General features: G+C 67.0%; 44 protein-coding genes and 1 pseudogene (1 of these 45 running past the window's edge). 24 read left to right on the forward strand and 21 right to left on the reverse strand.

The window, feature by feature from the left end; all coding sequences use genetic code 11:
• Positions 1-134: 134 nt before the first annotated feature.
• Positions 135-1013 carry a LysR family transcriptional regulator gene (locus QPK27_RS18330; RefSeq protein ID WP_290419612.1) on the reverse strand — a complete coding sequence of 293 codons (879 nt, stop codon included), beginning with the start codon at positions 1011-1013 and terminating at the stop codon, positions 135-137.
• A 104-nt stretch (positions 1014-1117) separates the two neighbouring features.
• Between QPK27_RS18330 and QPK27_RS18335 the strand changes: the two are divergent.
• Positions 1118-2086 (forward strand): annotated as a pseudogene (locus tag QPK27_RS18335) (5-methyltetrahydropteroyltriglutamate--homocysteine S-methyltransferase); the annotation flags it as partial.
• A gap of 25 nt (positions 2087-2111) precedes the next feature.
• Here the strand turns inward: QPK27_RS18335 and QPK27_RS18340 are convergent.
• Together QPK27_RS18340 and QPK27_RS18345 are read right to left on the reverse strand one after the other, a co-directional pair.
• Positions 2112-3071: an alpha/beta hydrolase gene (locus QPK27_RS18340; protein WP_290419613.1), complete on the reverse strand. Its 960-nt coding sequence runs from the start codon at positions 3069-3071 to the stop codon at positions 2112-2114.
• Positions 3068-3316, reverse strand: a complete 249-nt coding sequence (locus tag QPK27_RS18345; RefSeq protein ID WP_290419614.1) for a hypothetical protein — start codon at positions 3314-3316, stop codon at positions 3068-3070. The genes QPK27_RS18340 and QPK27_RS18345 overlap by 4 nt, the downstream gene beginning before the upstream one ends.
• A 166-nt stretch (positions 3317-3482) precedes the next feature.
• Between QPK27_RS18345 and QPK27_RS18350 the strand changes: the two genes are divergently transcribed.
• Complete coding sequence (locus QPK27_RS18350) at positions 3483-3872, forward strand: lysozyme inhibitor LprI family protein (RefSeq protein ID WP_290419615.1); 390 nt, start codon at positions 3483-3485, stop codon at positions 3870-3872.
• Positions 3873-3876: 4 nt separating this feature from the next.
• Here QPK27_RS18350 and QPK27_RS18355 read toward each other — a convergent pair whose 3' ends face one another.
• Positions 3877-4929, reverse strand: coding sequence for an AraC family transcriptional regulator (locus QPK27_RS18355; RefSeq protein WP_290419616.1), 1053 nt, complete (start codon positions 4927-4929; stop codon positions 3877-3879).
• Complete coding sequence (locus QPK27_RS18360; RefSeq protein ID WP_290419617.1) at positions 4926-5780, reverse strand: diguanylate cyclase domain-containing protein; 855 nt, start codon at positions 5778-5780, stop codon at positions 4926-4928. Before QPK27_RS18360 ends, QPK27_RS18355 begins: the two co-directional genes overlap by 4 nt.
• Positions 5781-6069: 289 nt before the next feature.
• Here QPK27_RS18360 and QPK27_RS18365 point away from each other — a divergent pair, with 289 nt between their 5' ends.
• The 3 genes from QPK27_RS18365 (at position 6070) to QPK27_RS18375 (ending at position 11607) form a co-directional block, all read left to right on the forward strand.
• Positions 6070-8571, forward strand: a complete 2502-nt coding sequence (locus QPK27_RS18365; RefSeq protein WP_290419618.1) for a TonB-dependent receptor — start codon at positions 6070-6072, stop codon at positions 8569-8571.
• On the forward strand, positions 8571-10409 hold the full coding sequence (locus QPK27_RS18370; RefSeq protein ID WP_290419619.1) for a phytase: 1839 nt from the start codon (positions 8571-8573) through the stop codon (positions 10407-10409). Before QPK27_RS18365 ends, QPK27_RS18370 begins: the two co-directional genes overlap by 1 nt.
• A 244-nt stretch (positions 10410-10653) precedes the next feature.
• The gene (locus tag QPK27_RS18375) at positions 10654-11607 is read left to right on the forward strand and encodes a PolC-type DNA polymerase III (RefSeq protein ID WP_290419620.1); all 954 of its coding nucleotides are present in this window, start codon (positions 10654-10656) and stop codon (positions 11605-11607) included.
• A 50-nt stretch (positions 11608-11657) separates the two neighbouring features.
• On the opposite strand, the gene QPK27_RS18380 is transcribed toward QPK27_RS18375, so the two are convergent.
• Complete coding sequence (locus QPK27_RS18380; RefSeq protein ID WP_290419621.1) at positions 11658-13211, reverse strand: hypothetical protein; 1554 nt, start codon at positions 13209-13211, stop codon at positions 11658-11660.
• Positions 13212-13427: 216 nt separating this feature from the next.
• On the opposite strand from QPK27_RS18380, the gene QPK27_RS18385 reads away from it, so the two are divergent.
• From QPK27_RS18385 to QPK27_RS18425, 9 genes are all read left to right on the forward strand, one after another.
• On the forward strand, positions 13428-15212 hold the full coding sequence (locus tag QPK27_RS18385; RefSeq protein ID WP_290419622.1) for a YbhB/YbcL family Raf kinase inhibitor-like protein: 1785 nt from the start codon (positions 13428-13430) through the stop codon (positions 15210-15212).
• Between the two features lie 165 nt (positions 15213-15377).
• Complete coding sequence (locus QPK27_RS18390) at positions 15378-16643, forward strand: efflux RND transporter periplasmic adaptor subunit (RefSeq protein WP_290419623.1); 1266 nt, start codon at positions 15378-15380, stop codon at positions 16641-16643.
• A 16-nt stretch (positions 16644-16659) separates the two neighbouring features.
• Positions 16660-17367 carry an ABC transporter ATP-binding protein gene (locus tag QPK27_RS18395; protein WP_290419624.1) on the forward strand — a complete coding sequence of 236 codons (708 nt, stop codon included), beginning with the start codon at positions 16660-16662 and terminating at the stop codon, positions 17365-17367.
• Between the two features lie 10 nt (positions 17368-17377).
• Positions 17378-18688: an ABC transporter permease gene (locus tag QPK27_RS18400; RefSeq protein WP_290419625.1), complete on the forward strand. Its 1311-nt coding sequence runs from the start codon at positions 17378-17380 to the stop codon at positions 18686-18688.
• A 26-nt stretch (positions 18689-18714) separates the two neighbouring features.
• Positions 18715-19944 carry an ABC transporter permease gene (locus QPK27_RS18405; RefSeq protein ID WP_290419626.1) on the forward strand — a complete coding sequence of 410 codons (1230 nt, stop codon included), beginning with the start codon at positions 18715-18717 and terminating at the stop codon, positions 19942-19944.
• Positions 19945-19971: 27 nt separating this feature from the next.
• Positions 19972-21303 (forward strand): sigma-54 dependent transcriptional regulator, encoded by a 1332-nt coding sequence (locus QPK27_RS18410; protein WP_290419627.1) that lies wholly within the window; start codon positions 19972-19974, stop codon positions 21301-21303.
• Positions 21300-22685 (forward strand): PAS domain-containing sensor histidine kinase, encoded by a 1386-nt coding sequence (locus QPK27_RS18415; protein WP_290419628.1) that lies wholly within the window; start codon positions 21300-21302, stop codon positions 22683-22685. The genes QPK27_RS18410 and QPK27_RS18415 overlap by 4 nt, the downstream gene beginning before the upstream one ends.
• A gap of 16 nt (positions 22686-22701) precedes the next feature.
• The gene (locus tag QPK27_RS18420; RefSeq protein WP_290419629.1) at positions 22702-23304 is read left to right on the forward strand and encodes a glutathione S-transferase family protein; all 603 of its coding nucleotides are present in this window, start codon (positions 22702-22704) and stop codon (positions 23302-23304) included.
• Between the two features lie 55 nt (positions 23305-23359).
• Positions 23360-24142 carry a spermidine synthase gene (locus QPK27_RS18425; protein WP_290419630.1) on the forward strand — a complete coding sequence of 261 codons (783 nt, stop codon included), beginning with the start codon at positions 23360-23362 and terminating at the stop codon, positions 24140-24142.
• Here QPK27_RS18425 and QPK27_RS18430 read toward each other — a convergent pair.
• Together QPK27_RS18430 and QPK27_RS18435 are read right to left on the reverse strand one after the other, a co-directional pair.
• Positions 24102-24626 (reverse strand): hypothetical protein, encoded by a 525-nt coding sequence (locus tag QPK27_RS18430; protein ID WP_290419631.1) that lies wholly within the window; start codon positions 24624-24626, stop codon positions 24102-24104. The genes QPK27_RS18425 and QPK27_RS18430 overlap by 41 nt on opposite strands.
• A gap of 1 nt (position 24627) precedes the next feature.
• Positions 24628-24825, reverse strand: coding sequence for a hypothetical protein (locus tag QPK27_RS18435; RefSeq protein WP_290419632.1), 198 nt, complete (start codon positions 24823-24825; stop codon positions 24628-24630).
• Positions 24826-25163: 338 nt separating this feature from the next.
• On the opposite strand from QPK27_RS18435, the gene QPK27_RS18440 reads away from it, so the two are divergent.
• Positions 25164-27587, forward strand: coding sequence for a TonB-dependent siderophore receptor (locus QPK27_RS18440; protein WP_290419633.1), 2424 nt, complete (start codon positions 25164-25166; stop codon positions 27585-27587).
• A gap of 132 nt (positions 27588-27719) precedes the next feature.
• Here QPK27_RS18440 and QPK27_RS18445 read toward each other — a convergent pair whose 3' ends face one another.
• The 10 genes from QPK27_RS18445 to QPK27_RS18490 form a co-directional block, all read right to left on the reverse strand.
• Entirely contained in the window at positions 27720-29255 is a 1536-nt protein-coding gene (locus QPK27_RS18445) for a hypothetical protein (RefSeq protein WP_290419634.1), read from the reverse strand.
• Complete coding sequence (locus QPK27_RS18450) at positions 29252-31327, reverse strand: DUF4175 family protein (RefSeq protein WP_290419635.1); 2076 nt, start codon at positions 31325-31327, stop codon at positions 29252-29254. The genes QPK27_RS18445 and QPK27_RS18450 overlap by 4 nt, the downstream gene beginning before the upstream one ends.
• On the reverse strand, positions 31324-32313 hold the full coding sequence (locus tag QPK27_RS18455; protein ID WP_290419636.1) for a BatA domain-containing protein: 990 nt from the start codon (positions 32311-32313) through the stop codon (positions 31324-31326). The genes QPK27_RS18450 and QPK27_RS18455 overlap by 4 nt, the downstream gene beginning before the upstream one ends.
• Positions 32314-32317: 4 nt before the next feature.
• Entirely contained in the window at positions 32318-33220 is a 903-nt protein-coding gene (locus QPK27_RS18460; RefSeq protein WP_290419637.1) for a DUF58 domain-containing protein, read from the reverse strand.
• 6 nt (positions 33221-33226) lie between these two features.
• Positions 33227-34231 carry a MoxR family ATPase gene (locus QPK27_RS18465; RefSeq protein ID WP_290419638.1) on the reverse strand — a complete coding sequence of 335 codons (1005 nt, stop codon included), beginning with the start codon at positions 34229-34231 and terminating at the stop codon, positions 33227-33229.
• 3 nt (positions 34232-34234) lie between these two features.
• Positions 34235-34858 (reverse strand): DUF4159 domain-containing protein, encoded by a 624-nt coding sequence (locus tag QPK27_RS18470; protein ID WP_290419639.1) that lies wholly within the window; start codon positions 34856-34858, stop codon positions 34235-34237.
• Between the two features lie 25 nt (positions 34859-34883).
• On the reverse strand, positions 34884-36221 hold the full coding sequence (locus tag QPK27_RS18475) for a TldD/PmbA family protein (RefSeq protein WP_290419640.1): 1338 nt from the start codon (positions 36219-36221) through the stop codon (positions 34884-34886).
• A 10-nt stretch (positions 36222-36231) separates the two neighbouring features.
• Positions 36232-37869, reverse strand: coding sequence for a TldD/PmbA family protein (locus tag QPK27_RS18480; protein WP_290419641.1), 1638 nt, complete (start codon positions 37867-37869; stop codon positions 36232-36234).
• 169 nt (positions 37870-38038) lie between these two features.
• Positions 38039-39373 carry a TldD/PmbA family protein gene (locus QPK27_RS18485; protein ID WP_290419642.1) on the reverse strand — a complete coding sequence of 445 codons (1335 nt, stop codon included), beginning with the start codon at positions 39371-39373 and terminating at the stop codon, positions 38039-38041.
• A gap of 14 nt (positions 39374-39387) precedes the next feature.
• Entirely contained in the window at positions 39388-41022 is a 1635-nt protein-coding gene (locus QPK27_RS18490; protein WP_290419643.1) for a TldD/PmbA family protein, read from the reverse strand.
• Between the two features lie 335 nt (positions 41023-41357).
• Between QPK27_RS18490 and QPK27_RS18495 the strand changes: the two genes are divergently transcribed.
• Together QPK27_RS18495 and QPK27_RS18500 are read left to right on the forward strand one after the other, a co-directional pair.
• The gene (locus tag QPK27_RS18495) at positions 41358-42155 is read left to right on the forward strand and encodes a class I SAM-dependent methyltransferase (protein ID WP_290419644.1); all 798 of its coding nucleotides are present in this window, start codon (positions 41358-41360) and stop codon (positions 42153-42155) included.
• A gap of 121 nt (positions 42156-42276) precedes the next feature.
• Positions 42277-43869, forward strand: a complete 1593-nt coding sequence (locus QPK27_RS18500; protein ID WP_290419645.1) for a S1C family serine protease — start codon at positions 42277-42279, stop codon at positions 43867-43869.
• A gap of 121 nt (positions 43870-43990) precedes the next feature.
• Here the strand turns inward: QPK27_RS18500 and QPK27_RS18505 are convergent, their stop codons facing one another.
• Both QPK27_RS18505 and QPK27_RS18510 read right to left on the reverse strand, forming a co-directional pair.
• Complete coding sequence (locus QPK27_RS18505; protein WP_290419646.1) at positions 43991-45595, reverse strand: serine hydrolase; 1605 nt, start codon at positions 45593-45595, stop codon at positions 43991-43993.
• Between the two features lie 9 nt (positions 45596-45604).
• On the reverse strand, positions 45605-47461 hold the full coding sequence (locus tag QPK27_RS18510) for a M1 family metallopeptidase (protein WP_290419647.1): 1857 nt from the start codon (positions 47459-47461) through the stop codon (positions 45605-45607).
• A 184-nt stretch (positions 47462-47645) separates the two neighbouring features.
• On the opposite strand from QPK27_RS18510, the gene QPK27_RS18515 reads away from it, so the two are divergent.
• On the forward strand, positions 47646-48230 hold the full coding sequence (locus QPK27_RS18515) for a TMEM165/GDT1 family protein (RefSeq protein WP_290419648.1): 585 nt from the start codon (positions 47646-47648) through the stop codon (positions 48228-48230).
• 1 nt (position 48231) lies between these two features.
• Here QPK27_RS18515 and QPK27_RS18520 read toward each other — a convergent pair whose 3' ends face one another.
• Positions 48232-49839, reverse strand: coding sequence for a CehA/McbA family metallohydrolase (locus QPK27_RS18520; RefSeq protein ID WP_290419649.1), 1608 nt, complete (start codon positions 49837-49839; stop codon positions 48232-48234).
• A gap of 158 nt (positions 49840-49997) precedes the next feature.
• On the opposite strand from QPK27_RS18520, the gene QPK27_RS18525 reads away from it, so the two are divergent.
• The 6 genes from QPK27_RS18525 to QPK27_RS18550 all read left to right on the forward strand — a co-directional run.
• A complete protein-coding gene (locus QPK27_RS18525; RefSeq protein WP_290419650.1) occupies positions 49998-50879 on the forward strand; it encodes a LysR family transcriptional regulator in 882 nt (293 codons plus the stop codon).
• A gap of 95 nt (positions 50880-50974) precedes the next feature.
• A complete protein-coding gene (locus QPK27_RS18530) occupies positions 50975-51376 on the forward strand; it encodes a RidA family protein (RefSeq protein ID WP_290419651.1) in 402 nt (133 codons plus the stop codon).
• Between the two features lie 234 nt (positions 51377-51610).
• On the forward strand, positions 51611-53965 hold the full coding sequence (locus QPK27_RS18535; RefSeq protein WP_290419652.1) for a GH92 family glycosyl hydrolase: 2355 nt from the start codon (positions 51611-51613) through the stop codon (positions 53963-53965).
• A gap of 9 nt (positions 53966-53974) precedes the next feature.
• The gene (locus QPK27_RS18540; RefSeq protein ID WP_290419653.1) at positions 53975-56290 is read left to right on the forward strand and encodes a GH92 family glycosyl hydrolase; all 2316 of its coding nucleotides are present in this window, start codon (positions 53975-53977) and stop codon (positions 56288-56290) included.
• Positions 56291-56298: 8 nt separating this feature from the next.
• Entirely contained in the window at positions 56299-57156 is an 858-nt protein-coding gene (locus QPK27_RS18545; protein ID WP_290419654.1) for a LacI family DNA-binding transcriptional regulator, read from the forward strand.
• A 22-nt stretch (positions 57157-57178) separates the two neighbouring features.
• On the forward strand, positions 57179-57671 hold the 5' portion of the coding sequence (locus QPK27_RS18550; RefSeq protein ID WP_290419655.1) for an AGE family epimerase/isomerase. 776 nt of this gene lie beyond the right edge of the window; 493 of the gene's 1269 nt are visible here — the first part of the coding sequence; the start codon lies at positions 57179-57181; its stop codon lies off the right edge, out of view.

Genomic DNA, 57671 nt, shown 5'->3' on the forward strand with positions numbered 1-57671 from the left:
CCCTAGACATGTGTCACCCATGTCTCTGTGCCAAACAGGCTGTGCCGCCGACGCGGTGATTGTTATCGGCTCCGATATCGTGCAGGATGATCTCGCTGCCAACCATCACCGCGTCGGCGGCACAGCCGCCAACCCTACGCCTGGCGCGCGATCTCGACGAACGCTTCCAGATAGCCGGTGCCGGCATCGGCCTCGCGCGTGCCCAGGAAGATCTGCTTGAACACGCCCGCGCCCAGGCGCAGCGCCGTGACCGGCATGCGGCCCGCGTACTCGTCCACCAGCCAGCGCGGCAGCGCCGCCACGCCGCGGCCGCTGGCCACCATCTGCAGCATGATGTCGGTGGTCTCGATCGTCTTGCGCTCGCGCGGCGCGCAGCCGGCCGGCAGCAGGAACTGGTTGTAGATATCGAGCCTTTCGATGTCGACCGGGTAGGTGATCAGGACCTCGTCCGACAGGTCGGCCGGCTCGGCCCTGTCCTTGGCGGCCAATCGGTGGCTGCTCCCCACCACCAGCACCTGCTCGAAATCGAACACCGGCACGAAGCGCAGCCCCGGCTTGAACACGGGATCGGGCGTCACCAGGAGATCGATCTCGTACGCGAACAGCGCCTTCATGCCGCCGAACTGGAACTTCTGCTTGACGTCGACATCGACCTCGGGCCATGCCGCAAGATACGGCGCCACCACCTTCAACAGCCACTGGTAGCAGGGATGGCATTCCATGCCGATGCGCAGCATGCCGCGTTCGCCGCCGGCGAATTCGCGCATCAGGCGCTCGGCGTGTTCCAGCTGCGGCAGCACGCGTTCGGCCAGGTCGAGCAGATATTCGCCGGCCTGGGTCAGGCGCAAGCTGCGTCCCTCGCGCGTCCACACCGGCGTGCCCAGTTGCTGCTCCAGCTTCCTTACCGTGTGGCTGAGCGCCGACTGGGTCAGGTGCAGCACGTCGGCAGCGGCAGTGAGCGAGCCGCGCCGGTCGACCTCGCGGATGATGGACAGGTGGATGCGTTCGAGCATAGGCCAACATGAATGAAATTAATGGATTGATGAAATCATACCAATTTTATTCATGAGTCAATCTGTCTATCATCGGCTCATCCGTTATGAACAGACCGACCAGCATGACCATCACCCACGAACTCGGCTTTCCGCCCATCGGCGCGCGCCGGCAATCGCTGTCCGACCAGGTACTCGACATGAGCCTCACGCTCGGGAACCTGGCGCCATCCGCGGCTGACGCCGAATCGGCGCCCTGGTTCGGAACCAGCCAGCGCTACACCGTCCCCGCCTTCGACGCCGCCACCCGCTTCGCGCTCGACACGCGCCTGTTGGGCGACCAGCTGGCGCAGGCGCGGGCATCGGGCGCAGAACCCAAGCCGGTGATCATCGGCCCGCTCACCTATCTGTGGCTCGGCACATCGAAGGATGGCGGTGAGCGCCTGGATCTGCTGCCGCGCCTGCTGCCGGTGTACGCCCAGCTGCTGGCATGGCTCGCCGCCCAGGGCCTCGAGTGGGTCCAGATCGACGAGCCGGCGCTGGCGACCACGCTCGATGCGGATTGGCGCGCTGCGTATGCCGCGGCCTACGACGCGCTGGCCGGCAGCGGCGTCAAGCTGCTGCTGGCGACCTACTTCGGACGACTGGGAAACAACCTGGCGCTGGCCTGCAGCCTGCCGGTGGACGGCCTGCACCTGGATGCAGTCAACGCGCGCGACGAGATCGACCCGGCGCTCGACGCGCTGGGAGCGGACAAGGTGCTGTCGCTGGGCGTGATCGACGGCAGCGACATCTGGAAGACCGACCTGCATGCAACCCTGGCCTGGCTGGAGCCGGTACAGCGCCGCATCGGCAGCCGCCTGTGGATCGCGCCATCGTGCTCGCTGCAGCACGTGCCGCTGGACCTGGAATCGGCCATGCACGCGGCCATGGGTGCGGACGAGTCACCCGACCCGGCGCTGCGCCCCTGGTTCGCGTTCGCGCTGCACAAGCTGGAAGAACTGCGCATTCTTGCGCATGCACTGGAGCACGGCCGCTCGCAGGTACAGTTCGAACTGGTGGCGAACGCCGCCGCGGTCGACCGTCGCCACGCCGCGCTGCGCGCGGCAGCCTGACTGATTACTCCGCGTTGCCGCGCTTGAGGAAGTCGGCCACCGCCTTCACCAGCAGCGGGTCGATCGGCAGGCTGGGGTCGGAATACGACGCCGCCTGCTGGGTCGGAATGGCGCGCACGTGCTTGAGCACGTGGTTCATGCCGGGGATGATGGCTAGCCGGGCGCCCGACTTGGCCGCATGCAGGGCGTTGGCCTGCCCGACCTCGACCTGCATGTCGGTATTGCCCTGCACTACCAGCACCGGCATGTCCAACGCGGCGATCTGCTTTGTCGGCACGTACTTGAACCACGAGATCAGGTAAGGCTGCACGCTCGGCCGGTACAGCGCCGCCAGCGCCGGCGGCACGTTGTCCACGGTGTTGCCGGCTTCCAGCGCGGTCAGGATGCGTTCGCTCTCCTTGACCAGGTCGGGCGGCAGCTTGCCGTCCATCTGCTTGCGGATCACGGCCGGCGCCGTATCGGCGATGCCGGCGATCGAGACGAAGGCCGAGGCGCCGGCCTGCTGCGCGGCCAGCATCCCGACCAGCGAGCCTTCGCTGTGGCCGATCACGGCCGGCGCGGCGAAACGCGGATCGGCCTTCAGCTTGGCGATCCAGGCCGCCGCATCGTCGGCGTAGTGCTCGAAGCGCAGCGCCGACTCTTCCGGTCCGGCCGGCTTGCTGGCGGCGATGCCGCGCTTGTCGTAGCGTACCGAGGCGATCCCGGCGTCGGACAATGCCTCGGCCAACTGCTTGAGGCTGTCGTTGCGGCCCGGGAGCATCGGGTTGTTGCCGTCGCGGTCAGTGGGACCCGAACCGGCGATGATCAGGGCCACCGGATACTTGCCGCCCTCGCCCGGCAGCTCGAGCGTGCCGGCGATCTGGCCGGACGGCGTGTCGAGCACGATCGGCTGTTCGGCCGCCTGCGCGGCCGCAGCCAGGCCGACGGCGGTAGCAAACAGCAGCGGGGCGGCAAGGCGCTTCATGGCCGCCCTGCTTCGCCGCGCACGGCGCCAGCCATCTTCGGCGAAATCCACAGCACCAGCAGCCAGCCGAGGAAGGAATAGGCGCGATGCACGCCGAAGAAGCAGAAGAAGTACAGGATTGCTTGTGCCAGGTTATGGTCCGCCATCGACGGCATGCCGGCCGCCTGCATGATGTACATGGTGGTCAAGACGGTACAGACGGCATTGATGACGATGAACGGCCACTTCTTCTCGATTGGGGACATCTGACTCTCCTGCGATTCTATGGATGAAAGCGATTGCTGCAGGATGCAAGAATACCATCCGCCGGCGCTGCGGGCAGGCGGGCCTGCCGGTTTCATCCCGCTCGCATAAGCGGAACCATCGGCCTGCGCCAGAGTCTCTACAAAGATTCCTTGTGGAGATGATCCGGTGCATCCCGCTCCCCTACTGCTGGCCTTGACGCTGCTGGCCTTGACTCCCCGCTCAGTGGCCCAGCCATCCGACTGTCCGCCGGACGGCGACGCCGACGCCATCCTGCGCTGCGAAGAAACCAGGCTCGCGGCCGCCGACGAAGCCCTGGACAAGGAATACCGCGCGACCGTGCGCGCCTTGCAGGAAGACCCCGCCCCCGACGCCAAGGCCGCGCTGCGCACCCTGGTGGATGCCCAGCGCCGGTGGATCGCGTTTCGCGATGACGATTGCGATGCCGTGTATTTGGCGCACCACGGAGCCGACCTGCGCGAACGCCACCGGCTGCGCTGCAAGACGCGGCACGCCGAGATGCGCGCGCGCCAGCTGGGCGCCTACGACAACGATTGAAGGCTCAGGCGCCGGCCGCCCCGCGCAGGCGCGCGAACCAGCCCAGCTCCCCGTCGAGCGCGGTCCGGATCGGCCCCGGCGTCAATCCGGTCCAGCGCTTGAACGAACGGCGGAAGTTGGCGGCGTCGTGAAAGCCGAGGTAACGCGCCACCTCTTCGTTGTCGGCGCGCCGCACCTGGAACAGCCATAGCGCCACGTGGGTGCGTACCTGATCGAGTTCGCCCTGGAAGTGGGTGTGGTGGCGCAGCAGCTGCCGCTTGAAGGTGGCCGGGCTGACGCCGAAGTCGCTCGCGGTGCGTTCCAGCGTGGGCGACTCGCTCACGTGTTCGAGCAGGTAGTCATACAGCGCCGCCGTCAGTCCCGGCGCACGTGCCGGTTCGCTGTCGGCCGCCTGCAGCGCCAGGCGCGCGGCCATCTCGCTGGCGCGCGGCCACGGCCGGTCGAGCCAGGCCGCGTCGACCAGCATGGCGTCGAGCTGGCAGCCGAAGCGCAGGTCGGCGCCCAGGTGCACCTGGTGCTGCTCGACGTGGCGCGGCGCGCCGCGGTTGAAGCAGAAGCGCCACGGCAGGCGCTCGCCGCCGAGCCAGCGGCACAGCGCCACCAGCGCCGTCATGTACATCTCGACCAGGGCCGGGCGCAGGCTCGGGGCGCCGTAGGCGTCGACCCAGTACAGCAACGCTACGTCGTCCCAGGTCTCGAAGCGCGGCCGCAACAGCGGCGTCAGGCGCGCATGGAAGCGGCACAGCGTCTCGAGCAGCGCGCGCAGGTTGGGCGCCTGGACCAGCGCGTGGCTGGCGGCGCCGTCGTGCCCCGGCAGCATCAACTGGCCCAGCATGAAACTGGTGTCGGGGCTGTCGAGGCCACGCAGCGTGTTGGCCAGCAGCTGCAGGTACTGGTTGGAAGACAGCAGCGCGTCCGGCGCGGGATCGGCGGGTAAACCTGTCTCGCGCAGCAGCACGGCGTCGGATAGATCGTGCGCGCGGCCGTACTCCAGCGCCAGCGCCGGCTGCAGGCGCGCCGGGATCGCGGGTTCGCCGGCCGGCTGCCAGGCGATCACACGGCGTCCATCTGGCGGCACAGGGCGGCCAGCAAGGCGTCCGGCGCGCCCTGCGCGTCGGCGCAGCCATGGCGCAGCGTGATCGTCACGCGCCGGCTGCCGGCGTGATGGCGCATCGCGCCCACCATGCGGCACAGGTGGCGCGCGGCGTCCTCGCCTTCATACTGGTTCAGGCCCGGCATCAGCACCGCGAAGCGCTCGCCCGCATAGCGGCACAGCAGGTCGTCGTTGCGCAGATTCAGCAGCAGCATGTGCGCCACCGCCTGCAGCGCGCGGTCGCCCTCGCCCTGCCCATGCTCGCGGTTGATGCGGTGGAAGTCGTCGATGTCGAACAGCACCAGCGCGCATGGCCCGTCGTTGCGGCTTTCGCGGCGCAGCTGTTCGCGCAGATAGGCGGCGTCGGCCAGCTGGGTGATGCGGTCGAACGGACGGTGGCTGCGGAACAGCCGCTCGCGCTTGCGCATGTGGTCGGACAGGTTGGCCTGCTCGTGGCGCCAGTAGACCATGCCGGCGGTGAGGATCAGCATCCCCAGCGGCACCAGCATCTCCAGCGCGTTGTCCCACAGCGCCGCCTTCTCGATGTCGATGAATTCGTCCATGCAGTCGGCCCAGGAACCCAGCATGATGCAGGCCAGGCCACCGGCCAGCAGGCGCGTCACGCGGCCGTCGGGGCGGCTGCTCAGGACGATCAGGCACCAGATCGCTCCCAGCAGCGCGGTGCCGCCTTCGCTGGCGACGTCGATCCAGTCCCATTCGGCCACCGGCACCGGCGTGCCGGCGACGATGAACAGCAGGGTGAAGCTGGCCAGCAGGCCGGCAAGCAGGACGAGGTGGCGGGCGACGACGTTCATGGAGGGAAGCCGGGTGGGAAATCCGCCGACCATAGCGCAGCCAGATGACGGCGTAATGACAGAACGGCAAAGCCGTGGCGCGGCGGCACAGGGTCAAAACAGCTCATCACATTGCGCTTGAAACCAACCGGCGTGCCACCCCATGGCGTACGCGCCCCGCCCGGACGAGTCAATTCGGCTCATCCGGCCCGCGCGGGCGGCAATGCGCGCGGTGGCGTCACCCGGGCGTCACCAATACGTCATATCCGGACGCCAGAATCCGCCGCATTCCAATCAACCCGAGTCGCCCATGCGCCACTTTGCCCTCCCCGCCATCACCGCCAGCCTGCTCGCTGCCGCCGGCGTCCACGCCGCCGAACCGAGCGTCGTCATCACCGGCCAGCGCGCCAGCCGGGCGCGCGCCATCGCCGTCCAGGAGCAGGCCGACAACATCGTCAGCGTCGTCAGCAGCGACGACATCGGCCACCTGCCCGATAAAAACGCCGCCGAAGCGCTGGCGCGCCTGCCGGGCGTGTCGGTCCAGCGCGACCAGGGCGAAGGCCGCTACGTGGTGGTGCGCGGCCTGGACGCCGACTACAACGCGGTGACCATCAACGGCGCCCTGGTGCCCTCGCCCGAAGCCACGCGCCGCGCGGTGGCGCTCGACGTGCTGCCCGCCGGCCTGGTGCGCTCGCTGGAAGTGACCAAGTCGCTCACGCCCGACATGGACGCCAACTCGCTGGGCGGCACGGTCGAAGTGAAAACCCTGTCCGCGTTCGACCTGCCCGGCACCTTGCTCAGCGTCGGCGCCGCCGCCGGCCACGACACCAACACCAGCCAGAACAGCCCCAGCGCCAACCTGCTGTGGGCGCAGCGCTTCATGGACGGCAAACTCGGCGTCGCCGCCGGCATCTCGGGCGAGAAGCGCAAGTTCGGTTCGGACAACGTGGAAACCGGCGGCGACTGGAATGGCCAGCGCCTGGCCGGCTTCGAGCTGCGCGACTACCTGCCGACGCGCGAACGCCGCGCCGGCGCCATCAACCTCGATTACCGTCCGGACGCGGCCACCAGCTTCGCCCTGCGCGGTTTCATCAGCCGCTTCTCGGACGAAGAGTCGCGCGACCGCCTGACCGTGGGCGACTTCGAAGAGAACGAAGATGGCGTGCTGGAAGGCGAAACCGACACGGCCAGCCTGGAACGCCGCCTGCGCCAACGAAAATACACGCAGGAGATCCGCTCGCTCACCGGCGCCTTCGACCGCCGCTTCGGCGACGGTTGGAAGCTGCACCTGGAAGCGGCCAGCAGCCGCGCCACCGACGAGACGCCGGACGCGATCGCCGACGCGCGCTTCAAGGGCATCGACAGCTTCGCCGGCGTTGGCTTTTCCAACACCCGCGCGCCGCGCTTGACCGCGCCAGGCGCCGCCTTCGACGCCGCCAATTACGAACTCGATTCGTTCGCCCTGGAACGCGCCTACGCCAAGGACACCACGAATCAACTGCGCCTCGACCTGCAACGCGAATTCGACGCCGGCGACTGGAGCGGCACGTTCAAGTTCGGCGCCAAGACCACCCGCCGCGACAAGAAGACCGACACCGAAGCCTACGAATTCGGCAGCGACGACCCGGACGACGGCGACTACTGGGGCGCCGGCGGCAATTCGCTGACGGACTTCATCGGCAACCGCCATCTCGACTACAAGTTCGGCCCGATCGGCTACGCGATCGACCCGGCCCTGGTGCGCGCCCGCCTGACGGGCCTGAACCGCGCCAATGCGCGCGTGATCGTCGACTCGGCGCTGGACGACTTCGTGCTGAAGGAAGACATCGACGCTGCCTACCTGCAGGCCGGCCTGCGCCGCGGCGCCTGGTCGCTGCTGGCCGGCGTGCGCGCCGAACGCACGCGCTTCAGGGCCGACGGTTCGCAGGTGACCGACGAGGATGAAGTCACGCCGCGCGCCGCCGCGCGTTCGACCACCAACTGGCTGCCGGGCATGCACCTGCGCTACGACGTCGACGGGAAGACCAGCCTGCGCGCGGCCTGGAGCAACTCGGTGGTGCGCGCCAACTTCGCCCAGCTGGCGCCGGGCGTGAGCCTGGACGGCGACGACGAAGCCACCATCGGCAACCCGGACCTGGCGCCGCTGCGCTCGCACAACCTGGACCTGGGCGTCGAACGCGTGATCGGCAACGACGGCGTGATGTCGGCCTACGTCTTCAACAAAGAGATCCGCGACTTCACCTACGCCACCGACCTGGCCGGCAGCGGAGACTGGCTTGATTTCGCCAGCGCGATCTCGTACGCCAACGGCGACAAGGCGCGCGTGCGCGGCATCGAACTGGCCTGGCAGCAGCCGCTGCGCATGCTGCCGGCGCCGTTCGACGGCCTGCTCATCGGCATCAACGGCAGCATCTCGACCTCGCGCGCCAATGTCGACAGTGCCGATGGCGATGGTGGCCGCGCGTCGCGCAGCATCCGCATGCCGGGCCAGTCGAACCGCATCGGCAATCTGATGCTCGGCTACGAAACCGGTCCGTTCAGCGCGCGCCTGGCGCTGAACTACAAGTCGCCCTACCTGCTGGAACTGGGCGAGGACGTGCTCGACGCCACGCAAGACCGCTACGTCGACACCCAGAAACAACTGGACTTCTCGATGTCGTACAAGATCGGCAAGCGCTGGCAGCTGACTTTTGATGCCAGCAACCTGAATAACGAAAAATACTACGTCTACATGGGCGACAAGTCGCGCAACGCGCAATTCGAACAATACGGCCGCACCTACAAGATCGGCCTGAAAGCGAGCATCTTCTAATGAAAAAGGCAGTCTCTCTGATCCTCCTGGCGGCGCTGCACGGCGCCGTGCTGGCTGCACCCGCCACGTCAGCCACGGTGCCTCAAGCGCTCGACAAGGCCGAAGAAATCGCGGCCCTGCCCGGCGGCGGCTGGCTGGCGCTGGACAAGCGCGGCCTGCGCCTGTTCGGGCCCGACGGCGCCGAACGCGCCAGCCTGCCGATGCGTGCCGAGCGGCTCGACCTGCGCGCCAGCGACGGCGGCGCGCTGGCCGTGGTGGTCGACTCCAACGCCGAGCGCGCGCAGCCGGTGCAGGTCGACCTCAAGGCCGGCTCGATGAAGGCGCTGCCACCGGTGCCGGAAACCGGCTTCGGCCTGGAAGCCGCCTGCCTGTACCGCGACGCCCAGGGCCTGGACTACGTCTTCCTGGTCGGTCCGGATGGCCAGGCGCAGCAATGGCTGATCGGCAGTGAGCACCGCCTGGTGCGCCGCCTGGCGCTGCCGAACGGCGTCGAGCGGTGCCGCGTCGACGACGTCCACGACACGCTGTTCGTGGCCGAGCAAGGGATGGGCATCTGGGCCTACGGCGCCAGCGCCGAAGGCCCGTCGGCGCGCCAGGCGGTGGCGCTGCGCGCGCCGCACGGCAAGCTGAAGGAAGAGATCACCTCGCTGGCCGTGCTGCCGGGCGGCCTGGCCGCGCTCGATGAAAAGGGCGACCTGCACACCTGGCGCCGCGACGGCGACGACTGGCGCGCCCTGCCGGCGCGTGCGCTCGGCGCAAAACAACTGGTGGCGCTCGACGCCAACGCACGCCTGATGGTGCAGACCAGATCGGGCTGGCAGACGCCGGCGCTGTCTTGGAAAGCCGGCGCCAAGCCAGCGCGCGCGCTGCCGATCGTGCTGCCGCGCATGCAGACCGAGCCCGTGGCGCAGCTGGGCGACGCCGCCGACGATCCGGCGATCTGGGTGCATCCGACCGATCCGGCGCAATCGCGCATCCTCGGCACCAACAAGAAACAGGGCATGCTGGTGTACGACCTGCAGGGCAAGCAGACCCAGTTCCTGGCCTCCGGCCGCCTGAACAACGTCGACCTGCGCCAGGACCTGCGCTTCGGCGACGAGCGCTTCGACCTGGCGCTGGCCACCCAGCGCGACGAGAGCAGCATGGTGCTGTACACCATCGACGACAAGGGAACGTTGACCGAAGCGGCGCGCCTGCCGACCACGCTCGACGACATCTACGGCACCTGCGTCTACCGCACGGCGGACGGCGGCATGGACGCCTTCGTCAACGCCAAGGACGGCCGCTACGAGCACTACCAGATCACGCGCAGCAACGGCAAGTTCGGCGCCAGGCTCGCGCGCAGCTTCAAGGTCGCGACCCAGCCCGAAGGCTGCGTCGCCGACGACCGCACCGGCCTGCTGTTCGTGGGCGAGGAAGACCATGGACTGTGGGTGACCTCGGCCAAGGCCAATGAGCCGGCCACGCTGAAGATGGTGATGCCGGTGGGCGACTGGCTGCACGACGACATCGAAGGCATGGGCATCTACCACGGCGTCGACAAGAGCTACCTGGTGGTCTCGAGCCAGGGCAACAGCAGCTACGTGGTGTTCGACGCGGCCCCGCCGTTCAAGGTGCGCGGCGCCTTCCGCATCGGCGTCGACGCCGCCAACGGCATCGACGGCGCCTCGGAAACCGACGGCCTGGAAGTGACCTCGAAGAACCTGGGCGGGCCGTACGCGCGCGGCATGCTGGTGGTGCACGACGGCTTCAAGCGCATGCCGGATGCGTCGCAAAACTACAAGGCGGTGGCGTGGGATGATATTGCCAGGGCCTTGAAGCTGGACGACGACAAATAATCCAGCCCCTTTAGCCTGTAACCGCTGCAGGTCGTTCCCGCGGAGGCGGGAACCAAGTTTGTTGCACACCAGCTACCTATCAAGGATTGGGTAGCATAACAACTTGGATTCCCTCCCGCTGAAGCGACCAAGTGGATACAGTGACTATTGACGAGAATCCGCCAATATCCGAAAAGCTATACTCGTCAGCTTGTTGGCATACTCGGCAACCAGATGGTGCGGGCCAACCAGGTCCTTACGTACCATGCAAGACGCTCACTATCCTCGGTCCGGCAATCCCATCGTCTTTTTTGACTTCGAAACGACCGGACTATCCGCAAAAAAAGACCTGATCATCGAGGTGGCGGCAGTCAAGTATGTTCCCGGTGCGGCGTCGCATCCGCACATGCAGCACCTGATCCTCATCGACAGGCCACTTCCCCCTTTTATTTCCAGGCTCACCGGCATCACCAATGAGATGCTGCAGAAGGATGGCCGCCGTATGGACGAAGTGCTGGATGAGTTCATCGAATTCATCGGCGATCATGATGTCGTCTCATTCAACATCAACTTCGACGTCGGCTTCCTGAATTCAGCGATTGAACGGCACGGCCGGCGTCCACTCAAGAATATTGGCCATTGCGCCCTTGCCCGCGCCAGGGAAGCCTGGCCCGACCTGCCCAATCACAAACTCGTCAATCTTGCAGATTTCCTGAGACTGGATGTCGGCCCTGCACATCGGGCACTGAACGATACGCTGCTGGCTCTCGAAGTCTATTTTCTGTCGCTGCATCTGGATCGCACAGGTCCGTCCACTGTCCGCCCTGCAAAATCTTTAGTAACCGGGACGCCCTCGGTCATACCGATCATTAACGGCCCACGCCAATTCAGGATCGAAGTGCTCGGCACGCGGCGGTATCAGGAAACATTTGAAGCCGTGTGCGGCCCACGGACCGCAAAAGGCGCAGCCCTTGATATTCAGGTGCAATTGCGCGTCGAGGCTAAATCCAATGCGGTGCGGGTGCTGCTTAAGGAAGAGGTGATCGGAAACCTGGCGCCGCGCGTCGCACAGGATTTTCGCCGCGCCATTCTCGAAGGCGATCTCGGAGAATTCAGCCACTTCGAATGCTCGGCAAAGATACGCGGCGGGAAAATAAGCGAATCTCCCGACGAGGGCCACTACGTCATGTGGCTCGATATTCCCCAGGACGACGACTAAGAGCATCTGACAAAAGCTTTCGACGTGCATTTCGCGGGAACGACGGCATTTCAGCCAACCGAGGATGCATGCGGCGCTGCGAGCTGACCGCTCAGCCAGCGCGCCACCTCGGCCGCCCGGTTTTCGATCCGCTCACCAAACCCCTGCGTCGCCAGCAGCGCGATCCCATTCGGATTGCGCAGCACGCCCGACGCCAGCATCGGCTTGCCGCTCGTCGTGTCGATGAAAAACGGCGCCAGCTGTTCCTTCAGCAGCGCCGCCAGCACCAGATTGTGCGACGACACCAGCACCAGCTCACGTGCCGCCAGTTCTTCCAGCACCGCAGCCGCCGCCGACACCGATTCGAGGTGGTTGGTACCCCGGAATACTTCGTCGATCAGGCAGATGCCGGGGGCGGCCTGCGCCGCTTCCAGTAACTCGCGCGCGCGGCGCAGCTCCGCCATGTACAGGCTCTCGCCGCCCAGCAGCGAATCCTCGTTCTGCATGCTGGCGCGCACCGGCAGCGCAGGCAGGCGCGCCTGCTCCGCATAACAGAAGCCGAATGCGCGTGCCACGATCAGGTTCAACCCCACCATGCGCAGGAAGGTGCTCTTGCCCGATGCATTCTGCCCCGAGACGAACGCGCCGCGCTCCAGCAGGCTGACCGACAAGGCGGCCGGCTGCGGCATCAGCGGATGCACGCCGTTCTCCAGCGCCAGTTCGCGCGCCGCCCCGCGTTCGGCCCAGCACCAGCGGCCCTGCGCCTGCAGGTGCCGTACCAGCACCACGTCCGCCTCGAGACCGGCGCACGCCAGATAGCAGGCGCGCAGCAAGTCGCGTTCGGCCGCCACGATGCGCGCGGTCCGGAAATAGCGCGCCACATTGGCCGCCGCGAACCAGTCGGCATACTGCTTCGCGCCAGCGATCATGCGCGTGTACAGCGGCTGCGCCAGGCGCACATGCAACCGTTCGGCGCGCGCCCGCGCGTCCGCGAACGGTTCAAGCAGCGGCCCGCCCGGCTTGCCCAGCGCCGCCGTGGCGCCCAGCAGCGCATGCAGGGAGCGCAGCGTGGCGTCCCACGCCTCGATCCGACGGTGGTAGCGGATCTGCAGCGCCATCAAGGGCGCCAGCGTGCCGAGCGTCAACATCCAGCCCAGCGGCTGCGTGACCAGCGCCGCGAGCGACACCAGCAGCGCCAGCGGCAGCAGCCAGAGCCAGCGCGCCCAGGCCGGCGCAGGCGGCGCGTCGCCCTGGAACAGCAGTCCCGCCACCTCGGCGTCGGCTTGGCGCAGCGTGCCCAAGCCGGCGTCAAGTAGGCCCAGGCGTGCCGGGTCCTGCAGCAGCAGCGCGATGCGGGCGCGCTGCGCCGCGCATTCTTCGTCGCTCGATCCGGCGCGCAGGCGCCAGTGCAGCATCTGGCGGCCGAAGATGCTGGCGTCCATCGTCAGCATGTCTTCGTAGGACGGCAGCAGCAGGTCGTCCCAGGTCTGGTCGTCGATGCAGGTCGCGGCGGCGCCGCGGATCCGGTGCAGCTGGCCGACTTCGTGCGGCGTGAAGAAGTGCCGCGGCAGCGGCGACGGGGCGGGCGCGATGCTGCGCCACAGGTGTTGCAGGCGGTCGAACAACGTGTTCCTCTAAGGGTGCCGGCGGCGCCGGTTGCAGCTCCAACATACGGTCGCCCTTGCTGAGTTGCAAGATCGAAAACGCGCCGCGCGACGAATTACCCGCTGCGCATGGCGCTATCGGACTGACAATGTACGTTTCCCCACATACCGTCGGGTACGCCTCTGGCACGATCGCTGAGCAAACCTCCACTAAAACGATCAAGAAAGGCAGGCCCCATGAAACGCGTTCCGCTCGCAGCCGCGCTATGCCTGGCGTTCGGCGCCGCCACCGCCCAGCAGGGCGATGGCACCAAATTTTCCACCAACATCAACGTCTGGAAGCCGAACAAGGTCGACGCGACGCCGGAGCGCATCAAGGCCTTGAAGGCGCCGCCCGGCTTCACGGTCAGCGCGTTCGCCACGGGCCTGAAGAACACCCGCATCATCGCGGTGGCGCCGAACGGCGACGTCTACGTCAGCCGGCGCGACCAGGGCGACGTGCTGCTGCTGCGCGACGCCAACGGCGACGGCCGCGCCGACGGCCCGGCGATCGCGGTGGCGAACCGCGCCGGCGCCCACGGCCTGGCGATCCGCGACAACAAGCTGTATCTGGTCACCGCCAAGGAACTGTTCGTGGCGCCGATCCAGGGCGACGGCCGGCTGGGCGAATTGAAGATGCTGGTCGGCGACCTGCCCGACGCCGGCCAGCACGCCAACCGCACCATGGCCTTCGGCCCGGACGGCATGCTGTACCTGAGCGTGGGCAGCACCTGCAATGCCTGCAACGAGAGCAACGTCGAGAACGCGACCATGCTGCGCATCTCCCCCGACGGCAAGAGCCGCACCATCTTCGCCAGCGGCCTGCGCAACACGATCGGCTTCGCCTGGCACCCGACCACGGGCGAGCTGTGGGGCTTCGACCACGGCATCGACTTCCTGGGCGACGACGTGCAGCCGGAAGAGGTCAACAAGATCGAACTGGGCAAGCAGTACGGCTGGCCGCACGTCTACGGCAAGGGCGACATCTACCCGCAAAGCACGCCGCAGGGCGAGATCAGCAAAGAGGAGTGGAAGGCGCGCAGCACCCCGATGGTGGTCGGCTACACCGCGCACGCGGCGCCGATGCAGTGGGTGTTCGGCGCGGGCAGCGCCTTCCCCGCCGAGTACCAGGGCGACGCCTTCGTGACCATGCGCGGCTCGTGGAACCGGGTGCCGGCGTCGGGCTACGAGATCGTGCGCGTGCGCTTCGAGAACGGCCAGGCCAAATCGGTCGAGCCGTTCGTGACGGGCTTCCTTACCGACGGCGGCAAGACCCACATCGCGCGTCCGGTCGGACTGGCGATGGCGAAAGATGGTTCGCTGCTGATGGCGGACGATGCGAATGGCGTGATCTACCGCGTTGCCTATACGGGTAACAGCGGTGGCGGCAAGGGCGGCACGCCGACCAAGCCGCCGGCCGGTCCGATGCAGGACCAGGTCAACAAGGGCAACAACGTACCGCTGGCGAACAAGCGTCCCGAGACCGAGGCCAAGGGGCAGCTCGCAGTCACCTCGTCCAGCTTCGCCGCCAACGGCATGATGAACGAGCGCTACACCGAGTACGCCGACGGCGTGTCGCCGGCGCTGTCGTGGAAAGCGGTGGCCGGCGCCAGGTCGTACGCGATCGTCATGGAAGACCCGGACGCCAAGCCGGTGACCCCGTTCGTGCACTGGGTGATGTGGAACATCCCGGCGAATATCACCAGCGTGCCGGAAGGCGTGCAGGAGCAGGCGCGCCTGTCCGATCCGGACGGCGTGCTGCAGGGCCGCACCACGCGCGGCGCGCCGGGCTACTATGGTCCCAAGCCGCCGGTGGGCGAGGCGGCGCATCGCTATCACTTCCAGGTCTATGCGCTGGACAAGACGCTGGACGTGCCGTTCGGCGCGGACCGCGATCAGGTGCTGCAGGCGATGCGCGGCCACGTGCTGGCCAAGGGCGAGATCGTCGGCAGGTACGCGCAGAAGCAGCAGCCGCAGAAGTAAGACAACGCGGACACGGGCATCGCCGTGTCCGCGGGCGACCGCCGCCTGACCGGACGGACAATGCGGACAGCGTTCTCCGTCCGGTTTTTCGTTATGAATCAATGACCTGATCGCTGGCACGGTTCGTGCAATAACGACCATCAACCGTCGTTACTGCACACCACCATGATCCGCGATACCGCCCACCAGGACACCGTCCTCACCGCCTCGCCCGCGCACAAGTACAAGCGCCCCGCCCTGCTGGCAGCAAGCGCCATCGCGCTGGCGGCCGTCAGCGCCCTGCTGTTCTCCGCCTGGAACGGCAGCCAACATTCGGTCTCCGCCAGCCGCCTGCGCATCGCCGAAGTCGGGCGCGGCACGCTGGTGCGCGACGCCGCCGTCAATGGCCGCGTGGTGGCCGCCGTCAGTCCGACGCTGTACGCCACCGCTCCCGCCACCGTCAACCTGCAGGTCGCAGCCGGCGACACCGTCAAAAAGGGCGACGTGCTGGCGGTGCTCGAGTCGCCCGACCTGGCCGACGCCCTCAAGCGCGAAACCTCGAGCTACGAACAGCTCAAGGCCGAAGTCGCGCGCCAGCAGATCCTGTCGCGCAAGCAGAAGCTGCTGGCCCAGCGCGAAGCCGACACCGCCGAGATCGAGCGCCTGTCGGCCCAGCGCACGCTGGAACGCTACGACAGCGTGGGCACGGTCGGCATCATCGCCAAGATCGACTACCAGAAAGCCAGGGACGCCGTGAACTCGGCCGGCATCCGCGCCCGCCACGCGGCCCAGGCGGCGACGCTGGAAGGCGACGATGTGGCGCTGGCGATCCGCACCAAGGCCAACGAGCTGGAACGCGCGCGGCTGTCGATGGCCAACGCCCAGCGCCGCGTCGACGAACTGACGGTGCGCGCGCCGGTCGACGGCTTCATCGGCACCCTGAACGTCCAGCACCGCATGGTGGTGGCGGCCAACGCGCCTTTGATGACGCTGGTCGACCTGTCCAAGCTCGAAGTCGAACTCGAGGTGCCCGAGACCTATGCCGCCGACCTGGGCCTGGGCATGAACGCCGTGATCGCGCTGCCCGCCGGCCAGGCTACCGGCAAGCTGTCGGCGCTGTCGCCCGAGGTGGTCAAGAACCAGGTGCTGGCGCGGGTGCGCTTCGACGGCGAACAGCCGAAGGGCCTGCGCCAGAGCCAACGCGTCACCGCGCGCCTGCTGATCGAAGAGAAGCCGAACGTGCTGATGGTGCAGCGCGGCCCCTTCGTCGAAAGCGAAGGCGGACGCCATGCCTACGTGGTGCGCGACGGCGTCGCGCTGCGCACCCCGATCCGGATCGGCGCCACCAGCCTGTCGGCGGTCGAGATCCTGTCGGGTCTCAAGCAAGGCGACCAGGTCGTGGTGTCCGGCACCGACGCCTTCAAGAACGCCGAACGTGTGTCCATTAACTAAAACAAGGAGCAATCCCATGCTGCGCATGTCCAATCTGAGCAAGGTGTACCGCACCCACATGATCGAAACCCACGCCCTGCGCGGCTTCGAGATCCAGGTGAACGCCGGCGAATTCGTCACCGTCACCGGCCCTTCGGGTTCGGGCAAGACCAGCTTCCTCAACATCGCCGGCCTGCTGGAAGAATTCACCGACGGCGAATATGTCCTCGACGGCGTCAACGTCAAGGGCCTGGACGACAACGCCCGCAGCCGCCTGCGCAACGAAAAGCTCGGCTTCATCTTCCAGGGTTTCAACCTGATCCCGGATCTGAACCTGTTCGACAACGTCGACGTGCCGCTGCGCTACCGCGGCTTCAATGCGCGCGAACGCAAGGAACGCATCGAGGACGCACTGGCGAAAGTCGGCCTGGCCTCGCGCATGAAGCACTACCCGGCCGAACTGTCCGGCGGCCAGCAGCAGCGGGTGGCGATCGCGCGCGCGCTGGCCGGTTCGCCCAAGCTGCTGCTGGCCGACGAACCGACCGGCAACCTCGATACGCAAATGGCGCGCGGCGTGATGGAGTTGCTGGAACAGATCAACGCCGCCGGCACCACCATCCTGATGGTGACCCACGACCCGGAACTGGCGGTGCGCACCCAGCGCAACGTGCACATCATCGACGGCCAGGTGTCGGACCTGGTGCGGCGCGCGCCGTCGCTGGCCGACAGCGCGGTCCCGGCATAAGGAAGCCGCCATGTTCGCTTACTACTTCAAGCTCGGCGTGCGCAGCCTGCGCCGCAACCCGGTCCTGACCGCACTGATGGTGCTGACGCTGGCGGTTGGCGTCGCCGCCAGCGTCTCTACCCTCGCCATCCTGCACATGATGTCGGGCGACCCGATTCCGCAGAAAAGCACGCGCCTGTTCGCGCCGGTGCTGGATAACCGGCCGGCCGAAAACTACGACCCGGGCAATGACCGGCCGGACGACCAGCTCACCTACATCGATGTCGTCAATCTGCTCAAGAGCGGCCAGGGCGTGCGCCGCACCGGCATGTACGGCATCGCGGCCGTGATCGAACCGCCCGACAAGCAGATCGAACCATTCTGGACCGAGGGAATGGCCCCCACGCGCGACTTCTTCGCCATGTTCGATGTCCCGTTCGTGCACGGCGGGCCGTGGAGCGAGGCCGACGACGCGCGCGGCGCCGACGTGGTGGTGCTCAGCCGCGAACTGGCCGAAAAGCTGTTTGGCGACGCCAACCCGGTCGGCCGCCAGGTACGCCTGCTGGACGCGCCGTTCACCGTGGTCGGCGTGATCGATGCCTGGTCGCCGCAGCCGCGCTACTACCAGCTCCAGAGCGGCCGCAAGTTCGGCGTCGACGAAGACCTGTTCATTCCCCTGGCGTCGTCGATCCGGCACAAAAGCTCGCACAACGGCGGCATGAGCTGCAGCGCGCCTACCGATCCTGGCTTCGAGGGCATCCTGCGCTCGGAATGCACCTGGCTCCAGTTCTGGTTCGAGACCGCATCCAGCGCGGGGCGCGACGACCTGCAGGCCTGGCTCGACAACTACGCCGCCGACCAGCGCAAGCTTGGCCGCATGAAGCGCAACGCGCCCAACGAGTTGTACAACGTACCGGAATGGCTGGTGCACATGAAGGTGGTCGGCAAGGACAACAAGCTGTCGGCCTGGCTGGCGTTCGGCTTCCTGGCCCTGTGCCTGGTCAATACCATCGGCCTGCTGCTGGCGAAGTTCTCGGTGCGCGCGTCCGAAGTCGGCATCCGGCGCGCGCTGGGGGCATCGCGCAAGGACATCTTCCGCCAGTTCCTGACCGAGAGCGCGGTGATCGGCCTGGCCGGCGGCGTGCTTGGCCTGCTGCTGGCCTTCGGCGCACTGGCCCTGCTGTCGCTGCAGAGCAGCGCGATGGCGGCGGTGGCGCGCATGGACCTGGCGATGCTGGCCTTCACCTTTGCGCTGTCGGTGCTGGCGGCGCTGGTGGCCGGGCTGCTGCCCACCTGGCGCGCCTGCCAGGTGACGCCGGCGCTCCAGCTCAAGTCCCAATAATCCCGGAAACCTCACGGAGAATCAGCATGGAAATCCGCCCCATCCTCTCAAGCCTGATGCGCAACAAGACCGGCCCGATCCTGGTGGCGCTGCAGGTCGCCATCAGCCTGGCGATCCTGGCCAACGCCCTGCACATCGTGGGCGAGCGGCGCGCCGCGGCGGCGCGGCCGAGCGGCATCGCCGATGAACACGCGGTGTTCACCATCAACGTCAGCCACCTGCGCGGCGGCGGCCCCGAGCAGGATCTGGCCAACCAGAACCGCGAGATCGCCACGCTGCGCGCAGTGCCGGGCGTGGTGTCGGTGGCCAATGTCGGCCAGCTGCCGATGTCCAACTCGGGCTGGAACACCAGCGTCGCGGTCGAGCGCAGCCAGACCCGCGAATCGGCCGTGCCGTCGGCCTACAGCGTTGCCGATTCGGTGGTGCAGGCCTGGGGACTGGTCCTTGCCGAGGGCCGCGATTTCAGTGCCGGAGAATACATCGACATCCCGATGGGATCGCGCGAAGCGCCGCGTGCGGTGATCGTCACCCGCGCGCTGGCCGCCAGGCTGTGGCCGGGCGAGACGGCGGTCGGCAAGACGCTCTACATCGGCATGGGCGAAGACGCCATGGGCATCCCGGTGGTGGGCGTGGTCGAGCGGCTGCAGGACCACAACGCCAACATCGGCGAACGCGGCGAATTCTCGATCATCGTGCCGCGACGCGAATATGGCGCCGGCGCCGCCACCTACACCGTGCGCGCCGCGCCCGGCCAGCGCGAACGGGTGATCCGCGACGCCGAAGACGCCCTGCGCAAGGCGTCAGCCGATCCGGTCATCCTCCACACCCGCACCATCGACGAGCTGCGCGCGGCGCGCTACCGCGCCGACGTGGCGCTGTCGTGGACCCTGGTGGTGGTCAGCGTGCTGCTGCTCCTGATCACCGCCGGCGGCATCGTCGGCATGGCCAGCCTGTGGGTCAACCAGCGCCGCAAGCAGATCGGCGTGCGGCGCGCGCTGGGCGCGAGGAAGCGCGACATCGTGCGCTACTTCATCACGGAGAACGTATTGATCACCAGCGCCGGCGTGTTCGGCGGCGTGCTGCTCGGGATTGGCCTGAACCAGCTCCTGGTGAGCCGGCTCGAGATGGAACGCCTGCCGCTGGGCTACCTGGCCGGCGGTGCGGTCGTGCTGTGGGCGCTCGGGATCCTGGCCGCGTATGGTCCGGCGTGGCGCGCGGCCGGCATCTCGCCGGCGCTGGCCACCCGCAGTGCATAGTCGCGCGCCGGTGCTATGCTAGCGGCCATGCCCACGGTTCTCATCATTGACGACAATGCCGCCGTCGCGGTCGCGCTCGACGTGCTGTTCTCGCTGCACGACATCGCGTCGATCAGCGCCGCCTCGCCCGAAGAAGGCCTCGCGATCCTTGGCCGCGAGCCGGTCGACCTGGTGATCCAGGACATGAACTTCACGGCCGACACCACCTCGGGCGAAGAAGGCGTGGCGCTGTTTCGCGAGATCCGCCGCCGTCACCCGGACCTGCCGGTAATCCTGCTCACCGCCTGGACCCACCTGGACGCGGCGGTCGACCTGGTGAAACTGGGCGCGGCCGACTACCTGCCCAAGCCGTGGAACGACGAGCGCCTGCTGGCGACAGTGACCAACCTGGTCGAGCTGGGCCAGGCCAACCGCGCGCTCGGCACGCGCCTGCAGCGCGAGCACAAGGCCAGACGCGAACTGGAACAACGCTTCGACCTGCGCGGCCTGGTGTGGCAGGACCCGGCCACCGAGCGCGTGCTGCACCTGGCCTGCCAGGTAGCGCGCGCCGATGTTCCCGTGTTGATCACGGGGCCGAACGGCGCCGGCAAGGAACGCATCGCCGACATCATCCAGGCCAATTCGCAGGTATCGGGCGGCCCGTTCGTGGTACTGAACTGCGGCGCGCTGCCGTCCGAACTGATCGAGGCCGAGCTGTTCGGCGCCGACGCCGGCGCGTATACAGGGGCGGCGAAGGCGCGCGAAGGCAAGTTCGAGGCGGCCGACGGCGGCACCCTGTTCCTCGACGAGATCGGCAACCTTCCGCCGGCAGGGCAAATGAAACTGCTGCGGGTGCTGGAGACCGGCCGCTTCGAGCGCCTCGGCTCGAACCGCGAGCGCCAGGTGAAGGTGCGCGTGATCAGCGCCACCAACGCCGACCTGAAGGCCATGATCCGCGCCGGGACCTTCCGCGAAGACCTGTACTACCGCCTCAACCTGATCGAGCTGCACCTGCCGCCGCTCGCCGCCCGGCCGGGCGACATCCTGCCGCTGGCGCGCGCCTTCCTGGCGCCGGGCAAGACGCTGCACCCGGCCAGCGAAGCGGCGCTGCTGGCGCACCCCTGGCCCGGCAACGTGCGCGAACTGAAGAACGTGATGGCGCGCGCCGGTCTCTTGAGCAGCGGCGCCACGGTACAGGTGGCGGACCTCGGCCTGCCGCCGGCCAGCCTGCCGGCGCAGGAAGCGGAACCGGATCGCGACGCCATCGTGCAGGCGTTGGGGCGCGCCGGCGGCGTGGTGGCGCAGGCCGCGAGCGAACTGGGACTGTCGCGCCAGGCGCTGTACCGCCGCATGGAGCGGCTCGGCATCGCGCGTCCATGAGCGGCGCGGACGCGCACGGCAAGGGCCCGCGCTTTTCGCTGGTGACGCGTTTGTCGGCCCTGGTGGGCACGCTGCTGGCGCTGGGCGTGTTGAGCGCGCTCGGCCTCGACACCCTGTTCCCCGGCCGCCCGCTCCTGATTGCCGCCGTCTGTCTGCTCGGCCTGCTGCCGGTGGCGATCATCACGCTGCGCACGCAGGTGCAGCCGATCATGTCGCTGTTCCGCGCGCTCGAGAGCACGGTGGACAGCTATCGCGATGGCGACTTTTCCTTCAGCCTGCATTGGCCCCACAACGATGAATTGAGCGACCTGGTCGCCGCCCACAACCGCCTGGGCAGCGTGCTGCGCGAGCAGCGCCTGGGCCTGGCCCAGCGCGAGCTGCTGCTCGACACCATGGTGCAGAACACGCCGGTGGCGATGCTGCTGGTGGCCGACGCCGCGGCGAAGGCGGGCGATGGCGCCAGCAACGGCGCCATCGTCTACGCCAACCTGGCCGCGCGCCGCCTGCTGGCGCACGGCCGCAAGCTCGAAGGCCACGCGCTGGGCGCGGTGCTGGACGGCGCCTCGCCGGCCTTGAAGGAAGCGCTGGCGCGCGGCGGCGACGGCCTGTTCACCGCCGGCGAAGGCGAGGACGAAGAGGTGTATCACCTGGCGCGCAACACCTTCACCCTGAACGGCCGGCGCCACGAATTGCTCTTGCTGCGCCACCTGACGGTCGAACTGCGGCGCCAGGAAGTACAGACCTGGAAGAAGGTGATCCGCGTGATCAGCCATGAACTCAACAACTCACTGGCGCCACTGGCCTCGCTCGCGCACTCGGGCGCGGAGCTGGTGCGGCGCGGCCAGGTCGAGCGCCTGCCGCAGATCCTGCAGACCATCGGCGAGCGCACCCGGCACCTGGAAAGCTTCATCCTCGGCTACGCGCGCTTCGCCAAGCTGCCCACGCCACGACTGGAAGCGCAGCATTGGGACGCGCTGATCGAACGCCTGGCGTCACAGGTGACGTTCCGGATCGAGGGTGGGCTGCCGCAAGACGCGGCGTGGATCGACGCCGCCCAGGTCGAGCAGGCGCTGCTCAACCTGCTCAAGAACGCGCACGAGTCGGGATCGAACCCCGAGGACGTGGCGCTACAGCTGCGGCGTGTGCAGGACCAGTGGCGCATCGACGTGTTCGACCGCGGCGGCGGCATGAGCGAGGCGGTGCTGACCCAGGCCCTGGTCCCGTTCTATTCCACCAAGCGCAGCGGCACCGGCCTCGGGCTGGCGCTGGCGCGCGAGATCGCCGAGGCGCACGGCGGACGCATCACGCTGGCCAACCGCGACGGCGGCGGGCTGGCGGTGACGCTGTTCCTGCCCGCCCTGCCCGGCGCCGTTTCCCCCTGAGCCCAAGGAGCCATCCATGTTGACCATCATCGGCAAGTCCACCTCGATCAACGTGCGCAAGGTGCTGTGGACCTGCGCCGAACTGGATATTCCGTACGAACGCCGTGACTGGCAGGAGAACGATGCGCCGCTCAATCCGAACCGGATGGTGCCGGTGCTGGTCGACGGCGACTTCGTGCTGTGGGAGTCGCACGCGATCTGCCGCTACCTGTGCCACCGCTACGGCGGCGCCACGCTGCTGCCGGCGACGAGCGATGCGCAGGCGCGGGCGCGCGTCGAGCAGTGGATGGACTGGCAGGCGACCGAACTGAATACCGCATGGCGCTATGCCTTCATGGCGCTGGTGCGCGCCAGCGCCGCGCACCGCGATCCGGCGCAGATCGAGGCCGGCGTCGCGGGCTGGAACCGGCACGTCGGGATGCTCGACGCGCAGCTGGATGGCAAGGCCTTCATCGCCGGCGATGCGTTCTCGCTGGCCGACATCGTGCTCGGCCTGTCGGTCAACCGCTGGCGCATGACGCCGATGGCGCGGCCCGACTATCCGCATGTGGCGGCGTGGTATGCGCGCATGGCCGGACGACCGGGCTTCGACGCGTGGTGCGATAACGGCGTCGCGTAAAGTGGCGCCAGGCGTCTGGTAACATCGGCCCTTGTTTTTCGCCGTCCTCCCGACCATGTCCGCCAAATCCCCCCGCACCATCGACCCACGTTTCGCCGCCCCTGGCCACCCGCCCGCCACCATCGACGAATTCGAAGGCGTGCGCTTCCTGCACCTCGGCACCTCGTGGGTGCAGGGCGCGATGCGCATCGCCAAGCCCGACGCCATCGAGCTCGAATACGTGCAGATGATGATGATGTGGACGCTGTTCCGGCACGCGCCGCGCCACATCGTCCAGCTGGGCCTGGGCAGCGCCGCGCTCACCAAGTTCAGCTACGCGCGCTTTCCCGAGGCGCGCGTGACCGCGGTCGAACTCAATCCCAACGTGATCGCGATCTGCCGCGCCCTGTTCGGCCTGCCCGAGAACGATGCGCGCCTGGACGTGCGCGAGCAGAACGCGCTGGACTTCGTGCTGGATGCGCGCAACCACGGCACGGTGGACGCGCTGCAGGTCGATTTGTACGACCAGGATGCGCGCGGCCCGGTGCTCGATTCGCCCGAGTTCTACCAGGGCTGCTTCGATTGCCTGGCGCCGGGCGGCGTCATGACCGCCAATGTGTTCGGCGACTTCAGCAACTACGACAAGAACCTGCTGACGATGGAACAGGTGTTCGACGCGGTGGTGTGGCTGCCCGAGGTGCACGACGCCAACATCGTGGTGCTGGCTTTCAGGGATGCGCCCGAGATCGACTTCTCGGTGCTGTACGAACGCGCCGGCGAGATCAAGCGGCGCCTGAACCTGCCGGCCAAGAACTGGGTCAATGGCTTGAAGGAGTGGATGCGCGACCACCAGGCCTGAGCGGATGGCGCACCGCGGACGGCTGGCGCCCACGCCGCTCCTGCTCTTGATCCTGCATCTGTCCCAGTTCGGACGCCGGCACCGGCGCCCCGAGCAGCGCGAACACCGAGCCGCACGGTTCGCGCTCCAGCGCCAGCACCGGAAACACCCGCTCCAGGTTGGTGTACTTGGCCCAGGCCCCGACGCCGCGCGATTCTCCCGGCGGGATCGACATCGCGGCGAAGCCGCGCGCGCCGCCCTCCACCGCCTCGATGCTGCGGGTGCGCACTTCCTGCATGTCGCCCTGGCCGTCGGTACTGGCTGCCGCTTCGAAGCAGCACACGCGCAGCTGCGCGCCCGGCACCGGATGGTCGTGCAGTTTCTGGTTGGGTGCGTGCCACAGCTGCATCAGCACGATGCCGCTGGCGCTGTGCGCATCCCACACATGTTCCAGGCTGCCGTAGTGTTCAAGGCCGTAGCGCTTGCAAAGCTGGGTGATGTTCATGCTAGTCGTTCCGTTTCCATTGACGCCGTTCCCGGCTGCGCCGGGCTGCGGGATCCTGCATGACGCGCAGCAGGATCTCGCTGGAGACGTTGCAGCTCTCGAGGTACACCAACCCGGCCTTGACGCCCCGCGTCTCGGCCAGGAACAACGCATATTCGGTGGCGAGCGCGGATTGCTCGTCGGTTCGTCGCTGGATCATGGTGTGTGGCTGCCTACAAAGAATGCGGGGCGCGAGAACATCCTATCTCGACTATGTCGCGCGTCTTCCAGAATCTTGTTAGAGAACGTAACAAAAACGAAAACACTCAACTGCAATATTTCTTTGCAAAAAGTTCATTAGACTCAAGGCACTATTCAAGGAACATGAAGCGGTTGGTGAACATGTGCAAACGTTGCTTTCACGCGACGTCAATCCAAAAAAGACACGTTTGTCTTTACCAAAATGCCCGTGAACGGTTTCTCAGCCACAACTGCTCGCTACTATCGAATGGCGTCCACACTTGGACATATAACAACATCACCATCAAAGGAGCGAGGATGAGGAAGCAACTACTGCCACAACGCACCCTGCTGGCCGCCGCGATACTGGCCATTGCCGGCCCGGCCGCGGCCCAGCAGGCCGATCCCAACCTGTCGCAAGTCGTGGTGCTGGGTTCGCGCACCCAGCCCAAGACCGCGCTCGACACGGCGGTCCCGGTCGGCCTGATCGACGCCAAGGACCTGCAGTCGGCCGGCACGCTGGAACTGGGCAAGGTGCTGCAAGACCTCGACCCCTCGTTCAACTTCACCACCACCTTCGTCAGCGACGGCACCGACATCATCCGCCCGGCGACGCTGCGCGGCCTGGGTCCGGACCAGCTCCTGGTGCTCATCAACGGCAAGCGCCGCCACCAGCAGGCGCTGGTCAACGTGCAGCAGACCATCGGGCGCGGCTCGGCCGGCACCGACATCAACGCCATCCCGCTGTCGGCGATCCAGGCGATCGAAGTGCTGCGCGACGGCGCCGCCGCCCAATACGGCTCGGACGCGATCGCCGGCGTGATCAACATCATCCTGAAAAAAGGCGCCGGCAACGGAAGCCTCAGCGCCAGCGCCGGCACCACCGACGAAGGCGACGGCGACACGTATTCGGCCAGCGCCCACCGCGGCTTCGCGCTCGGCAGCGACGGCGGCTACCTGAACCTGTCGGTCGAAGCCCGCAAGCGCGACGAGACCAACCGCGCCGGCCTCGACACCTTGCGCGTCGACCCGCCGCGCGTCACCCAGCGCCTGGGCGACAGCAACGCCAAGGATTACTACCTGTGGATGAACTCGGCCCTGCCCATCGGCGGCGGCGAACTGTATGCCTTCGGCGGCGCCTCCAAGCGCAAGGGCGACTCGGGCGGCTTCTACCGCCCGGCCGAGGATTCGCGCAACGTGCCCGAGGTCTACCCGAACGGCTTCCTGCCGAACATCGTCACCACCGTGCAGGATGCCTCGCTGGCCTTCGGCTACCGCCACGACCTGGCGGATGGCTGGAACGTCGACGCCAGCGTCAACCACGGCCGCAGCCAATTGAAATTCCACGAGCGGAACTCGATCAACGTCAGCTACTGGTACGAGACCGGCGACTCGCCGCGCGAAGCCGACACCGGCACCCTCAAATTCGAGCAGACCACCTTCAACCTCGACTTCAAGGGTCCGGTGAACCTGTTCGGTGGCGAACTGCTGGTGGCCACCGGCTTCGAATGGCGCCGCGACAATTACGAGATCGAAGCCGGCGACCCGGTCTCGTACCAGTACGGCACCACCAACAACCCGGCCATCATCATCCGCGACCAGAACGGCGGCATCGCCGCCTCCGGCATCCAGGGCTTCCCCGGCTACACGCCCGGCACCGCGGTCGACGAAGGACGCCACAACACCGCCTACTACCTCGACGTCGAGCGCAAGTTCGGCGACACGGTATCGGTCGGCGCGGCGCTGCGCCATGAGCGCTATTCCGACTTCGGCAACACCACCATCGGCAAACTCACGCTGCGCTACGACCCGTCGCGCACCCTCGGCCTGCGCGCCAGCGCGTCGACGGGTTTCCGTGCTCCCGGCGTACAGCAGAAGTTCTACAGCTCGGTCTCGACCAACCTGAATGCGGCCGGCGTGCTCACCGAAACCCTGACCGCGCGCGAAGACAGCGCCGTCACGCGCGCGTTCGGCATCGCGCCGCTGCAGGAAGAAACGTCGAAAAGCGCCAGCATCGGCATGATCCTGCGCCCGAGCCAGGGCCTGTCGCTGACGGCCGACCTGTACCGCACGCGGATCGACGACCGCATCGTCTTCTCCAGCAACATCGCGCCCGAATCCGGCCCCTGCCCGACCCCGGCCTCGTGCCCGATCCGCGCCATCCTGGATCCGCTGCGCGTGGGCCAGGCGCAGTTCTTCACCAACGCCATCGACACCACCACCACGGGCCTGGACATCGTGGCGCAGCAGACCATCCGCGGCCAGGGGTCGACCCTGGTGCTCTCCGGCCAGCTGGGCTTCAACAAGACCGAGGTGCGCGACCGCCATTCGCAGTCGCCGGTGCTGAGCGGCGCCCAGCTGTTCGACGACGCCCAGGTGACGCTGATCGAACGCGGCCAGCCGCGCAAGCATCACGTGGTGGCGGCCGACTACACCACCGGCCCGTGGAACGTGACGGCGCGCGCCAACTACTTCGGCGAGGTGCAGGGCCAAGGCTTCACGGCGCCGTTCGTGCAGACCTGGGCCGCCAAGTGGATCGTCGACCTGACCGGACGCTACGCCTTCGACAAGAACCTGAGCCTGTCGGCCGGCATCAACAACCTGTTCGACACCTATCCGACGCGCTGGAATCCGGAACGGGCGGCGCCGTTCCCGCAAATGGGGTTCACCTATTGCTGGGAGACTTGCCCGTTCGGGATGAATGGACGGTCGGCGTATGTGAAGGCGGATTACACGTTCTAAGCACGTAGGGTGGACGGCTGCGCCGTCCACGCGTCGATTGTTATCGGTTCCGTTATCGCGCCGGATGATTTTGCGGCCAACCATCACCGCGTGGACGGGGGACCCGTCCACGCTAAAGAAACAGGCGGCGCGTCAGCGCCGTTCGCGCCACCACAACAGCAGCATCGCCGCCGCGAACACCAGCGCGAACGGCAGCACCGGCAGCGGCCGCGTCGGGCCGTCCGCCGGGCGTTCCAGGGTGCGCGCGGCGTAGCGCATGGTGGCGTCGCGCCGCTGCGCGTCCTGCCACGCGCGCCAGTCGTCCTGCGCATACACGTACAGCGCATGCGCGCCGGCCCTGGCGTCGTTCACCTGCAGCCAGCCGGATTGCTGCGGCCAGAGCGCGACGCACGACACGTCGACGCGATCGGCGCGGCGCTGCCACGTCGAGGTTTGCTTCAGGTCGGGCAGCACCAGCTCGCCCTCGACGCCGCGCGCGCAGACTTCCAGGCGCTGGCCCGGCAGCGGGATCTCGCGCGGCGCCAGCCATTCGGTGTCCTGGCGCCGCTCGACGTCCAGGCGGTCGATCACGCCCTGCCACCACAGCGCCAGCGCGCGCGGTTCGGCGATCGCGTGGCGGTGCCAGTCGGCCACCGCAAGCCAGCCGATGCGGCCCTGCTGCCAGTCGCGCGTCCAGACCATCTTGTCGGAACCTTGCCACGGGCCGGTCTCGCGCGCCGCCGGCGCCAGGGTGGTCATTGGCATCTCGAGCGGGGCATCGGTCTTGCTGCCAGCCGCCTGGGCGCGCAGCGGCAGCTGCAGCGTGCGCGACCACAGGCCCGGATCGTTGGCGTTCGCGCCCAGCACCAAGAGCGGCATTCCCTTCGCCACGCGCTCGAGCAGCGCAGCGCGTTCGCCGGCGGCCATGCGCTCGAACAAGGCGGCGTCGATCACCATCAGGTTGGGCGTCTTCATTTCTTCGCGCGGGGCCTGGGTGCGCGTCACGTTGCGGCCCAGCTCCACGCGCCAGTCGAGCAGCGCGCCGCTGCCGGCCAGCAGATCGTTCAGCACGCGCAGGTCGAACGAAGGCGCATTGAAGCGTCCCTCCACCTGCAGCGGCGCCGGCTCGTGCACGATGAACGGCACCGGGCCTTCGGCCAGCACCGCGCCGCCTGCATTACGCAGGCGCGCGCGCAGCACCAGGCGCTCGGCCACCGGCGGCGTCCATTCGACGCTCAGGTCGCCGGCGTTGCGCACCTGCGCCAGCAGTTCGCCATTCTCGGCCAGCAGCTCGAGCTGGGCCGCGCTCTTTTCTTCGCGCGCCACCTTCAGGCGGAACACGCGGCCCAGCGCCACCTGGCTCGGGAAATCGAGCCGGATCGCCAGCCCGCGCGGGACGCTCCATTCGAGCGGCAGCGCCGGCAGGTCGTCCCACTGGGCGCCGCGCAGGCCTTCGCCCAGCACCCTCAACGAGCGCACGCCGTCGAGCGATTCGGGCGCGGTGGAGGCGTCGATGGTGAGCGTGCGCCCGCCCTCGCCCGGCATGCGCAGGTCGGCCGCGAACAGGCCGAGCGCGCCGGCGGCGACCAGCACCAGCAGCGCATCCAGCCACTTGCGGCGATAGAGATACAGCCCGGCGCTGGCCAGGCCCGCGACAGCGACAACGGCGATGATCAGGGTCGTGTTCATGGCTGGCTTCCGTTCTTGATCCCTTCGCGCCAGGCGCGCTCGAACGGCGTCTCGACGGCAGGGCGCGCCTGCAGCAGCACCTGCCCCTGGCCGGCGCCGCCGCGCAGCCAGGCGCGCAGCACCGGTCGGCAGCCGATGCAGCCGTCCAGCACGTCCTGGATCGAACGCTGCGCCGCCAGGCGCTGTTCGTCGTTCTTGATGCGGGTGCGCACCCAGTCGTTGGCGGTGCGGGTCCACAGCGCCGGCAACGGACCGTCGCCGGACAGCGCGGCCACCAGCGTGCGCAGCTCTTCCGGCAGCGGCGCGTCCTGGCCGCCCTGCTCGCGGCGGTAGCTGGCCGCGCCCGCCATGTCGCCGCTCATGCGTTTTTCTTCCGTGATCGGCGGCGGCGTGAAGGCGGCCTTGTGCAGGTAGATGCGCTCGGCCTGCTGCAATTCCTTGATCGCCTCCAGCGCCTTGAGCTCGGGCGCCAGCGCCAGCTTCGGCTCGATCGCGCGCAGCGCCTTTTCGGCGTCCCACATCGCCACCAGCGCCCGCCGTAGCACCTTCTTGGTGCCTTCGTCGTACATGGTCGCGTTCTCGGGTTCGTCGTGGGCGTGGCCGTAGGTGTTCAGGATATGTTCGGTCTCGTTGCGGATGCCGCCCGTGCGCTTGTTAGGTTCGCCGTGATCGTGGCCGCTGTGGTCGTGGCCATCGTGTTCGTCGTGTTCCTCATGTTCGTCGCTCTTCTTCGCAGCGGCGCTACCCTGCGCTTCTTCGCCGAACAGGGTCGATTCCTCGCCCAGGAACTGGCCGTAGCGGCGGCGCAGCGCGCCCTGGTCGTCGGCGATGCGCTCGCTGCGCTCGCGCGCTTCGCCCTTGCCCATCTTGCCGCGCATGTCGGCGATCAGCTGCTCGGTGTCGATGATGATCTGGCGCTGGCTGCGCAGGCTTTGCGGCTTCACCAGCGAAGGCATGGCCGCGCTGTCTTCCTCGGCCTCGGCTTCAGGCGCCGGCAGGCGGATGCTGTAGGTGGGCGACTGCACGTGGTGCGCCCTGGCGGCGTTGTCGCTGGCGCGCACGAAGAAGTACAGCTCGTCACCCGGCTCCATCCCCAGTTCGGCCAGCGACCAGTTCTTGGACCAGTCGCGCCGCTTGGAATTGTTCGAGGCCGGCAGCGGCATCTCGCGATCGGTGAACTTGACGTTCTCGCCGCTGCCGCGCGCCAGCGTCAGGTGCAGCGTGGCGCGCGCGATCGCGTAGTCGTCGGTGATGCGCAGCGCCATCGGCACATTGGTCGCGCCTTCGCGCAGGTCGTGCACCATCTGGGGCGGCGCCGTGATCTCGATCTCGGGCGGCGCGTCGGGAATCACGCGCAGCGCGTGGCGCTCGCCGCGCCAGCGCCACAGCACCGATTCGACCGCGGTCCAGCGCGCGCACTCCGAGCCCGGGGACAGCACCTGGCCATTGGCCAGCTCGATCCTGTTCTCTTCAGCAGTTCCGCCTTTCACGCACCAGCTGACCACGGTCTGTTCCGGCACCTGCAGGTCGCCCGGCGCCGATTCCGACGCCGGCACGCCGGTGTAGGCCGGCGGCGCGACCTTGACCGTCAATTGCGGCGGCACGCCGGCGGCGTTGGCGGTGGCGACCGGGCCGGCGGGCGTGGCCACGTTGCTTGCCTGTTCGCGGTTGGTGGCGAACCACACCATCGCCGCCAGCGCGGCGCTGATCAGGATGATCGGGTAACCGGCCGAGACATACTGTTTGACGATGCGGCGCAGCTGCGCCGACGAGATCGCGGCGTCCAGGCGCGTGAACAGGCGCTGTTGCTGCAGACGCGCGACCGGCGTGTCGGCGTTTTCAAGCAGCGCGGCGCTGTCTTCCATCTCGGGCACGGCGCCGTCCAGCCACGCGGTCCATTCGAAGACGGCGCGGCGGCGCAGCTTGACCCAGTCGAGCGCACACCACCCAAGCCAGGCCAGCAGGCCCGGTCCCGATGGAATCGCCAGCCATGGCAGCGCGCCGCCGATCCACAGCGGCAGTCGGCGCAGCTGGGCCGCGCGCCACACGCGTTTGGTGATCTCAACGTTCATTGGGCGCCCTTCCTGACATGCGCGAGTATCCTTTCGAGCACGAACAATGCCGCCAGCGCGGCCAACAGGATGTCGCGCAGGCCGCCGCCCGGGGCCGGCGCGTCGGCCTCTTTCGACGCCGCGAACACCTGCGATTGCAGCGTGTAGGGGCGCGGGCCGACGTGCAGCTGCTGCCAGTCGTCCAGCAGGCGGCGTGCATTGTCCGCATCGCGCGGCGGCCAGGCGGCGTGGTGCCACAGGCGGCCGCGCGCGCTGTCGGCGTACAGCAGGCCGCCCAACCTCTGAGCCTTGGCCAGTTCCGGGAAGACGCCTGCATTCGTCACCAGCCACAGCGGCGCCTTCATCGACGCCGGCGGTGCGCCAGGGCGGTCCCACACGACCAGCGAGGTGGCAGCGCCGGGCGTGGCGTCGATGACGATTTTTTCGGGGCCGTCCAGCGCCGCGAACATGCGCCGCCACTCGCCGGTGCGCTCGCTCGCGATGAACACGTGGTGCTCCCTGTTCAAGGCCTTTGCGGGCTGGGTGCGCACTTCGACCTCGCGACCGAACAGCGGTTTAGTAGCCGGCATCGGCACGTCGCCCAGCACCAGCAGGCGCGCATCCTTGCGCCACTCGCGTTCGTGCGCATGCACCCAGCCCAGCGCCTGCGCGCCCGGCAGCGTGACGCGTTCGGCCTGCGCCAGCCCGGCCTCGGCAGCTTGCCGTTCGGCCCAGGCAGCATCCGTACCCTGCGTGACGATCACGGTGTCGCCGCGCGACGGATACACTGGATTGGCCAGCCACGCGATCAGGCAGGCCAGCAGCAGACAGCGCACCAGCAGCAGCAGCGGATCGCTCCAGCGCCAGACGCGGGTCTGGCGCGGTTCGGCGCGCGGCAGGAAGCGCGCGGTGGCCATCGGGGCGGCCTTGTTCTCGATGCGCTTGCGGCGGTGCCACCAGACCGGCAGCAGCAGGATCGGCAGCGCGAACCACCAGAGATTGTTCATGCCCTCACCTTCCTCCGGGGCGGCGCAGCCAGCGCCGCAGCACGTCGCCCGGCGCCTGCTCGATCGCGGCAAGGGTCACCGGCATGTCGTTCTGGCGCGCTTGCGCCGTCACGGTGGCGAAGTGCGCCTCGCGGTTGCGGCGATAGCCGTCGCGCAGGTCGGAACCGAAGCGGAACACGCCTTCGTCCTGTTCCGGGTCGCGGTAGGCTTGCGTGTCGGGGAAGCTAGCGTCGATCTCGGCCTGCGTCTGCAGGCCCAGCACGCGCACGTCGTGGCGCATCTGGCGCAGGCGGGTCAAGGCTTGCGACAGCGGCGATGGCCAGTCGAGCAGGTCGCTGGCGGCGTACACCGCGCTGGGAGAGACCGCGAAATGCAGGCTGGCCTTGAGCGCGCCGGCGTCGGGCAGCGCGCCGCGCGCCTCGGCCTTCGACAACCGGGCCAGCACGCGCTGCAGCTGGCGCGGTCCGCGCGCGGCCGGCGTGAACGCGACCTTGCCGTCGCCCAGGATCACCAGCCCGAAGGCGTCGCCCTGGCGCTGCGCGATCGCGGCCACGCAACCGAGCTGGGTGCGCGCGTATGACAACTTGTCGAGACCGTCGATGCTGCGGCTCGGCTCCGCCATCGAGGCGCTGGCGTCCAGGATCAGCCAGACCGCGACGTGGCTGTCGCGCTCCGCTTCGCGCACGAAATAGCGGTCGGCGCGCGCGGCCAGTTTCCAGTCGACCCGGCGCCACTCGTCGCCCGGCGCGTAGGCGCGGTATTCCGAGAACTCCACCCCGGCGCCGCGCTCGCGGCCGGCGTGGATGCCGTGTCCGAGCCCGGCCAGCACGTGGCGGATCACCAGATCGAGTTTGGTGGTGTGCGCAATCAGGGACGCGCTTGCGGACATCGCTGCGGTTGCTGCCATCGCCAATTACGGAACCTTGATCTCGTTGCGCAGTGACTGCAGCACGTCGGCGATCGCAATGCCATCGGCTTCGGCTTCGAAGTTGCGCAGCACGCGGTGCGCCAATACCGGCAGCAGCATCGCCCCGATATCCTCGCGCGTCACCGCCAGCCGGCCCTGCATCAGGGCGCGCGCCTTGGATGCCAGCACCAGCGCCTGGCCGGCGCGCGGGCCGGCGCCCCAGCCGATGTGCTTCTTGACCGCTTCCACCGTGGTTTCGCTTGGGCGGGTGGCGCGCACCAGCCGCGTGGCATAGCGCACCAGGTGGTCGCCGATCTCGATGTCGCGCACCAGCTGCTGCAGGCGCAACAGCGTCTCGACGTCCATTGCCGGCTCGGCATCCTGCAAGCCTGCTTGGGTGGTGCGCGAGACCATCAGCACTTCTTCGTCTTCGGTCGGATACACCACGTCGATGCGCAGCAGGAAGCGGTCGAGCTGCGCTTCCGGCAGCGGATAGGTGCCGGCCTGCTCGATCGGGTTTTGCGTCGCCAGCACGAAGAACGGACGCGGGAGTTTGTGGGTGTGGCCGGCGAAGGTCACCGAGCGTTCCTGCATCGCTTCGAGCAGCGCCGACTGGGTCTTGGGCGGGGCGCGGTTGATCTCGTCGGCCAGCAGCACCTGCGTGAACACCGGGCCTTGCTGGAAGCGGAACACGCGCTGATGCGTGCTTTGATCTTCTTCCAGGATCTCGGTGCCGACGATATCCGACGGCATCAGGTCGGGCGTGAACTGCACCCGGCGGAACTGCATGTCGGTGGCTTGCGCCAGCGACTTCACCAGCAGCGTCTTGCCCAGGCCCGGCACGCCTTCGACCAGCGCGTGGCCGCCGGCCAGCAGGCACGTCACCAACAACTCGACCACGTCTTCCTGGCCGATGATCACGCGCGCCATGCTGGCGCGCAGCGCGCCCACTTTCGCCGTCAGGTCGGCGACGTCCTGTTCACTCCACGCTACTGATGTCGATTCAGCCACTGCTTAAGCTCCCAACGCATATTGAATGATGTTCACCGCGAACCGGGTATTGTCGACCGCCAGGAAGCGCTTGTTGCGGAAGTCGTAATCCCATTCGCAGCCATAGTCCTTGTTCGAGTACAGCACGCGGATGCGGCCGTTGATCTCGATCGCCTTCAGGTATTCGTGCACCAGGTCGTCGCCCCAGCCATTGAGTTCCATCGAGGTGGTGGGCGGACCGTCCTCGAACTTGAAGAAGCACGAATACAGCGGATGATTGTTCGGTATTTTCTTGAGCGCGTGCAGGCCGAAGATCTTCATCATCTCGGCCTCGAAGGACTTGGCGAACAGGCCGTCGACGTCGTGGTTGCAATCGTCCACGAACACGAAGCCGCCGCCGCGTACGTACCGTTCGAAGTTGCGCCGCTCTGCAGGCGTGAACTGCACCAGCTTGTGGCCGGCCAGGTAGCAGAACGGCGCCTGCAGCATCCTGGGGTCGGACAGGGCCACCATCCGCTCGGTGGTGTCGACCCGCAGCGTGGTGTACTCCACCAGAGAGTTCAACACGTTGCTGGGCATGCGTATGTCCACGTCCCAGTTGCCCGACTCGTACATCAGGCGCGTGAAATAAAAATCGTAGTTGGCCATCCGCGTATTGTGCCCCGTCCTCGCCTTATACCGCGTCCGATAGCGAGGTAAAGTTAAAGTCGCGCACCTTCATCGGCGGCAGCACCATCTGATACGGCACTTCGTCGCCACCGATGACGGTCGGCTTGCCCAGTTCGTCGATGTTGTTCAGGATCGTGACCGGGCTCTCGTTGAAACGGAAGTTCTTGAGCGGGTACTTGATCTTGCCGTTCTCGACGTAGAAGGTGCCGTCGCGGGTCAGGCCCGTGATCAACAGCGACTGCGGATCGACCATGCGGATGTACCAGGTGCGGGTGACCACGATGCCCTTCTTGGTGCCTTCGATCAGCTCTTCCAGCGACTTGGTGCCGCCCGCCATGATCATGTTGCCGTGGCCGGCCGTGGCCTGCTTGCCGGTCTTCTGGGCCCAGTACGGCGAGTACTCGAGCGAGGCGATGCGGCCATCCTTGATCAAGTCGGTCTTGCGGCGCGCCAGCATGGTCTCGCTGTCCCATGGCGACACCGGCACGTCCGGGTTCCACGGGTCGGCCCAGATGTTGACCTTGCTGTCGAACAGCTTGTCGCCCAGGCGGTTGCCGCCGCCCGGCTTGGCCAGGAAGCTGCGGCCTTCGTCGGCCGAACGGGCGCTGAACGAGGCGAACATATTGCCGAGGATTTCGGAGGTGGCCGCCGGCTCCAGGATCACGGTATAGCGGCCCGGTTCCAGCGCGCGCGCGTCGACCGAGCGCAGCGCCTTTTCGATCGCCACTTCCGACGCTTCGCGCGCATCGAAGCGCGCCGTGTCGACCGCCGAACGGGTGACCCAGCCCGAACCGCGCCCGTCTTCGGTACGCGCGGTCAGGGTGTACGACAGATCCGTGAATTCCTGGTGGCCGAACACGCCCTTCGAGTTGGCGATGGTCGAGAAGCGCGTGCTGTCGGTGAAGAAGCCGGCGGTGACCAGCTTGTTCTTGCGCGCCAGCTCGATGCTGGTCGCCGCCACTTGCGCTCGGAATTCCGGGTCGATGTCGGCGGTGCTTTTCACGAACGTATTGGTGGCGCGGTATTCCTGCTTGCCGAACGCCGGCACGAACTCGGGATTCTCCGGCGCCAGGCGCGCCAGTTCCTCGGCGCGGCGCACCGCGCGTTCGAGCGACTTGTCGTCGAACTCGTTGATCACGGCGGTGCCGCTGCGCTTGCCGAAGGCGACGCGCACCATCAGCTGCATGTTCTCGGTCAGGCCGGCGGTCGAGACGCTGTTGCGCGCGAAGCGCACGTTGCCGACCCGGCTGCCTTCGATGACGACGCTGCATTCGTCGGCCTTCGACAGCGCCAGCACGCGGTCGCACACTTGTTTTGCTTGTTCCTGGTTCATCGCTTTCATCGCCGTCTCCTCAGCCGATCTTGCGCGCGGTGTTGATCACATTGATGCCATTGAAGCGCGTGGTGCTCGAGCCGTGTGACACGGCGCTGACCTGGCTTGGCTGGCCCTTGCCGTCGAAGAACGAGCCGCCCATGCGCCAATCGCGCTCGTCGCAGATGGCCGAGCAGGCATTCCAGAATTCCTGGGTGTTCGACTGGTAGGCCACGTCTTCCAAGGGACCTGCGATCTTGCCGTTCTTGATCTCGTAGAACAGCGTGCCGCCGAACTGGAAGTTGTAGCGCTGCTGGTCGATCGAGTACGAACCGCGGCCCAGGATGTAGATGCCTTTCTTGACGTCCTTGATCATCTCGTCCGGGGTCAGGCGCGCTTTGCCCGGCTCCAGCGACACGTTCGGCATGCGCTGGAACTGCACCGTGCTCCAGCTGTCGGCGTACGAGCAGCCGTGTGATTCCTTCTCGCCGATGATGTGGGCCTGGTCGCGCGTGGCCTGGTAGTTGACCAGCACGCCGTTGCGGATGATGTCCCACTTCCTGGCGGCCACGCCTTCGTCGTCGTAGCCGATCAGGCCGAGCGAACCCGGGGTGGTACGGTCGGCCACGAAGTTGACGCGCTCGGCGCCGTACTTGAATTTCCTGGTTTGCCACTTGTCGAGCGAAGCGAAGCTGGTGCCGGCGTAGTTGGCCTCGTAGCCCAGCACGCGATCGAGTTCGGTCGGGTGGCCGACGTTCTCGTGGATCGTCAGGAACAGGTGGTCGGGCGACAGCACCAGGTCGTACTTGCCCGGCTCGACCGACTTGGCGGTGAGCTTCTCGCGCGCCTGCTTGCCGGCCAGGCGCGCGTCTTCGATGATGTCGTAGGACTTGGTGTACAGCGTGGTGACGCCGCCGGCGGCGCGGATCTTGTCCTCGGCGCGCGCATCGAAATATTCATAGCCCATCGACACCGGGGCGCCGAGACCGCCGCGCGAGCGGAACTTGCCGCTGGCTTTATCAATGGCGGTGGCGTTGATCGGGGCCCACAGGCGGTGGATGTCCTGGTCGATATACGAGCCGTCGGTGGAGGCGAAGTATTTTTGCTGGTTGATCTGGAACAGCGACGCGGTCATGAAGTTCGCGCCCGCATCCATGCCGGCCTTGTTGGCGGCGATCAGCATCTCGGCCTTGTCCTTGATCGGGACCGTGCGCCAGTCTTTCTTGAGCGGGGTGGCCCAGGCCACTTCGCCCACGCCTTTTACTGGGGCCAGGCGCACGGGTTCGGTCTGCAGCTTGGCGTTGGCCTTGGCGATGGCGACGGCCTGGCGCGCGGCGGCGGCGACGCCGTCGGCGGTCATGCTGTTGGTCGAGGCGAAGCCGTAGGCGCCGTTGGCGATCACGCGCACGCCCACGCCCGACGATTCGGTGTTGTTGATGCTCTCGACGTTGAGGTCGCGCGTGATGATGAACTGGTTCAGGTAGCGGCCGATGCGCACGTCGCAGTAGGAAGCGCCGGCTTGCGTGGCCGCGCTCATCGCGGTGTCGGCCAGGGCCTTCTTGGCCGCGACCGCCATCGGGTTGAGCAGCTCGTCGGCGGCGATCGCGTTGCCGAAGACGGGGATCAGCATGGCGCCGGCAGTGCCGGCGCCGATTTGCAGGAATTTACGACGTTCCATTTTGTGTTATCCGTTTTGTTTACGCTTGCGGGACGTTGGCGCACGCCCGTATAACCACCCTAAAAACCGTCATCCCCGCGGAGGCGGGGATCCAAGTTCGTAGCGCAGTGGCAGCGCATGCAAACTTGGGTTCCCGCCTCCGCGGGAACGACGGTCTTGAGGCAGGGGGTTACACCGCGTCCGACAGCGACGTGAAGTTGAAGTCCCGTACCTTCATCGCCGGAATCAGCATCGAATAGCGCGCCTCATCCCCGCCGATCACCGCCGGCTTGCCGATCTCCTCGATGTTGTTCAACATCGAGATCGGGCTCTCGTTGAAGCGGAAGTTCTTGATCGGGTGTTTGATCTTGCCGTTCTCAACGTAGAAGGTGCCGTCGCGCGTCAGGCCGGTCAGCGCCACCGATTGCGGGTCGACCATGCGGATGTACCAGGTGCGGGTTACCAGCACGCCCTTCTTGGTGCTGGCGATCAGCTCCTCGGTGGTCTTGCTGGTGCCGCCCATGATGATGTTGCCGGCGGTGCCGATGGCGCGCTGGCCCTTCTTCTTGGCCCAGAACTGCGAGTAGTCGAGCGCATTGATACGGCCATCCTTGACCAGCGCCACGCGCTCGCGCGGCAGCATCTTGTCGTCCCACGGCAGCACCGGCACTTCCTTGTCCCACGGGTCGGTCCAGATGTTGACCTGCTGGTCGAACAGCTTGTCCCCCAGGCGGTTCTTGCCGCCCTGCTTCGACAGGAAGCTGCGGCCTTCATCCGTGTTGCGCGCGTCGAAGCCGTTCATCATGAACACCAGCAGGTCGCTTGTTGCCGCCGGCTCCATGATCACGGTATAGCGGCCCGGCTCCAGCGCCTTGGCCTCGACCGAGCGCATCGCCTTCTCGATCGCCACTTCGGCCGCTTCGCGCGGATCGAAACGGGCGACGTCGCGCGCCGAGCGCTTGGACCAGCCCGAGCCGCGGCCGTCTTCAGTGCGGATGGTCAGCGTGAAGTCGAGCGAGGTGGCGCTCTGGTGGCCGAACACGCCGTTCGAATTGGCGACCGTCTCGAACATGGTGCGGTCGGTCAGGAAGCCGGCCGAGACCAGGCCCTTCTTGCGGCAGGCCTCGATCGCATAGGCTGCGGCTTGCGCGCGGTATTCCGGGTCGATGTCGGCGGTGGCCTGCACATAGGTGTCCGAAGGCTTGAAGGCGGTCTTGGCGAGGGCCGGCATGAACTCGGGATTTTCGGGCGCCAGGCGCGCCAGGTCTTCGGCGCGGCGCACCGCGCGCTCGAGCGACTTGTCGTCGAATTCGTTGATGGTGGTGGTGCCCTGCTTGTTGCCGTAGGCGACCTGGATCTGGATGCGGGTGTCGTCGGCGAGACCGGCGGTGGAGACGGCGTTGCGCGCGAAGCGGATGTTGCCGATGCGGCTGCCCTCGATGTTGACGATGCACTCGTCGGCCTTGGTCAGCGACATCACGCGGTCGCAGATTTTCTTGGTTTGGTCCTGGGTCAGGATGGTCATTGTGCGGTCCCTGCTTAGCCGATCTTGCGAGCGGTGTTGATCACATTGATGCCGTTGAAGCGCGCGGTCGAGGAACCGTGCGAGACGATGCTGATCTGCGGCGGCTGTCCTTTGCCGTCGAAGAAGGAGCCGCCCATGCGCCAGTCGCGTTCATCGCAGATGCCTGCGCACGCGTTCCAGAACTCCTGGGTGTTGGCCTGGTAGGCCACGTCTTCCAGCATCTCGCCGATCTTGCCGTCCTTGATCTCGTAGAACAGCTGGCCGCCGAACTGGAAGTTGTAGCGCTGCTGGTCGATCGAGAACGAACCGTCGCCGACGATGTAGATGCCCTTCTTGATGCCCTTGACCATCTCGTCCGGGGTGAGTTTCGCCTTGCCGGCCGCCAGCGAGACGTTCGGCATGCGCTGGAACTGCACCGTGCTCCAGCTGTCGGCGTACGAGCAGCCGTGCGATTCCTTCTCGCCGATGATGTGGGCCTGGTCGCGCGTAGCCTGGTAATTGACCAGGATGCCGTCCTTGATGATGTCCCATTTTTTACCCGGCACGCCTTCGTCGTCGTAGGCCACCGCGCCCAGCGAACCCGGGGTGGTCTTGTCGGCGAACAGGTTGACGATCGGGGCGCCGTACTTGAAGTTCTTCGACTTCCATTTGTCCAGCGTGGCGAAGCTGGTGCCGGCGTAGTTGGCCTCGTAGCCCAGCACGCGATCGAGTTCGGTCGGGTGTCCGACGTTCTCGTGGATGGTCAGCCACAGGTGTTCGGGCGACAGCATCAGGTCGTACTTGCCCGGCTGGACCGACTTGGCGGTCAGCTTGCGCTTGGCATCGCGGCCCGCGGCGCGCGCGTCTTCCACGATGTCGTAGGTCTCGGTGTACAGGGTGGCGACGCCACCGGCGGCCTTGATCTTGTGTTCCGGCTTGGCGTCGAAGTATTCGTAGCCCTTGCCGACCGGGTTGCCCAGGCCCGCGCGCGAGCGGAACTTGCCGCTGGCCTTGTCGACCGCGGTGGCCGAGAACGGGGCCCACAGGCGGTGGATATCCTGGTCGATGTAGGAGCCGTCGGTGGAAGCGAAGTACTTCTGCTGGTTCACCTGGAACAGGCGCGATTGCATGAAGCTGGCGCCGTTGTCGAGGCCCGCCTTGTTCGCCGCCAGCAGCATGTCGGCCTTGTCCTTGATCGCCACCGCGCGCCAGTCCTTGGTGTACGGCGTGCGCCACGATACCTCGCCCACGCCCTTGACTGGTGCAAGCTGCACCGGTTCGGTCTGCAGCCGCACGTTGGCTTTGGCGATGGCGACTGCCTGGCGCGCCGCGTTGGCGATGCCGTCGTTCGACATGTCCGAGGTCGCCGCGAAGCCGTAGGCGCCGTTGCAGATCACGCGCACGCCGACGCCGACCGACTCGGTGTTCGAGACGCTTTCGACGTTCAGGTCGCGGGTGGTGATGAACTGGTTGAGGTAGCGGCCGATGCGCACGTCGCAGTAGCTGGCGCCGGCCTTGGTGGCGGCGTTCAGCGCCACGTCGGCCAGGGCTTTCTTGGCTGCGACAGGCATGGTGGTGAGCAGCTCTTCGGCCGCGATCGCGCGGCCTACCGGCAAGAACAGGCTGCCGAGCGCCATGCTGCTGTAGTTGAGAAAGGTACGGCGTTCCATAGGATCTCCTGAGTAACCTACTTCCGGGCAGCGGTAGCCATGTTCAACACGGCGCCGCTCTTGTATGTACGGCTTTTCTGTTGTGGGCCTGCGACCTGTATGACAAGCAGCAAACCTCTCAACCATAGCAGTAACTAAAGATTTTGAATAGGCAATCTTTGTGCCAGCGCAAGGTACTTACAGCTGCTTTATGTCAGCAGCTCCGTCCTTATTCGTTGGACGAGTATCCATCCTCGGACAACGCTTGACTGCCGGCCTTGCCTGTTCGATCATCGTTCGCGGCGACGCCGGCGCCCCTGCCCGCGCGAGCCCCCTATCACGGAGACTTCGACACGATGAAACGACTGATCCTGGCCGCCATGCTGGCGACCGGCCTGGCCGGCGCCGCCAGCACGGCACTGGCCGACGACGCCCTCAAATCCGCCATCGCCGGCGAGCATCGCAGCGCCGCCAACAAGGCGCGCGATACTTACCGCCATCCCTACGAGACCCTGACCTTCTTCGGCATCAAGCCGACCATGACGGTGATCGAACTGGCGCCGGGCGGCGGCTGGTACACCGAGATCCTGGCCCCCTACCTGGCCGACAAGGGCAAGTTGATCGGCGGCGCGCCGTCGGCCGAATCGCGCGGCGGCAAGGCCTTCCGCGAGCGCCTGGCGGGCACCCCGGCCCTGTACGGCAAGGTCACGCCGGCCGTGTTCGAGCCGCCCAGCCGCTTCGAACTGGGCGCGCCGAACAGCGCCGACATGGTGGTCACCTTCCGCAACCTGCACAACTGGCTGGGCAACGGCGGCGACGCCGCCATCCTCACCACCTTCAAGGAAGTGCACAAGGTGCTCAAACCGGGCGGCGTGCTGGGCGTGGTCGAGCACCGCCTGCCGGCGAAGATGAAGCAGGACGAGAAAGCGTCGAGCGGCTACATGCACGAAGCCTACGTGATCCGCCTGGCCGAACAGGCGGGCTTCAAGCTGGCCGCCAAGTCCGAGATCAACGCCAATCCGAAGGACACGGCGGATCACGAAAAAGGCGTGTGGACGCTGCCGCCGGTGCTGGCCAACAAGGACAAGGACCGCGAGAAGTACCTGGCGATTGGCGAGAGCGATCGCATGACGCTCAAGTTCGTCAAGCAGTAAGCTTTGACCCCGCACGCGGGACCGGCTGCGGCCGGCCCGCGTGACGATCCACGCATTTCCCTGCGCGTCGGGCGTGTATATTCCTACGGTTGCGTACCTGATCGAGCCACCGAAGGAAACCATGACCCAGCTTCGTCTTACCGCCCTCGCCGCTGCACTCGTTTTGTCCGGCCCGGCCCACGCTCAGGATGGCGTGGCGGCGTATCCGCAAGGCGTGCCTGCGCCGGCGCCCGCCACTGCCCCTGCCGTTGCTCCCGCCCCTGCGCGGCCCGCCGTTCCCGCTCCCGCCCTGCCGGCGGTCGAAAACTCGGTGGTCAAGATCTTCGCCACCATCCGCCGCCCCGACCCGTATAAACCCTGGACCAAGGCGTCGCCGGCCGACGTTACCGGATCCGGCGTCATCATCGAGGGCAGGCGCATCCTGACCAATGCCCATGTGGTCGGCTACGCCAGCCAGGTCGAGGTGCAGGCCAGCCAGTCGGGCGACAAGGTGCCGGCCAGGGTCATCGCGGTGGCGCGCGGGCTCGATCTGGCCGTGCTGGAGCTGGATGACCCATCGTTCTTCGACAAGCGCCCACCAGTGCCGCGCGCACCGGTGCTGCCCGACGTGCGCCAGCAGGTGTTCGCATACGGCTATCCGGTGGGCGGCAATTCGCTGTCTACCACCACCGGCATCGTCTCGCGCGTGGAGTTCGTCAACTACGGCGCCTTCAGCTCGGGACTGCGGATCCAGATCGACGCGCCGATCAATCCGGGCAACAGCGGCGGGCCGGTGGTGGCGGGCGACAAGATGATCGGCCTGGCCTTCTCGGGCCTGGTCAACGCCCAGAACATCGGCTACGTGATCCCGAACGAAGAGATCGAGCTGTTCCTGCGCGACGTGGCCGACGGCCGCTACGACGGCAAGCCGCTGATGCACGACAGCGTGCAGACGCTCGAGAATCCCGCGCTGCGCCAGTTCCTGAAACTCGATAAATCGGTCGAGGGCTCGGTGGTGCACAAGCCGTATCGCACGGACGCCGCCTGGCCGCTCAAGGAATGGGACGTGATCACCCACATCGGCGAGTACCCGATCGACAACCAGGGCATGGTCAAGCTGGGATCGAACCTGCGCGTGCGCTTCCAGTACCGCATCCAGCAGGTAGCGAAGAACGGCGTGATACCGCTGACCGTGGTCCGCGACGGCAAGCCGGTCAAGGTGGCGCTGCCGGCGATCGGCGCGCGGCCGCTGCTCATTTCGGACCTGAACGGCGCGTATCCGTCGTATTTCATTTACGGGCCGCTGGTGTTCTCGCGCGCCACGACCGAGTTCACCAGCTTTGTCAGCAACAGCGTGCAGGGCATGAACCTGTATGCGTTCAATGCCTCGCCGCTGGTGACGCAGCGGGGCGACTCGCCGGGCGCCGAGCGCGAGGAGCTGGTGGTGATCAGTGCGCCGTTCTTCCCGCACCGGCTGGTGAGCGGGTACAGCAACCGCTTCGGCTCGGTGCTGGAGTCGGTGAACGGCAAACCGGTGCGCAGCCTGCAGCACCTGGTTGAGCTGCTGCGCGACCTGAAGGACGAGCAGCTGGTGCTGCGCTTCGACCAGCGTTATGGCGAGAGCATGGTGCTGCCGCGCAAGGCGATGCTGGAGGCGACCGAGGCGATCCTGTCGGATAACGGGATCAGGATGCAGGGGTCGGAGGATATGATGAAAGTCTGGAGCAGCAAGTAACACCGTAGGGTTGGCGGCTTCGCCGCCGACGCGTTCAACCAGTGTTCGCGTTCTGGCAACGCAAGCCGGAGTTGAACGCGTCGGCGGCAGAGCGCGGGGCCGCCGAGGCCAACCCTACCTATCACTTCGCCTTTTTCACGGGCGTGAACAACAGGTCCTGGAAGTCGTAGCTGAAATCCGTCTCGGTCGAAATCGGCTTCATGCGCAGCCGCTCGATCGAGCCATCATGATCGAGCGAGAACGTCGCATACGCATCGGCATTGAAGTTACGCTCCTTCCAGCGCACGATGAAGGTGTCGTGCTGGAAGTGCTCCATCTCCCCGGTCAGGTCCGGCGTGCGCGAGAACGACATGATCAGCTTGGTGCCAACCTTCTTCACCGTCGCCTTGCCATACCACGCGTCCTCGTACTCGCCCACGTAGTCGCCCAGCGCCAGCGACGGCTTGGACGCCTTGGCGCGGCTGCCCGTCTCCTTCTTCAGGCGCGCGGCTTCCTTCTCCTGCATTTCGCGGTCGACGTCGGCGATGCGGCCGATCCAGTCGGTCGGCGCCACGCCCAGGTACTGGTCGAGCAGGCGGTATTGCAGCGCGTTGAGCGACGGGCCGCTCTCGGCGTTGGTGAAGATCGCGATGCCCAGCTTCGCTTCCGGCACCAAGAGCACGCGCGAATAGAAGCCCTGCAGCGCGCCGCCGTGCATCGCCACCAGCTTGCCCTGGTAGTCGCGCAGCTGGAAGCCCAGGCCGTAGGCGTAGAAGTTGGGCTTGGTCGCGGACAGCGGAGGACGCGGCTGGTTGATCGCCATCGGCGTCTGCGCGGTCCACATCTCGCGCGCCTGTTTGTCCGACCACAGGCGCACTTCCTTGCCGCTGGCGTCTTTTCCAACGCGGCCGCCATCCAGCAGCACGTTCATCCAGCGCGCGATGTCTTCGGCGCTGGTGTTGATGCCGACCGCGCCGACCGCGTTCGCCACTGGCATCGGCTTGACCACCGCCGCCTTGCCGTTGATCTTGCTGTGCGGCGCCGACACGTTCATGCCGGCCGTGTGCGCATCGAGGCTGGTGGTGGTGCCCGTCATGCCGACCGGATCGAGGATCCACTCGCGCATGGTCTGGCCCCAGGGTTTACCCGACTTCTGGGCGATGATCTTGCCGGCCACGATGTACAGCAGGTTGTCGTAGGCGTAGCTGCTACGGAAGCTGGTCGCCGGCTTGATGTAGCGGAGGTTGTGGATGATCTCGTCGCTGGTGAAGGTGGTGGTCGGCCACCACATCAGGTCACCGGCGCCCAGCCCCAGGCCGCTGCGGTGGGTCAGCAGGTCTCGCACCGTCATCTCGGCCGTCACATAGGCATCGTACATGCGGAAGTCCGGCAGGTGCTTGATGACCGGGTCGTCCCAATCGAGCTTGCCCTGGTCGACCAGCATCGCCAGGCCGGCGGCGGTGAAGGCCTTGGAGTTGGAGGCGATCTCGAAGATGGTCTTGCCGTCCACCGGGGTCGGGTCGCCGAGTTTACGCACGCCGAAGCCCTGGGTCACCACCACCTTGCCATCCTTGACCACCGCGATCGCGATGCCGGGCACGTCGAAGGTCTTCAGGACGCGATTGACATCGGCTTCCAGGTTGTATGCGGGTGCGGCAGCCGTCGTTGCGCTGTCCTGCGCCAGTGCGGCGCCGATCGACGAAAAGCCGATCAGCAGCGCGGCGGCGATCTTGTTCAATGTCTGCATGCGTGATCCTTATTGCTTGGCCATGGCCTTGTCGACGCTCGATTGCGTCTCCGGGTGATAGCGCTCGCGCGCCGCCTTGTAGATGCCTTCGGCCCAGGCGCGGTCTTCCGGCTTCTCGCGCAGCGCGGCGTACAGTGGCACCACGAACTTCTGGCGGCCGACGCTCATCAGGAAGGCTTCCAGGTTCGGACGCACGGCGCGGTAGCCGGCGTGCACCGCGGCGCGGTAGAAGCGGAACGCGACTTCGTTGTTGCCGGTCTTGGCCAGGCCGTAGGCGCGGTCCAGTTCCTCCAGCTTGGCGGCATCCGTCTTGTTGTCGATGTCGTTCAGGAACTTCATCCACTCGGTGGCGTTCCAGTCCTTGGCGTTCAGTTGCGCGGTGCTGACCGAGCCTTTGAGCCAGCCGTCGATGGTGGCGTTCAGCTTGGCCAGGCGCTGCGACACCGCGTGCTGGGCCGACTTCGGAATGCCCGGACCGTAGATCCACTCATCCAGCTCGACGTCGCTCATGATCTTCGGATTCCTGGCCAGCAGCTCCTTGCGCAGGTAGGCGATGAACTGGTCATTGGTCACGCTCTGGAACGCGTGCGTGTCGAACCAGCCGCGCAGGAACGGGTCGAACGCGGCGCGGCCGGCGCGCTGCTCGAGGGTGTGCAGGAACCAGGCGCCCTTCGGATACGCGAGCGAAGTGTCGGGATAGTATTCGGCCGAGGTATCCGGCTGGCGCGAGACCAGCGCCTGCTTGGCGGGCGTGAGTTCCTTGAGCATCTCGAGCGCTTCTTCCTGCTCCAGCTGCAGGTTCATCAGCGCCGCTTCCTTGCCGTAGATTTCTTCCAGGATGCGGGTGGTGACGTAGGTGGTGAAGCCTTCATTGAGCCACCAGTGCTTCCACGAGGCGTTGGTCACCAGGTTGCCCGACCAGCTGTGCGCCAGTTCGTGCGCGATCAGGTCGACCAGGCTGCGGTCGCCCGCGATCATGGTCGGGGTCAGGAAGGTCAGGCGCGGGTTTTCCATGCCGCCGATCGGGAACGATGGCGGCAGCACCAGCATGTCGTAACGCCCCCAGCGATACGGGCCGTACAGCTTCTCGGCCGCGGCCACCATTTTCTCGGTGTCGGCCAGTTCGTACTCGGCGGCCTTGATGCGCTGCGGCTCGGCATAGACGCCGGTGCGTCCGCCCAGGGTGCGCGCTTCCAGCTCGCCGATGCCGATCGCCAGCAGGTACGATGGAATCGGCTGCGGCATGGTGAACTTCCAGCCGCCTTGGCCGGTGGCCTTCATGTCGTTATCGGCGCTCATCACCACGCGCAGGCCTTGCGGCGCTTCGATGCGCGCGGTGTAGGTGAAGCGCACCGCCGGCGTGTCCTGGATCGGCACCCACGAGCGGGCGTTGATCGCCTGCGACTGGCTGAACATGAACGGGTGCTTGCCCGACATGGTCTGCACCGGTTTCAGCCACTGCAGCGCGGTGGCGGTGGGCGCGGTGCGGTAGTGGATGCGCACCTTGGTCGAACGATTCGGCAGCTTGACCTGCAGCGCCTGGCCCTTCTCCTGGTCGAATTTGCCCAGCGTATAGTCGGCCTTGCGCCAGGCGCCCTTCGCGTCCTGGGCTTCGATCTTCGAGATGGTCAGCTCGCGCGTGTCGAGATCGAGCACGGTGGCGTTCTTGTCCAGCCAGTTCAAAGTCAGTTCGGCGTAGCCGGACAGCGTCTTTTTGGTGAAGTCGGCCTTCAGGTCCATGTGCAGGGCCGTGGTCTTGACCTGGTCGTATTTGGCGTAGCTGAGGGGATCGAGCGCGAACGCGTAGGCGCTCCATGCGCCCAGGAGAGCTGCGGTGGTGGCGCGCAGCAGGGTGCTTGTCTTCATGGTCTCTCGCAGAAAATAGCAGCCCGGACGGGGCTGAAGGCGCGAGCAGAATAGCATGCGCGCCGGGACGGCGAAAGCGCCGACGGCGTGCCGGCGCCGGGAATAAATACGCCTGCCGCCCGCGCCGCCGGCGCCGGCTCTGCTATGATCCGCGCTCGCTTTTCACCGGTTTTTATCTGGATTCATGGACGCCTTTCTCGTTTCGACCGGCATCGTGGGACTCGCCGAGATCGGCGACAAGACCCAGCTGCTGGCCTTTTTGCTGGCCGCACGCTTTCGCCGTCCGCTGCCGATCGTGTTCGGCATCTTCGTCGCCACCGTCGCCAACCACGCCTTCGCCGCCGCCGTCGGTTCGCTGGTGAGCGAGCTGCTGGGGCCCGGCGTGATGCGCTGGGTGCTGGGCCTGTCCTTCCTCGGCATGGCGGCCTGGATCATGGTGCCGGACGAAGTCGACGCCGATGGGCTGAACGGCGCGCCGCTGGCGAAATACGGCGTGTTCCTCACCACCCTGCTCGCCTTCTTTGTCGCCGAGATGGGCGACAAGACCCAGGTCGCCACCGTGGCGCTGGCCGCGCGCTACGAGTCAATGGCGGCGATCGTGGCCGGCACCACCTTCGGCATGATGCTGGCGAATGTGCCGGCCGTGTACTTCGGCGAGCGCATTGCAGGACGCGTGCCGCTGACGCTGGTGCACGGGATCGCGGCGGTGATCTTCGCGGTGCTGGGCATCGCGACCTTGCTGGGCGCGGGCGCAGGCTTGGGCTTCTGAGCTATTCCTGCATCACCCACACCGGCGCCGACCACAGCACGTTGCCGTCGTCCTGCGTCACCCTGGCGTAGTAGAAGTGCGCGCCGGGCGCCGGCGTGAAGGTAGTCACCGCTTTTTCCGACAGCCGCGTCACCGTGCCGTTGCGGCCCGGGACGCCCTCCATGATCGCCATCGACGCCGCGCGCTTGCCGCCCTGGCTGGCGAAGTTGGCCACCAGCGTCAAGGCGCCGCCGTTGGCGAAGCGCTCGCCCATCATGCGTCCGTTGGCCGTCAGGACCAGCTGCGATTCCTTGTCCATCGTCGCGAACACGCGGCGCGCTTTCAACGCCTCGACGAAGCTGGCGCGGCTCAAGCCCACGCCGTCGGGCAGCAGCACGCCGGTGCGGTTGGTGTACGCCGCGCCCCAGTTGGCGCAGTGGTTGTCCTGGTTGCTGCTGAAGGCGACCCGGTAGCCGGCTTCCAGCAAGCGGTTGCAGGCGCCCTCGAAACTGCTGCGGCGCGTTTCGGTTTCCGTGACGTTGGTGGAGAACGCGGTGCTGTTCATCACCTCGCACAGCACCATCGCTTCCTCGCCGTCAGGCGTGTAGGCCAGCGGCACGCCATTCACCTGGAACTGGCCCGACGTTGCCGGATGGTTGAACTGCCCCACCCAGCCGCGCTCGCGCATCAGGGTGTACAGCGCCGCGTAGTCGCCGCGCGGCGTCAAGGTGTCGGCCATCAGTTCCCCTTTGGCGTTGGTCTCCCAGCCAAGCAGCTCGTCGCTGTTGAAGATGTTGACGTGGCCGCCGTTGCCGATCACGCCCCACTCCATGCCGTACAGCGCCAGGAAGCCCGGATGCGCCTTGCTGTACGCGGCCGCCTGCGCCAGGCCGGCGCGGTACAGCGCCCTGGCCCTGGCCGGGTCGGCGTCCGGCGCGCTGCCCGCCGAGCCGTCGTACATGTGGTTGTGTTCCGAGGCCACCAGCACGTCGAGCCCGCGCGCACGGGCATAGGCGAAGGCGTCGTTTGGACCATGCGGCGCGGTGCCGGGCGGCTGCGCGCTCTTGCATTGATCGATGTCGGCGCCGCCGTCGCTGTGGCCGGTCTGGCTGTGCAGGTTGCCGAGATAGACGGTGTACGGCAGCGCCTCGGGAGCGGGCACCGCGCCGCGTTCCAGGCCGCGCGGCAGTGGCGCGAACAGCGGCAGCGAGGGCGCGGCGGGTTGGCCGACCGCGATCTCCCAGTCCTGCTCGACCTGCTCGTGCTGTTGGTTTCCTTCCCCACGGACCGAGGCGCGCAGCCGCACGCGGTAGATGCCACTCGGCGCCGATGCCTTGCCCAGGCGCCCGGACCATGGCAACGGTACCGTGACCGCCTCTCCCGCCAGCCGCGCCTGGCCGCGCCAGCGCAGCGCGACGCGTCCGCCGGGACGAATCAGCTCGACGCGCCAGTCGACGGTCTGTGCACGCCTCAAGCCGGGGTAGTCGAAATTCATGTTGAAAGTGCGCTGCGGCGCGGCGGACTGGAACGGCGCGTGCAGCGTGGCTTCGAATTCCTGGTGTTCGCCCGGTTCGGCATGGACCAGGCCGCAGCACAGAGCCAGAGTGGAGAGGAGGAATAAGGTTTTCATGATGTCAATGTTGAAACTATTTACCGTCACAACATTGCGTAGACCCATCAGAGAATTGCCAATTCGTCCATTTTTATTGATGCGCTTTAAACAAGTCCGGCTTGCTCTCGGCCCCTCCCGGCGGGTATCGTTGCCGGGTTCCATACCACCTCATCCGCATGATCGACAAACTCGAACTGGCCCACCTGCGCACCCTGGACGCCCTGCACCGCTGCGCCAGCATCTCGGCTGCGGCCGAGCACCTGCACGTGTCGCAGCAGGCGGTCAGCCTGCAGCTGAAAAAAATCCGCACGCTGCTGGGAGACCCGCTGTTCGTGCGCACCGGCCACGGCATGACGCCGACGCCGTACGCCAAGCTGATCGCGCCGCACGTGAGCCGGGTGCTGGCGCAGCTGAACGCGATCCCGCTGCCGTCGACGCTGCAGCCCGAGCACACCGAGCGCACGCTGGTCATCTGCGGCACCGACTACACGCAGAAAGTGGTCGTGGCCGACCTGGTGCGCGACCTGCGCGCGCATGCGCCGAAAGTGAGTGTCGCGGTGGTCGGCATCGAAGTGGCCGAACTGGGACGCAAGATGCAGCACGGCGAGATCGACCTGGTATTCACGGTCGACGGTTCGCTCGCGCCCGGCCTGGTGGCCGAGCCGCTGTTCCTGGAGCAGTACCGCTGCGTGACCGCCAACCCGGCGCTTGCCGGCGCCACCCTGACGCCGCAGCAGCTGGCCGAACACGACTTCCTGGTGACCTCGCCCGGCGGCGCCCACTTCAAGGGATCCAGCGACGGCTGGTTCACGCGCCAGGGACTAGAGCGCCGCGTGGTGGCCGCGGCCCCCACCTTCTTCATGGCGCTGGAATACCTGAAGGGCACCGACCTGGTGGCCTTCATGCCGGCGCGCCTGCTGCCGTGCGACGGCCTGTTCGAGGTCGCGCTGACCAGGTACCCTCCCGGCTACACGGTGGTGGCCGGCCTGCATCCGAGCACGCAGGGGGATCCGTTCATGGCGTGGGTGCTGGAGCGCGTGAAGGCCAGGCTGGCATAGCATTGCTTGTATCGGCTACAAGCCGCCCTCGATTGCCGCGCACGGCCGCGCTGTCTATGCTGGTGCGCTTTCCACCAACAGCGAGCGCGAACGCCATGACCATCCAGCACATCAATCCTCCCGAACTGTACGAGGGCGCCCCGCACGGCCTGTCGCACGCCACCGTCGATACGGATACCGGCCTGGTATTCGTCTCCGGCCAGGTCGACTGGGACCGCGACTACCGCGTGCGCCACACTACCCTGCCAGAGCAGACCGAAGGCGCGGCGCGCAACCTGGCGCTGGTGCTGCAGGCGGCCGGCTCCTCGGTCGAGCGCATCCTGCAGCTGCGCGTCTACGTGCGCGGCGAGATCGGCGAACACCTGGAGACGGTGGCGCCGATCCTGGTGCGGCACCTCGGCGTGACGCGTCCGGCCCTCACCGGTATCGGCGTGGCCTCGCTGGCTTCGCCCGACACCCTGATCGAAATCGAGGCCGTGGCCAAGCTGGCGCGTTGATGCGCCCTGCATGGTGTGTTTACTAAAACAAGCTAAACTGGGGCCAAATTCGCGTCATATTGTCGAGACACACGATTGCGCATATAAGCTGTCAACCCGGCATTGTTACAGCCGCCGAACCCCGTTCATGCTTTCGGCATGGCCCCGGTTCCAACACGGCGGCCCAATGCCGAAAGGCGAAACGCAAACCAGAACAGGCGGCGATCCCCTACGCCGCCATCGTGTGGAGACCCCATGACAGCTCGTAGCAAGCGCGGAATTTTCCTGAAATCGAACCTGCTGGCCCTGGCGCTGGTGTTTAGTGCCGGCCCCACCCCGGTCCTCGCGGCCGAACCCGGCTCGCCGGCGGCGGCGGTCAACGTCTTCATCGGCACCGGAGCCGACGGCCACACCTTCCCCGGCGCCAGCCGCCCGTACGGCATGGTGCAGCTCTCGCCGGACACGCAGGTGCGCCACTTCCGCCAGAGCTATCCGTGGGCTTCGGGCTACAACTACGCCGACGATTCGATTCTCGGTTTCTCGCACACCCACTTCTCGGGCAGCGGCCACTCGGACCTGGGCGACGTGCTCCTGATGCCGTACAGCGGCGACACGCGCCTGGAGCCGGGCTATCCCGAGCGCCCGTTCACCGGCTACCGCTCGCGCTTCTCGCACGACCAGGAAAAGGCCGAGCCGGGCTACTACGCGGTGCGCCTGAAGGACCATGAAGTCGACGTCGAACTCACCGCCAGCGAGCGCGTGGGCCTGCACCGCTACCGCTTCAAGCAGGGCGAGCCGGCCAAGGTGATCCTCGACCTGCGCACCAGCATCTACAACTACGACAACAAGAACCTGTGGTCGCGCCTGCGCGTGCGCGATGGCTCGACCATCAGCGGCATGCGCGAGACGCGCGGCTGGGCCCCGGGCCGCCAGCTGTACTTCGCCGTGCGCTTCTCGCGCCCGATCGCCACGCGCCAGCTGCTCAACCGCGAAGAGGCTATCGAGTACAAGGGCTTCGCCCAGCCGGGCAAGAATCCGGGCGACCGCGCCATGGTCGAGGGCAAGGCCTTGATGGGCGACTTCCAGTTCGACGTGCCATCCGACGGCACGCTGATGGTGAAAGTAGCCATTTCGCCGACCAGCGAAGACAACGCCATCGCCAACCTGGACGAGATGCCGGGCTGGGACTTCGACGCCGAACGCGGCAAAGCAAGCAAGGCCTGGAACGAGGCGCTGGGCGCGGTCAGCGCCGAAGCGCCGGCGCCGATGCGCACCATGTTCTACACGGCCCTGTACCACAGCATGCTGGCGCCGTCGCTGTACATGGACCGCGACGGCAGCTACCGCGGCCCGGACAACCAGGTGCACAAGGCGAAGAACTTCCGCTTCCACTCGACCTTCTCGCTGTGGGACACCTACCGCGCACTGCACCCGCTCCTGACGCTGCTGGCGCCCGAGCAGCGCAACGCCGACTTCGTGCGCTCACTGATGGCGGCGCAGCAGCACAGCCCCTACGGCATCCTGCCGGTGTGGAGCTTCCATGGCCTGGAAACCTGGACCATGATCGGCTACCACGCGGTGCCGGTGATCGCCGACGCCTACATGAAGGGCATCAAGGGCTTCGACGCCGAAGAAGCGCTCAAGGCCATGACCGCCAGCGCGGAATACGGCCCGTACGGCGGCCTGGAACACTACATGAAGCTGGGCTACGTGCCGATCGACCTCGAGAAAGAAGCCGCATCGAAAACGGTGGAATACGCGTTCGACGACTGGACCATCGCGCGCATGGCCGAGAAGATGGGCAAGAAGGACATCGCCGCGCGCTACTACAAGCGCGCCCAGAACTACCGCAACGTGTTCGACAAGGACACCGGCTTTATCCGCGCGCGTAAATCGACCGGCGAATTCCGCACTCCGTTCGATCCGAACGTCTCGAACTTCGGCAGCGACTATACCGAGGGCAGCGCCTGGCAGTATTCCTGGTACATGCCGCACGATAACGCCGGCCTGATCTCGTTCCTGGGCGGCGACGCCGGCCTGGTCTCGAAGATCGACCAGGTGTTCGACGCCAAGGGCATCGACAATATGTACGCCCACATGGAAGACATCTCGGGCCTGATCGGCCACTACGCCCACGGCAACGAGCCGTCGCACCACGTGGCCTACCTGTACAACTACGCCGGTTCGCCGTGGCGCGCGCAGGAGCGCCTGGCGCAGATCATGGCGACCCAGTACAGCGACAAGCCGGACGGCCTGGCCGGCAACGACGACCTGGGCCAGATGTCGGCCTGGTTCACCTTTACCGCGATGGGCTTCTATCCGGTGGCCCCGGCCAGCAACGAATACGTGATCGGCCGTCCGTTCCTGGACAAGGCCACGCTGAACCTGCCGAACGGGAAGCGCTTCCGCATGCGCGCCGATAACCTGTCCGACGCCAACCGCTACATCGGCCGCGTGACGCTCAACGGCAAGCCGCTGGCGCGCACCTTCCTGCGCCACGAAGAAATCGTGGCCGGCGGCGAACTGGTGTTCACCATGCAGGACACGCCGAACAAGGAATGGGGCAAGGAGCAGAGCGCCCGTCCGTACACCCAGACGCGCTATCAATAAGGGGCGGCAATGACGATCAAACGTTACTGCGCCTTCGGCCTGCTGGCCGCCGCGTCCTTCACGGCGGCCGCCGACGACATGCCGCGCGTGGGCAAGGTGAGCGACCCGGTCGAATGGGTCAACACCCTGATGGGCACCGACAGCAAGCCCGATCTCTCGAACGGCAACACCTACCCCGCGATCACGCTCCCATGGGGCATGAACCTGTGGACGCCGCAGACCGGCAAGATGGGCAACGGCTGGGCCTATACCTACAGCGCCGACAAGATCCGCGGCTTCAAGCAGACGCACCAGCCGTCGCCGTGGATGAACGACTACGGCCAGTTCGCCGTCATGCCGCTCACCATGCGCCCCGGCGACAAAAAACGCTTCAACCAGGACGAACGCGCCTCGTGGTTCTCGCACAAGGCCGAAGTGGCCAAGCCCTACTACTACAGCGTGTACCTGGCCGACCATGACGTCACGGCCGAGATCACGCCGACCGAGCGCGCCGCCCAGTTCCGCTTCACCTTCCCGGAATCGAACGGCAGCTTCGTCGTCATCGACGCCTTCGACAAGGGCTCGTACGTCAAGATCCTGCCCGGCCAGCGGCGCGTGATCGGCTACAGCACGCGCCATGCGCGCGGGCCGCTGCCGAAGAACTTCCGCAACTACTTCGTGATCGAGTTCGACCAGCCGTTCGCCTCCACCGACACCTGGCAGGGCGAGGCGCTGGTCGAAGGCCGCCTGGAAACCGAGGGCGATCATAGCGGCGCCCTGGTCGGCTTCAAGACCGCCAAGGGCCAGAAGGTCAATATGCGCGTGGCCTCCTCGTTCATCAGCTTCGAACAGGCCGAACTGAATCTGCGGCGCGAACTGGGCAAGGACGATTTCGACGCCACCCGCGCCAAGGGCAAGGCAGCCTGGAACGCCGTGCTGGGCAAGGTGGCGGTCGAAGGCGGCACGGTCGACCAGACCCGCACCTTCTATTCGAGCCTGTACCGCATGGTGCAGTTCCCGAACAAGATGTACGAGATCGACGCCGCCGGCAAACCCGTGCACTGGAGCCCCTACAACGGCCAGACCCTGCCCGGATATATGTTCGCCGGCACCGGTTTCTGGGACACCTTCCGCGCCCTGTATCCGTTCCTGAACCTGGTCTACCCGTCGATCAACCGCGAGATGCAGGAGGGCCTGGCCAACGCGTTCAAGGAAGGCGGCTGGCTGCCCGAGTGGTCCAGCCCCGGCTACGCCAACGTCATGATCGGGAATAACTCGGCCTCGGTGGTGGCGGACGCCTACATCAAGGGCGTGCGCGGCCAGGACATGGAGGCGCTGTGGGAAGCGCTGAAACACGGCGCCAATAACGAAGGCCCGATGACGGCGGTCGGCCGCGCCGGCGTCAAGTTCTACAACGAGCTCGGTTACGTGCCCTACGACGTCGGCATCAACGAGAACGCCGCGCGCACGCTGGAATACGCCTACGACGACTTCACCATCTACCAGCTGGGCAAGGCGCTGGGCAAGCCGCAGTCCGAGATCGCCGTCTACGCCGAACGCAGCATGAACTACAAGAAGCTGTTCGACCGCGAGACGGGCCTGATGCGCGGGAAGAACCGCGACGGCAGCTTCCAGTCGCCGTTCAACCCGTTCAAATGGGGCGACGCCTTCACCGAAGGGAACAGCTGGCACTACTCGTGGTCGGTGTTCCACGACGTGGCCGGCCTGGCCGAGCTGATGGGCGGACGCGAAGCTTTTGTGAAGAAGCTCGACACCGTGTTCACGCTGCCGCCGATCTACGACGAGAGCTACTACAAGGGCGTGATCCACGAGATCCGCGAAATGCAGATCGCGAACATGGGCCAGTACGCGCACGGCAACCAGCCGATCCAGCACATGACCTACCTGTACAACTACGCCGGCGCGCCGTGGAAGGCGCAGTACTGGATCCGCGAAACCATGAACCGCATGTACGCGCCGACCCCGGACGGCTACTGCGGCGACGAGGACAATGGCCAGACCTCGGCCTGGTACGTGTTCTCGGCACTCGGCTTCTATCCGGTCACGCCCGGCGTAAACCAGTACGTGGTCGGCGCGCCGCTGTTCCCGAAAGCGACCGTGCAGCTCGAGAACGGCAAGCGCCTCTCGATCAACGCGCGCGGCGACGGGCGCTACGTCGACAAGCTGGCGGTGGGTGGCCGCGCCATCGAGCGCAACTGGCTCGAGCACGAGGAACTGTCGAAAGGCGCCACGCTCGACTTCAGCATGTCGGCGCAGCCCAACACCCGGCGCGGCACCAGGCCGGCGGACGCTCCCTACTCGTTCTCGCTCGACCCCAAGCGCTGAGACCCGCCATGGCCGCCAGACAACCGGCCATCGGCCGCATCGTCTTTCTGCTGCACCGCCAGCACAACACGCAGGCGGCCAGCCCGTTCTACCTGCCGGTGCTGCACGGCGCCGAGGAAGCCTGCCGCGAACGCGGCGTGGTGCTGGCGTTTGTGGTGGTGGGCCCGGCCGAGCCGGTGCGCGACCTGCTGCGCCTGCACCAGCCGGACGCGCTGCTGTGCGCCGGCTTCTTCGAACCCGAGATGGTGGCGGCGCTGCGCGATACGGGCAAGCCGCTGCTGCTGCTCGACATGCGCCTGCCCGGCTACCGGTCGGTCAATCCCGACCACGGGCTGGGCGGCTATCTGGCCACGCGCCACCTGATCGAGGGCGGCCGGCGCCGCATCGCCATGCTCACCGGCCCGCTGGCCCACTACAGCATCCTGGAACGCTACCGCGGCTTTCGCCAGGCGCTGTTCGACGCCGGCATGCTGGCCGATCCGGCGCTGGAGGTGCAGCTGCAGAATTCAGGCAACGCGGTCGACAACATCGGCCGCGCGCTCGACGCCCTGCTGGGCGGCGCGCGGCGCCCGGACGCCCTGTTCTGCTACAACGACAGCACCGCGCTGGCGGCGCTGCGCCACTGCCAGGCGCGCGGACTGGCGGTGCCGCGCGACATCGCCATCGTCGGCTTCGACGACATCGACGCCGCCGCCAGGGCCAGCCCGCCGCTATCGAGCGTCCGGATCGACAAGGACACGCTGGGCCGGATGGGCGTCGACGCCCTGCTCGGCACGACGGACACCGGCAGTTCACTTGCCACCCAGGCCACCGAACAGACGCTCGCCGTGCAGCTGATGGCGCGCGCCAGCAGCACCCAGAACTGACGCTACTTCACTTGACCCAGCCATGTTCAAGCGCTCGCCCGACCGCCCCGCCAACGCCACCCTCGCCGCCGCCGGCCTACCGGACTTCTTCTCGAGCGAATTCCTGACCGGCCACGTGGCCGACACGATGGCGTTCCACTACCCGCGCTGCGTCGACGCCAGCGGCGGCTTCTATCACCACTTCCGCGACGACGGCAGCGTCCACGACGCCGCCACCCGCCACCTGCTGTCGAGCGCGGGCTTCGTGTCCGTGTTCGCCAACGCCTACCGCCACTTCGACAATCCCGACTACCAGGGCATGGTGCGCCACGGCGTCGACTTCCTGCGGCGCGTGCACCGCGACCCGGCCACCGGGGGCTACGCCTGGAAGCTGGCGTGGCAGCACGGCGAAGCGCGCGTACTCGACGGCGACAACCGCTGCCACGGCCTGGCCGCCGTGCTGCTGGCCTACGCGCACGCGCTGATGGCCGGCGTGCAGGAAGCGCGCGCCTGGGTCCACGAGACCTGGGACCTGA

This window comes from Massilia sp. YIM B02443, from assembly GCF_030411955.1.
GTDB lineage: Bacteria > Pseudomonadota > Gammaproteobacteria > Burkholderiales > Burkholderiaceae_D > Telluria.

What these genes read in the sequence shown, in the direction of transcription:
- QPK27_RS18330 (WP_290419612.1), bottom strand. Translation starts at nt 1,013, where the DNA reads ATGCTCGAACGCATCCACCTGTCCATCATCCGCGAGGTCGACCGGCGC.
- QPK27_RS18340 (WP_290419613.1), bottom strand. Translation starts at nt 3,071, where the DNA reads ATGAAGCGCCTTGCCGCCCCGCTGCTGTTTGCTACCGCCGTCGGCCTG.
- QPK27_RS18345 (WP_290419614.1), bottom strand. Translation starts at nt 3,316, where the DNA reads ATGTCCCCAATCGAGAAGAAGTGGCCGTTCATCGTCATCAATGCCGTC.
- QPK27_RS18360 (WP_290419617.1), bottom strand. Translation starts at nt 5,780, where the DNA reads ATGAACGTCGTCGCCCGCCACCTCGTCCTGCTTGCCGGCCTGCTGGCC.
- QPK27_RS18365 (WP_290419618.1), top strand. Translation starts at nt 6,070, where the DNA reads ATGCGCCACTTTGCCCTCCCCGCCATCACCGCCAGCCTGCTCGCTGCC.
- QPK27_RS18370 (WP_290419619.1), top strand. Translation starts at nt 8,571, where the DNA reads ATGAAAAAGGCAGTCTCTCTGATCCTCCTGGCGGCGCTGCACGGCGCC.
- QPK27_RS18375 (WP_290419620.1), top strand. Translation starts at nt 10,654, where the DNA reads ATGCAAGACGCTCACTATCCTCGGTCCGGCAATCCCATCGTCTTTTTT.
- QPK27_RS18385 (WP_290419622.1), top strand. Translation starts at nt 13,428, where the DNA reads ATGAAACGCGTTCCGCTCGCAGCCGCGCTATGCCTGGCGTTCGGCGCC.
- QPK27_RS18390 (WP_290419623.1), top strand. Translation starts at nt 15,378, where the DNA reads ATGATCCGCGATACCGCCCACCAGGACACCGTCCTCACCGCCTCGCCC.
- QPK27_RS18395 (WP_290419624.1), top strand. Translation starts at nt 16,660, where the DNA reads ATGCTGCGCATGTCCAATCTGAGCAAGGTGTACCGCACCCACATGATC.
- QPK27_RS18400 (WP_290419625.1), top strand. Translation starts at nt 17,378, where the DNA reads ATGTTCGCTTACTACTTCAAGCTCGGCGTGCGCAGCCTGCGCCGCAAC.
- QPK27_RS18405 (WP_290419626.1), top strand. Translation starts at nt 18,715, where the DNA reads ATGGAAATCCGCCCCATCCTCTCAAGCCTGATGCGCAACAAGACCGGC.
- QPK27_RS18410 (WP_290419627.1), top strand. Translation starts at nt 19,972, where the DNA reads ATGCCCACGGTTCTCATCATTGACGACAATGCCGCCGTCGCGGTCGCG.
- QPK27_RS18415 (WP_290419628.1), top strand. Translation starts at nt 21,300, where the DNA reads ATGAGCGGCGCGGACGCGCACGGCAAGGGCCCGCGCTTTTCGCTGGTG.
- QPK27_RS18420 (WP_290419629.1), top strand. Translation starts at nt 22,702, where the DNA reads ATGTTGACCATCATCGGCAAGTCCACCTCGATCAACGTGCGCAAGGTG.
- QPK27_RS18425 (WP_290419630.1), top strand. Translation starts at nt 23,360, where the DNA reads ATGTCCGCCAAATCCCCCCGCACCATCGACCCACGTTTCGCCGCCCCT.
- QPK27_RS18430 (WP_290419631.1), bottom strand. Translation starts at nt 24,626, where the DNA reads ATGAACATCACCCAGCTTTGCAAGCGCTACGGCCTTGAACACTACGGC.
- QPK27_RS18435 (WP_290419632.1), bottom strand. Translation starts at nt 24,825, where the DNA reads ATGATCCAGCGACGAACCGACGAGCAATCCGCGCTCGCCACCGAATAT.
- QPK27_RS18440 (WP_290419633.1), top strand. Translation starts at nt 25,164, where the DNA reads ATGAGGAAGCAACTACTGCCACAACGCACCCTGCTGGCCGCCGCGATA.
- QPK27_RS18445 (WP_290419634.1), bottom strand. Translation starts at nt 29,255, where the DNA reads ATGAACACGACCCTGATCATCGCCGTTGTCGCTGTCGCGGGCCTGGCC.
- QPK27_RS18450 (WP_290419635.1), bottom strand. Translation starts at nt 31,327, where the DNA reads ATGAACGTTGAGATCACCAAACGCGTGTGGCGCGCGGCCCAGCTGCGC.
- QPK27_RS18455 (WP_290419636.1), bottom strand. Translation starts at nt 32,313, where the DNA reads ATGAACAATCTCTGGTGGTTCGCGCTGCCGATCCTGCTGCTGCCGGTC.
- QPK27_RS18460 (WP_290419637.1), bottom strand. Translation starts at nt 33,220, where the DNA reads ATGGCAGCAACCGCAGCGATGTCCGCAAGCGCGTCCCTGATTGCGCAC.
- QPK27_RS18470 (WP_290419639.1), bottom strand. Translation starts at nt 34,858, where the DNA reads ATGGCCAACTACGATTTTTATTTCACGCGCCTGATGTACGAGTCGGGC.
- QPK27_RS18475 (WP_290419640.1), bottom strand. Translation starts at nt 36,221, where the DNA reads ATGAAAGCGATGAACCAGGAACAAGCAAAACAAGTGTGCGACCGCGTG.
- QPK27_RS18480 (WP_290419641.1), bottom strand. Translation starts at nt 37,869, where the DNA reads ATGGAACGTCGTAAATTCCTGCAAATCGGCGCCGGCACTGCCGGCGCC.
- QPK27_RS18485 (WP_290419642.1), bottom strand. Translation starts at nt 39,373, where the DNA reads ATGACCATCCTGACCCAGGACCAAACCAAGAAAATCTGCGACCGCGTG.
- QPK27_RS18490 (WP_290419643.1), bottom strand. Translation starts at nt 41,022, where the DNA reads ATGGAACGCCGTACCTTTCTCAACTACAGCAGCATGGCGCTCGGCAGC.
- QPK27_RS18495 (WP_290419644.1), top strand. Translation starts at nt 41,358, where the DNA reads ATGAAACGACTGATCCTGGCCGCCATGCTGGCGACCGGCCTGGCCGGC.
- QPK27_RS18500 (WP_290419645.1), top strand. Translation starts at nt 42,277, where the DNA reads ATGACCCAGCTTCGTCTTACCGCCCTCGCCGCTGCACTCGTTTTGTCC.
- QPK27_RS18505 (WP_290419646.1), bottom strand. Translation starts at nt 45,595, where the DNA reads ATGCAGACATTGAACAAGATCGCCGCCGCGCTGCTGATCGGCTTTTCG.
- QPK27_RS18510 (WP_290419647.1), bottom strand. Translation starts at nt 47,461, where the DNA reads ATGAAGACAAGCACCCTGCTGCGCGCCACCACCGCAGCTCTCCTGGGC.
- QPK27_RS18515 (WP_290419648.1), top strand. Translation starts at nt 47,646, where the DNA reads ATGGACGCCTTTCTCGTTTCGACCGGCATCGTGGGACTCGCCGAGATC.
- QPK27_RS18520 (WP_290419649.1), bottom strand. Translation starts at nt 49,839, where the DNA reads ATGAAAACCTTATTCCTCCTCTCCACTCTGGCTCTGTGCTGCGGCCTG.
- QPK27_RS18525 (WP_290419650.1), top strand. Translation starts at nt 49,998, where the DNA reads ATGATCGACAAACTCGAACTGGCCCACCTGCGCACCCTGGACGCCCTG.
- QPK27_RS18530 (WP_290419651.1), top strand. Translation starts at nt 50,975, where the DNA reads ATGACCATCCAGCACATCAATCCTCCCGAACTGTACGAGGGCGCCCCG.
- QPK27_RS18535 (WP_290419652.1), top strand. Translation starts at nt 51,611, where the DNA reads ATGACAGCTCGTAGCAAGCGCGGAATTTTCCTGAAATCGAACCTGCTG.
- QPK27_RS18540 (WP_290419653.1), top strand. Translation starts at nt 53,975, where the DNA reads ATGACGATCAAACGTTACTGCGCCTTCGGCCTGCTGGCCGCCGCGTCC.
- QPK27_RS18545 (WP_290419654.1), top strand. Translation starts at nt 56,299, where the DNA reads ATGGCCGCCAGACAACCGGCCATCGGCCGCATCGTCTTTCTGCTGCAC.